This window comes from Parafrankia sp. BMG5.11, assembly GCF_004337455.1.
The window spans coordinates 393,742-451,019 of the sequence record NZ_SJXI01000001.1 but is presented as its reverse complement, the minus strand read 5'-3'; the positions used below and the strand labels follow the sequence as shown (position 1 = coordinate 451,019).

Annotated in this window: 50 protein-coding genes and 1 tRNA gene (2 of these 51 only partly in view); 19 read left to right on the top strand and 32 right to left on the bottom strand. The window is 62.6% G+C overall.

Features of this window, described 5'->3' with window-relative positions:
- Both E0504_RS02190 and E0504_RS02185 read right to left on the bottom strand, forming a co-directional pair.
- Positions 1 to 1,034, bottom strand: partial view of a CaiB/BaiF CoA-transferase family protein gene (locus E0504_RS02190; RefSeq protein WP_131621446.1) — the 5' portion only. 127 nt of this gene lie to the left of the window's left edge; the window shows 1,034 of its 1,161 coding nt (coding positions 1-1,034); it begins with the start codon at positions 1,032 to 1,034; its stop codon lies beyond the left edge, outside the window.
- Entirely contained in the window at positions 1,034 to 1,807 is a 774-nt protein-coding gene (locus E0504_RS02185) for a crotonase/enoyl-CoA hydratase family protein (protein WP_131621444.1), read from the bottom strand. The genes E0504_RS02190 and E0504_RS02185 overlap by 1 nt, the downstream gene beginning before the upstream one ends.
- 99 nt (positions 1,808 to 1,906) lie before the next feature.
- On the opposite strand from E0504_RS02185, the gene E0504_RS02180 reads away from it, so the two are divergent.
- The 6 genes from E0504_RS02180 to E0504_RS02155 all read left to right on the top strand — a co-directional run bounded on the left by E0504_RS02180 (position 1,907) and on the right by E0504_RS02155 (position 7,770).
- Complete coding sequence (locus E0504_RS02180) at positions 1,907 to 3,166, top strand: acetyl-CoA C-acetyltransferase (protein ID WP_131621639.1); 1,260 nt, start codon at positions 1,907 to 1,909, stop codon at positions 3,164 to 3,166.
- Between the two features lie 101 nt (positions 3,167 to 3,267).
- On the top strand, positions 3,268 to 4,383 hold the full coding sequence (hppD, locus tag E0504_RS02175; protein ID WP_131621442.1) for a 4-hydroxyphenylpyruvate dioxygenase: 1,116 nt from the start codon (positions 3,268 to 3,270) through the stop codon (positions 4,381 to 4,383).
- Positions 4,380 to 4,949, top strand: coding sequence for a VOC family protein (locus tag E0504_RS02170; RefSeq protein WP_131621440.1), 570 nt, complete (start codon positions 4,380 to 4,382; stop codon positions 4,947 to 4,949). The genes hppD and E0504_RS02170 overlap by 4 nt, the downstream gene beginning before the upstream one ends.
- Positions 4,950 to 4,984: 35 nt before the next feature.
- Positions 4,985 to 6,103, top strand: coding sequence for a non-hydrolyzing UDP-N-acetylglucosamine 2-epimerase (gene wecB, locus E0504_RS02165; RefSeq protein ID WP_131621438.1), 1,119 nt, complete (start codon positions 4,985 to 4,987; stop codon positions 6,101 to 6,103).
- A gap of 69 nt (positions 6,104 to 6,172) precedes the next feature.
- Positions 6,173 to 7,471, top strand: coding sequence for a UDP-N-acetyl-D-mannosamine dehydrogenase (gene wecC, locus E0504_RS02160; RefSeq protein ID WP_131621436.1), 1,299 nt, complete (start codon positions 6,173 to 6,175; stop codon positions 7,469 to 7,471).
- A gap of 89 nt (positions 7,472 to 7,560) precedes the next feature.
- Entirely contained in the window at positions 7,561 to 7,770 is a 210-nt protein-coding gene (locus E0504_RS02155) for a hypothetical protein (RefSeq protein WP_306769206.1), read from the top strand.
- A gap of 19 nt (positions 7,771 to 7,789) precedes the next feature.
- On the opposite strand, the gene E0504_RS02150 is transcribed toward E0504_RS02155, so the two are convergent.
- Complete coding sequence (locus E0504_RS02150; RefSeq protein ID WP_131621434.1) at positions 7,790 to 8,593, bottom strand: nucleotidyltransferase family protein; 804 nt, start codon at positions 8,591 to 8,593, stop codon at positions 7,790 to 7,792.
- Entirely contained in the window at positions 8,590 to 9,642 is a 1,053-nt protein-coding gene (locus E0504_RS02145; protein ID WP_131621432.1) for a phosphoribosylglycinamide synthetase, read from the bottom strand. The genes E0504_RS02150 and E0504_RS02145 overlap by 4 nt, the downstream gene beginning before the upstream one ends.
- 100 nt (positions 9,643 to 9,742) lie before the next feature.
- On the opposite strand from E0504_RS02145, the gene E0504_RS02140 reads away from it, so the two are divergent.
- On the top strand, positions 9,743 to 11,173 hold the full coding sequence (locus E0504_RS02140; RefSeq protein ID WP_131621430.1) for a hypothetical protein: 1,431 nt from the start codon (positions 9,743 to 9,745) through the stop codon (positions 11,171 to 11,173).
- Between the two features lie 263 nt (positions 11,174 to 11,436).
- Here the strand turns inward: E0504_RS02140 and E0504_RS02135 are convergent, their stop codons facing one another.
- From E0504_RS02135 to E0504_RS02115, 5 genes are read right to left on the bottom strand one after another with little or no spacing between them, the layout of a single operon-like run.
- Positions 11,437 to 13,278, bottom strand: a complete 1,842-nt coding sequence (locus E0504_RS02135) for an ATP-binding cassette domain-containing protein (RefSeq protein WP_131621428.1) — start codon at positions 13,276 to 13,278, stop codon at positions 11,437 to 11,439.
- Positions 13,279 to 13,334: 56 nt separating this feature from the next.
- The gene (locus E0504_RS02130) at positions 13,335 to 14,723 is read right to left on the bottom strand and encodes an efflux transporter outer membrane subunit (protein ID WP_207912091.1); all 1,389 of its coding nucleotides are present in this window, start codon (positions 14,721 to 14,723) and stop codon (positions 13,335 to 13,337) included.
- 8 nt (positions 14,724 to 14,731) lie between these two features.
- Positions 14,732 to 15,757: an efflux RND transporter periplasmic adaptor subunit gene (locus E0504_RS02125; RefSeq protein ID WP_131621426.1), complete on the bottom strand. Its 1,026-nt coding sequence runs from the start codon at positions 15,755 to 15,757 to the stop codon at positions 14,732 to 14,734.
- A 1-nt stretch (position 15,758) separates the two neighbouring features.
- Positions 15,759 to 16,493 (bottom strand): ABC transporter ATP-binding protein, encoded by a 735-nt coding sequence (locus E0504_RS02120; RefSeq protein ID WP_131621424.1) that lies wholly within the window; start codon positions 16,491 to 16,493, stop codon positions 15,759 to 15,761.
- Between the two features lie 11 nt (positions 16,494 to 16,504).
- On the bottom strand, positions 16,505 to 17,620 hold the full coding sequence (locus E0504_RS02115; protein ID WP_207912090.1) for an ABC transporter permease: 1,116 nt from the start codon (positions 17,618 to 17,620) through the stop codon (positions 16,505 to 16,507).
- A 92-nt stretch (positions 17,621 to 17,712) separates the two neighbouring features.
- On the opposite strand from E0504_RS02115, the gene E0504_RS02110 reads away from it, so the two are divergent.
- A complete protein-coding gene (locus E0504_RS02110; RefSeq protein WP_131621420.1) occupies positions 17,713 to 18,345 on the top strand; it encodes a TetR/AcrR family transcriptional regulator in 633 nt (210 codons plus the stop codon).
- Between the two features lie 34 nt (positions 18,346 to 18,379).
- Here E0504_RS02110 and E0504_RS02105 read toward each other — a convergent pair whose 3' ends face one another.
- Entirely contained in the window at positions 18,380 to 19,117 is a 738-nt protein-coding gene (locus E0504_RS02105) for an alpha/beta hydrolase (RefSeq protein ID WP_207912089.1), read from the bottom strand.
- A 52-nt stretch (positions 19,118 to 19,169) separates the two neighbouring features.
- Between E0504_RS02105 and E0504_RS02100 the strand changes: the two genes are divergently transcribed.
- Positions 19,170 to 19,433, top strand: a complete 264-nt coding sequence (locus E0504_RS02100) for a hypothetical protein (protein WP_131621418.1) — start codon at positions 19,170 to 19,172, stop codon at positions 19,431 to 19,433.
- A gap of 339 nt (positions 19,434 to 19,772) precedes the next feature.
- The gene (locus E0504_RS54005) at positions 19,773 to 21,011 is read left to right on the top strand and encodes a site-specific integrase (protein WP_207912088.1); all 1,239 of its coding nucleotides are present in this window, start codon (positions 19,773 to 19,775) and stop codon (positions 21,009 to 21,011) included.
- Between the two features lie 41 nt (positions 21,012 to 21,052).
- Here E0504_RS54005 and E0504_RS02090 read toward each other — a convergent pair whose 3' ends face one another.
- Entirely contained in the window at positions 21,053 to 21,952 is a 900-nt protein-coding gene (locus E0504_RS02090; RefSeq protein WP_131621414.1) for a hypothetical protein, read from the bottom strand.
- A 146-nt stretch (positions 21,953 to 22,098) separates the two neighbouring features.
- Positions 22,099 to 22,377 (bottom strand): helix-turn-helix transcriptional regulator, encoded by a 279-nt coding sequence (locus E0504_RS54000; protein ID WP_373693854.1) that lies wholly within the window; start codon positions 22,375 to 22,377, stop codon positions 22,099 to 22,101.
- A gap of 204 nt (positions 22,378 to 22,581) precedes the next feature.
- Between E0504_RS54000 and E0504_RS02080 the strand changes: the two genes are divergently transcribed.
- The 5 genes from E0504_RS02080 (at position 22,582) to E0504_RS02060 (ending at position 29,507) form a co-directional block, all read left to right on the top strand.
- Positions 22,582 to 23,067: a hypothetical protein gene (locus tag E0504_RS02080; RefSeq protein ID WP_131621412.1), complete on the top strand. Its 486-nt coding sequence runs from the start codon at positions 22,582 to 22,584 to the stop codon at positions 23,065 to 23,067.
- A 1,037-nt stretch (positions 23,068 to 24,104) separates the two neighbouring features.
- Positions 24,105 to 25,649 carry a class I adenylate-forming enzyme family protein gene (locus tag E0504_RS02075; protein WP_131621410.1) on the top strand — a complete coding sequence of 515 codons (1,545 nt, stop codon included), beginning with the start codon at positions 24,105 to 24,107 and terminating at the stop codon, positions 25,647 to 25,649.
- Complete coding sequence (locus E0504_RS02070; protein WP_131621408.1) at positions 25,646 to 26,524, top strand: SDR family NAD(P)-dependent oxidoreductase; 879 nt, start codon at positions 25,646 to 25,648, stop codon at positions 26,522 to 26,524. Before E0504_RS02075 ends, E0504_RS02070 begins: the two co-directional genes overlap by 4 nt.
- Before the next feature lie 11 nt (positions 26,525 to 26,535).
- Positions 26,536 to 27,711, top strand: coding sequence for an acetyl-CoA C-acyltransferase (locus tag E0504_RS02065; protein WP_131621406.1), 1,176 nt, complete (start codon positions 26,536 to 26,538; stop codon positions 27,709 to 27,711).
- A gap of 245 nt (positions 27,712 to 27,956) precedes the next feature.
- Positions 27,957 to 29,507 (top strand): SMP-30/gluconolactonase/LRE family protein, encoded by a 1,551-nt coding sequence (locus E0504_RS02060; protein ID WP_207912087.1) that lies wholly within the window; start codon positions 27,957 to 27,959, stop codon positions 29,505 to 29,507.
- 547 nt (positions 29,508 to 30,054) lie between these two features.
- Here E0504_RS02060 and E0504_RS02055 read toward each other — a convergent pair.
- The 5 genes from E0504_RS02055 to E0504_RS02035 all read right to left on the bottom strand — a co-directional run bounded on the left by E0504_RS02055 (position 30,055) and on the right by E0504_RS02035 (position 37,603).
- Positions 30,055 to 31,770, bottom strand: a complete 1,716-nt coding sequence (locus E0504_RS02055) for a cation acetate symporter (RefSeq protein WP_131621404.1) — start codon at positions 31,768 to 31,770, stop codon at positions 30,055 to 30,057.
- Positions 31,767 to 32,099, bottom strand: coding sequence for a DUF485 domain-containing protein (locus E0504_RS02050; protein ID WP_131621402.1), 333 nt, complete (start codon positions 32,097 to 32,099; stop codon positions 31,767 to 31,769). The genes E0504_RS02055 and E0504_RS02050 overlap by 4 nt, the downstream gene beginning before the upstream one ends.
- Positions 32,100 to 32,385: 286 nt before the next feature.
- Complete coding sequence (locus E0504_RS02045) at positions 32,386 to 34,719, bottom strand: TonB-dependent receptor (RefSeq protein WP_131621400.1); 2,334 nt, start codon at positions 34,717 to 34,719, stop codon at positions 32,386 to 32,388.
- A 391-nt stretch (positions 34,720 to 35,110) separates the two neighbouring features.
- Complete coding sequence (locus E0504_RS02040) at positions 35,111 to 36,337, bottom strand: SGNH/GDSL hydrolase family protein (RefSeq protein WP_131621398.1); 1,227 nt, start codon at positions 36,335 to 36,337, stop codon at positions 35,111 to 35,113.
- A 267-nt stretch (positions 36,338 to 36,604) separates the two neighbouring features.
- The gene (locus E0504_RS02035) at positions 36,605 to 37,603 is read right to left on the bottom strand and encodes an alpha/beta hydrolase fold domain-containing protein (RefSeq protein ID WP_165938381.1); all 999 of its coding nucleotides are present in this window, start codon (positions 37,601 to 37,603) and stop codon (positions 36,605 to 36,607) included.
- 237 nt (positions 37,604 to 37,840) lie between these two features.
- Between E0504_RS02035 and E0504_RS02030 the strand changes: the two genes are divergently transcribed.
- Entirely contained in the window at positions 37,841 to 38,794 is a 954-nt protein-coding gene (locus E0504_RS02030; RefSeq protein WP_131621394.1) for a LysR family transcriptional regulator, read from the top strand.
- Positions 38,795 to 39,250: 456 nt separating this feature from the next.
- Positions 39,251 to 40,582, top strand: a complete 1,332-nt coding sequence (locus tag E0504_RS02025; protein ID WP_165938380.1) for an MFS transporter — start codon at positions 39,251 to 39,253, stop codon at positions 40,580 to 40,582.
- Between the two features lie 492 nt (positions 40,583 to 41,074).
- Here the strand turns inward: E0504_RS02025 and acs are convergent, their stop codons facing one another.
- From acs to E0504_RS02000, 5 genes are all read right to left on the bottom strand, one after another.
- Complete coding sequence (acs, locus tag E0504_RS02020) at positions 41,075 to 43,030, bottom strand: acetate--CoA ligase (protein ID WP_131621390.1); 1,956 nt, start codon at positions 43,028 to 43,030, stop codon at positions 41,075 to 41,077.
- A gap of 834 nt (positions 43,031 to 43,864) precedes the next feature.
- A complete protein-coding gene (locus E0504_RS02015; RefSeq protein WP_131621388.1) occupies positions 43,865 to 44,395 on the bottom strand; it encodes a GNAT family N-acetyltransferase in 531 nt (176 codons plus the stop codon).
- A gap of 127 nt (positions 44,396 to 44,522) precedes the next feature.
- Complete coding sequence (locus tag E0504_RS02010) at positions 44,523 to 44,885, bottom strand: DUF3768 domain-containing protein (RefSeq protein WP_131621386.1); 363 nt, start codon at positions 44,883 to 44,885, stop codon at positions 44,523 to 44,525.
- Positions 44,886 to 44,991: 106 nt separating this feature from the next.
- Entirely contained in the window at positions 44,992 to 45,591 is a 600-nt protein-coding gene (locus E0504_RS02005) for a hypothetical protein (protein WP_131621384.1), read from the bottom strand.
- Positions 45,588 to 46,166 (bottom strand): site-specific integrase, encoded by a 579-nt coding sequence (locus E0504_RS02000; protein WP_131621382.1) that lies wholly within the window; start codon positions 46,164 to 46,166, stop codon positions 45,588 to 45,590. The genes E0504_RS02005 and E0504_RS02000 overlap by 4 nt, the downstream gene beginning before the upstream one ends.
- A gap of 96 nt (positions 46,167 to 46,262) precedes the next feature.
- On the opposite strand from E0504_RS02000, the gene E0504_RS01995 reads away from it, so the two are divergent.
- Positions 46,263 to 46,721 carry a hypothetical protein gene (locus tag E0504_RS01995; protein WP_131621380.1) on the top strand — a complete coding sequence of 153 codons (459 nt, stop codon included), beginning with the start codon at positions 46,263 to 46,265 and terminating at the stop codon, positions 46,719 to 46,721.
- 181 nt (positions 46,722 to 46,902) lie between these two features.
- On the opposite strand, the gene E0504_RS01990 is transcribed toward E0504_RS01995, so the two are convergent.
- The 7 genes from E0504_RS01990 to E0504_RS01960 form a co-directional block, all read right to left on the bottom strand.
- Positions 46,903 to 49,404 carry a S8 family peptidase gene (locus tag E0504_RS01990; protein ID WP_131621378.1) on the bottom strand — a complete coding sequence of 834 codons (2,502 nt, stop codon included), beginning with the start codon at positions 49,402 to 49,404 and terminating at the stop codon, positions 46,903 to 46,905.
- A gap of 5 nt (positions 49,405 to 49,409) precedes the next feature.
- On the bottom strand, positions 49,410 to 50,405 hold the full coding sequence (locus tag E0504_RS01985; RefSeq protein ID WP_131621377.1) for an AAA family ATPase: 996 nt from the start codon (positions 50,403 to 50,405) through the stop codon (positions 49,410 to 49,412).
- 621 nt (positions 50,406 to 51,026) lie between these two features.
- A tRNA-Lys gene (locus E0504_RS01980) sits at positions 51,027 to 51,102 on the bottom strand.
- 13 nt (positions 51,103 to 51,115) lie between these two features.
- Positions 51,116 to 51,646, bottom strand: a complete 531-nt coding sequence (gene folK / locus E0504_RS01975) for a 2-amino-4-hydroxy-6-hydroxymethyldihydropteridine diphosphokinase (protein WP_131621375.1) — start codon at positions 51,644 to 51,646, stop codon at positions 51,116 to 51,118.
- Positions 51,621 to 52,490: an N-carbamoylputrescine amidase gene (gene aguB / locus E0504_RS01970; RefSeq protein WP_131621373.1), complete on the bottom strand. Its 870-nt coding sequence runs from the start codon at positions 52,488 to 52,490 to the stop codon at positions 51,621 to 51,623. Before aguB ends, folK begins: the two co-directional genes overlap by 26 nt.
- 9 nt (positions 52,491 to 52,499) lie before the next feature.
- On the bottom strand, positions 52,500 to 53,159 hold the full coding sequence (locus tag E0504_RS01965; protein ID WP_207912086.1) for an SIMPL domain-containing protein: 660 nt from the start codon (positions 53,157 to 53,159) through the stop codon (positions 52,500 to 52,502).
- Positions 53,160 to 53,331: 172 nt separating this feature from the next.
- Positions 53,332 to 54,177, bottom strand: coding sequence for a class I SAM-dependent methyltransferase (locus tag E0504_RS01960; RefSeq protein WP_131621369.1), 846 nt, complete (start codon positions 54,175 to 54,177; stop codon positions 53,332 to 53,334).
- A gap of 100 nt (positions 54,178 to 54,277) precedes the next feature.
- Here E0504_RS01960 and msrA point away from each other — a divergent pair, with 100 nt between their 5' ends.
- Positions 54,278 to 54,808 (top strand): peptide-methionine (S)-S-oxide reductase MsrA, encoded by a 531-nt coding sequence (gene msrA, locus E0504_RS01955; RefSeq protein ID WP_131621366.1) that lies wholly within the window; start codon positions 54,278 to 54,280, stop codon positions 54,806 to 54,808.
- A 56-nt stretch (positions 54,809 to 54,864) separates the two neighbouring features.
- Here the strand turns inward: msrA and E0504_RS01950 are convergent, their stop codons facing one another.
- The 3 genes from E0504_RS01950 to E0504_RS01940 all read right to left on the bottom strand — a co-directional run.
- Positions 54,865 to 55,857: a TerC family protein gene (locus tag E0504_RS01950; protein ID WP_131621364.1), complete on the bottom strand. Its 993-nt coding sequence runs from the start codon at positions 55,855 to 55,857 to the stop codon at positions 54,865 to 54,867.
- A gap of 3 nt (positions 55,858 to 55,860) precedes the next feature.
- Positions 55,861 to 56,040, bottom strand: coding sequence for a hypothetical protein (locus E0504_RS01945; RefSeq protein ID WP_131621363.1), 180 nt, complete (start codon positions 56,038 to 56,040; stop codon positions 55,861 to 55,863).
- Between the two features lie 197 nt (positions 56,041 to 56,237).
- On the bottom strand, positions 56,238 to 57,278 hold the 3' portion of the coding sequence (locus E0504_RS01940) for an RsmB/NOP family class I SAM-dependent RNA methyltransferase (protein WP_373693858.1). Its footprint extends 210 nt past the window's final position; 1,041 of the gene's 1,251 nt are visible here — the last part of the coding sequence; its start codon lies off the right edge, out of view; its stop codon occupies positions 56,238 to 56,240.

Below are 57,278 nucleotides of genomic sequence, written 5' to 3'. Positions count from 1 at the left end.
GAATAGCGCGGCGCCGGAGCGGGCTGCACATGGCCGCCCACTTCGACGAATGTCTGGCGCGCCTGATTGTGCGGGTGCGCGGCGGCTTCGCTCATGGTGAGCACCGGGGCGTAGCAGACGTCGGAATGTTCCATCAGCGCGTCCCATTCGGCGCGGGTCCTGGTCTTGAACAGCGCGGTGAGCTTGTCCTTAAGCGCGCCCCACTGCGAGCGGTCGTGCTGGGCGTCGAAGTCGGCGTCCTCCGCCAGACCGGCGCGAGCGCGTAGCTCGGCGTAGAACTGCGGCTCAATGCTGCCGATGGAGACGAACTTGCCATCCGCGGTCTCGTAGGTGTCGTAGAAATGCGCGCCGGTGTCGAGCATGTTGACGCCCAGATCCTCAGACCAGACGCCCATGTTCTTCATGCCGTGCAGCATGCTCATCAGCACCGCGGTGCCGTCGGTCATCGCGGCGTCGATCACCTGGCCTTCGCCGCCCTTTGCAACGTGCAGCAGCGCGGAGACCATGCCGAACGCCAGCATCATCCCGCCGCCGCCGAAATCGCCCACCAGGTTGATCGGCGGGGTCGGCTTGCCCCCCGCGCGCCCGAAGTGCGCCAGCGCCCCGGCGAGCGCGATGTAGTTGATGTCGTGCCCGGCATAGGGGGCATACGGCCCCGTCTGCCCCCAGCCGGTCATCCGGCCGTAAACGAGCTTGGGATTGTCGGCGAGCAGCTCCTCAGGACCCAGCCCCAGCCGCTCCATCACGCCGGGCCGGAAGCCTTCGATGATCCCGTCGGCGCTCGCCGCGATCTTCCGCGCCAGCGCCACGCCTTGCGCGCTCTTGAGGTCGATCGCGATCGACTTGCGGCCGCGCGCCAGCACGTCAGCCGACGTGACCGGCTGCGATCCGCCGCGTGAGCCGCTGGCGCGATCGATGCGGATCACCTCGGCACCGTGATCGGCCAGCATCATGCCGCAGAACGGCCCCGGCCCGATGCCGGCGAACTCGACGATGCGGATGCCGTCCAGCGGTCCCTTGCCGGCCTGGGGCATTACTTGCCTTTCCAGTTGGGGCTGCGCTTTTCCGCGAACGCCAGGCTGCCTTCGCGCGCGTCCTCGCTCATGAACACCTGCGGCATCAGCTCGCCCTGCTTGTCCCAGCGCTCCTCCATCGACCAGCCGGGCGATTCGTTGATCACCTGCTTCGATACGCGGACGGCGACCGGGCCGTTGGCGGTGACGGTCTTGGCCAGCTCCAGCGCCGCATCCAGCGCGGGACCGTCGGTCACCCGGTTGATGAGGCCAAGGTCGTAGGCGCGCTGCGCGTCGATGAAGTCGCCGGTCAGCGCCAGCTCCATCGCGATCTTGGGCGGGATCATCGTCGGCAGCTTGACCAGCCCGCCCGCCGCGGCGGCAAGCCCGCGCTTGGCTTCGGGAATGCCGAACTTGGACTTTGAGTTGGCGACGATCAGGTCGCAGCTGATCATCAGTTCCATGCCGCCGGCCAGCGCATAGCCTTCGACCGCCGCGATCAGCGGTTTGACCGGACCTTTCTCGGTGATCCCGCCGAACCCGCGCCCTTCGACGAACGGCCGTTCGCCGCGCAGGAAGCCTTTGAGGTCCATCCCCGAACAGAACGTGCCGCCCGTGCCGGTCAGGATCGCCACCCGCAAGTTATCGTCGGCATCGAGCCGGTCCATCGCCGCCGCGATCGCTTCGGCCGCGGCCTTGTTCATCGCGTTCTTGGCTTCGGGGCGGTTGATGGTGACGATCAGCACGCCATCGCGCACCTCGGTCAGAACTTCGCCCTGCGTTTCCTCGGCCATGGCCACTCTCCCATTTCGCTTTGCAACTTGTCTTGTGCGGGTTGTCGGCAAGGTTTACGCTTGCGTCAACCTGATTCCAGAAGCGAGAGGATTACCAGCATGGGCGAGGCATATATCATCGACGCGGTGCGCACCCCGCGGGGCGTGGGCAAGCCGGGCAAGGGTGCGCTGAGCCACCTGCATCCGCAGCATCTGGCCGCCACGGTCCTCAAGGCGATCAAAGAGCGCAACCATCTCGACACCGCGACGGTCGACGACATCGTCTGGTCCACCAGCAGCCAGAACGGCAAGCAGGGCGGCGACCTCGGCCGCATGGCGGCGTTGTCCGCCGGCTATGACGTCAAGGCCAGCGGCACCACGCTGGACCGGTTCTGCGGCGGCGGCATCAGCTCGGTGAACTTCGCGGCGGCTTCGGTCATGTCGGGCATGGAAGACTGCGTCATCGCCGGCGGGACCGAGATGATGAGCTACACCTCCGCCTACGCGGCCGAGCAGGCCAATGCCGGGCTGCCGCCACGGGGCATGGGGTCGGGGCACAAGGCGCTCGACGAGCTTCACCCCCAGTCGCACCAGGGCGTCTGCGGCGATGCGATCGCCACGATCGAGGGGATCGACCGCGAGAGCCTCGACGCGCTCGCCCTCGAAAGCCAGCGGCGCGCTGACCGCGCGATCAAGGAAGGCCGGTTCGACAAGTCACTGGTGCCGGTGCACAACCCCGATGGCTCGGTGGCGCTCGACCGCGAGGAGTTCCCCCGCCCTGAAACGACCGCCGAAGGTCTTGCGGCGCTGAACCCCAGCTTCGCCAAGATCGCCGATTTCGAAATCGGCGGGACGACCTTCCGCAAGCAGATCAACCGGCGCTACCCCGACGTCGAGATCCAGCACTTCCATCACGCCGGCAACAGTTCGGGCGTGGTCGATGGGGCCGCGGCGCTGCTGATCGCTTCGCCTGAATATGCCCAGAAGAACGGCCTCAAGCCGCGCGCGCGGATCGTGGCCTATGCCAACCAGGGCGACGACCCGACGCTGATGCTCAACGCGCCCGTTCCGGCGGCGAAGAAGGTGCTGGAAAAGGCCGGCCTGACCAAGGACGACATCGACGTGTGGGAGATCAACGAGGCGTTCGCGGTGGTGGCTGAAAAGTTCATCCGCGACCTCGATCTGCCGCGCGAGAAGGTAAACCCCAACGGCGGCGCGATGGCGCTCGGCCACCCGATCGGGGCGACCGGTTCGATCCTGGTCGGCACCGCGCTCGACGAGCTGGAGCGGACCGGCGGCCGCTATGGCCTCATCACGATGTGTGCGGCGGGCGGCATGGCCCCGGCGCTGATCATCGAGCGGATCGACGCCGAAGCCTGATCCAACCCGATCCCTTGGAACGACCTTGCAGCGGCGGGCTTTGACGGAAAGCCCGCCGTTTGCTATTTGGTTGCACAAGAAACTACTCCGGGAGCACTGCCATGGCCGACCTGTTCGACAATCCCATTGGCCTCGACGGGTTCGAGTTCGTCGAATTCTGCGCGCCCGAGAAGGGCATGCTGGAACCGGTGTTCCAGAGCATGGGCTTCAGCCACGTCGCCAACCACCGTTCCAAGGACGTGCAACTGTGGCGTCAGGGCGGCATCAACCTGATCGCCAACTACGAACCGCGCAGCGCCGCCTGGTACTTCGCCCGCGAGCACGGCCCCAGCGCGTGCGGCATGGGCTTCCGCGTGCTCGACGCGCGCCAGGCATATGCACGGCTGCTCGAAAAGGGCGCGGAGCCGGTGCAGGTGGAAACCGGGCCGATGGAACTGCACATTCCCGCAATCCGCGGCATCGGCGGTGCGATCGTCTACCTGATCGATCGCTACGAAGGAAAGACCGGTGAGGATGACCTCACCATCTACGATATCGACTTCGAATACCTGCCCGGTGTGGAGCGCCGCCCCGCAGGCGCCGGTTTCAGCCACATCGATCACCTGACGCACAATGTCTATGGCGGGCGGATGAAGTTCTGGGCGGATTACTACGAGACGCTGTTCAATTTCCGCGAGATCCGCTTCTTCGACATCAAGGGCGAATATACCGGCCTCACCTCCAAGGCGCTGACCGCTCCCGACGGCAAGATCCGCATTCCGCTCAACGAGGAAGGCGAAGGCGGCAAAGGCCAGATCGAGGAATTCCTGCGCGAATTCAACGGCGAGGGCATCCAGCACATTGCGCTGATCTGCGACGATCTGGTGACCGCGTGGGACAAGCTCAAGCAGTACGGCGTCCCCTTCATGACCGCCCCGCCCGAAACATATTACCGGATGCTCGACGAGCGGCTGCCGAACCACGGCGAGCCTGCCGAGGAACTCAAGACCCGCGGCATCCTGCTCGACGGCACGACCGAAGGCGGATCGCCCCGCCTGCTGCTGCAGATCTTCGCCCAGGCGCAGGTCGGGCCGGTGTTCTTCGAATTCATCCAGCGCAAGGGTGACGAAGGCTTCGGCGAAGGCAACTTCAAGGCGCTGTTCGAAAGCATGGAGCGCGACCAGATCGAACGCGGCGCGCTGAAGGTGGACCAGCCGGTCGGGGAGCCGGCGGAATGAACGCGCAGGCACCCAGGCTCGGCGGCATCCATCACGCGGCCTATCGCTGCAAGGACGCCAAGGAGACCGTCGAATGGTACTCCCGCGTGCTCGGCATGGAATACACCACCGCCTTTGCCGAGGATCACGTCCCGTCGACCGGCGAGTACGATCCGTACATGCACGTGTTTCTCGATGCGGGTAACGGCAACGTCCTGGCGTTCTTCGAACTGCCCAACCAGACCGACATGGGCCGCGACGAGAATACCCCGGCGTGGGTCCAACACCTGGCCTTCAAGGTCGCCAGCGAGGACGAGTTGCTAGCCGCCAAGGCGCATGTCGAGGCGCAGGGGATCGACGTGCTCGGCCCCACTCATCACGGAATTTTCAAGTCGATCTACTTCTTCGATCCGAACGGCCACCGGGTCGAGCTGGCGACCGACATCGGCACCGATGAGCAGTATGCCGAGCTGAAACGGGTCGCGCCGATGATGCTGGAGGAATGGAGCCAGACCAAGAAAGCGCCCCGCCACGCCGACTGGCTGCACAAACTCGCCCGCCAGGAACACGCCGCCAAGCAGGGTTAACGGCTTCGTAGCTGGCCGGTGCTAGCGGGAGCGCCATGAACCCGCGCAAGGTCCTCACCGTCTTCGGCACCCGCCCCGAAGCGATCAAGCTGTTCCCGCTGATCCATGCCCTGGGTGACGACCCGCGCTTCGACAGCCGGGTGTGCGTGTCGGGCCAGCATCGCGGGATGCTCGACCAGGTGCTGGAGATCGCCGCGATCGTGCCCGATCACGATCTCGACCTGATGCAGCCGGACCAGACGCTCGACGCGCTCACCGCGAACCTGCTCACCGGCATCGGCCGGGTGCTGGACGCCGAAGCGCCTGACTGGGTCGTGGTGCAGGGAGACACGGCCACGGCCATGGCCGGCGCGCTTGCCGCCTATTACCGCAAGATCCCCGTCGCGCATGTCGAGGCGGGCCTGCGCAGCGGCAACATCCACCATCCCTGGCCCGAGGAAGTGAACCGCAAGATCGTCGGCGCGTTCGCCGCGCTGCACTTTGCCCCGACCGCAACGGCCGCCGAGGCGCTGCGGCGCGAGAACGTGGCGCCCGGCACGATCCACGTCACCGGCAACACGGTGATCGACGCGCTGCACTGGATCACCGCCCGGATCAAGCGGGAGCCCGGCCTTGCCGGGGGTCTCGCCGAGCTGGAAGCGCGGTTCGCCGGCAAGCGGATCATCGGCGTGACCAGCCACCGCCGCGAGAACTTCGGCTGCGGGATGGAAGCGATCGCCGAAGCCGTCACCCGCCTCGCTGCGCGACCCGATGTGGCGGTGATCTTCCCGGTCCACCTCAACCCCAATGTCCGGCGCGTGATGAACGCGGACCTGGGCGGGCTCGACAACGTGGCGCTGATCGACCCGCTCGACTACCCGCACTTCGCTCGCCTGCTCGGCATCTCCACCCTGATGCTGACCGATAGCGGGGGTGTGCAGGAAGAAGCGCCCGCGCTCGGCAAGCCGGTGCTGGTCATGCGCGAGACTACCGAGCGTCCCGAGGGCGTGGCTGCCGGGACGGCCCGCCTGGTCGGCACCGACGCCGACCGGATCGTCGCGGAGGCCGAGCGGCTGCTCGACGAACCTGCCGCCTACGAAGCGATGGCTCGCGCGCACAATCCGTTCGGCGACGGCAAGGCGACCGGGCGGATCGTGGAACTGCTCGCCACCTGAGCGGCATCGTTACCGCATTTTTTACTCCCCCGCGCCTAGGGCTCGGCCAAAGCAATTTGCGGGAACATCATGCGCGGGACAAGCAAACCGGAAGTCTGTGTCATCGGCCTTGGCTATATCGGCCTGCCGACGGCGGCGATCATCGCCCGCGCGAACTGCCGGGTCACCGGGATCGACGTGAATGCGCAGGTGGTCGACACGATCAATCGGGGCGAGATTCACATCGAGGAAATCGACCTCGACGGGCTGGTCCAGGGCGTGGTGCAGCGCGGCATGCTGCGCGCCGCGACCGAGATCGTGCCCGCCGACGTGTTCGTGATCGCGGTGCCGACGCCGTTCGAGAAGGACGGCAACCACACCCCCGACGTCAGCCATGTGCTCGCCGCCGCGACCAGCCTCGCCGCGGTGCTGAAAAAGGGTGACTGCATCATCCTCGAATCGACCTCGCCGGTCGGCACTACCGAGAAACTGCGCGACCGGCTGGCGGGACTGCGCCCGGACCTGAAGATGCCGGGGCTGACCCGGGACACGCCCGATATCTCGATCGCCTATTGCCCCGAGCGGGTTCTGCCCGGCCGCATCCTGGAGGAACTGACTCACAACGATCGTTCGATCGGTGGGATCACCCCGCGCTGCGCGCGCAAGGCGCTGGCGTTCTACAAGCTGTTCGTGCGCGGCACCTGCGTCACCACCGATGCTCGTTCAGCCGAGATGACCAAGCTGGTCGAGAACGCCTATCGCGACGTCAACATCGCGTTCGCCAACGAACTGTCGATGATCGCCGACCGCATGGGCCTCGACGTATGGGAGGTGATCCGCCTCGCCAACCGGCACCCGCGGGTCAACATCCTCCAGCCCGGCCCGGGCGTCGGCGGCCACTGCATCGCGGTGGACCCGTGGTTCATCGTCAGCTCCGCCCCCGAAGAAGCCAGGGTCATCCGCACCGCGCGCGAGGTCAACGACGCCAAGATGCACCACGTGCTCGCCCGCGCGACCGCGCTCGTCGAAGCGCACCCGCACGTGCCCGTCGCGTGCCTCGGCCTCGCTTTCAAGGCGAACATCGACGACTTCCGCGAAAGCCCCGCCCGCTTTGTCGCCGCCAGCCTGGCGCGCAAGTTCGGCAGCCGGATGCGCGTGGTCGAGCCGTATGCCAGCGAACTGCCGCCGGAGTTCGCCGATACCGGCGCGACGCTGGTCGACATCGACACTGCGTTGGAGACCTGCGGCGTGCTGATCGTGCTGGTCGATCATGACGTGTTTCGCGTGGTGCCGCTGGAGGAACGCAGCCGCGCGGCGGTCTACGATACGCGCGGCATCTGGCCCGACGCCGGCGAACCCGCCCGGCCGGACCTGCGACTGGCGGGCTGAGAGGCGTTCCGAACCCTTTGTTGCTTCGCCGCGAAGGGCGCACTACCCCGTTCGAATTGCTCCGGAATGGACGGGAACAGCCTTTGCGAGTGGTTATCTTCGGCCTCGACTACGTGGGCTGCACGGCCGCTGGCTGCATCGCGAGCCAGGGCCATCACGTCATCGGGATCGACGTGTCGCAGGCGAAGGTGGATGCGATCAACGCGGGCCGGTCTCCGGTTCATGAGCCGGGCCTCGATGCGCTGATCGAGACGGCGCGGGCTAGATGCCTGCGCCGCGCTCGCCGCTGCGGTGACTGACGCCTCTCCGCAGCGGCGGTCAGACAGCTGACGGACCGGCGCGCCGCGCCAGAATGTCCTCCACGCAGCCCAGCGTCCGGTCGTTATCGACGTCGATCGCCTGCGATCCGTCACGGATGATCACCGGGGTCACGGTGCGGCCGATCCGGCGTGAAATCCGCCGCATCGCAGCCGCCAGGCTAAGGACCGAGAGCCGCATCAGGACGAGGTTGAGCAGTCCGAACGCCTCCACGATCCGGCCGACGTTCTTGGCGAACTGGCCGCCGCCGCGGAACACCTCGGCCGCGGCGAGCGACGACCGGTCGGCCATCGCGTACAGGTTGCAGTTGGAATATTCATCGTCTCGGAAGCGATAGAACCGCCGCTGCCCTTCGGCGTGGGCAGCCAGCACCGACGCCTTGTTCGCCATGCCGATGGCGACGTCCGATCCGGTGACCGCGTCGAGCATCGCATCGACCGATGCTGCCGTCAGCAACGCATGATCGGCGGTGGTGATCAGGATCGGCCCGGCATGCTTCCCGACCGCCGCGAACACACTGTCTGGCAAAGTTCCCGCGGCCGGCGTGAAGCTGACCTTGGCCGTGCTGATCGAGGCGCGCCGCAGCACCTCGGTAATCGGATCGAATGCCTCCGGCTCGGCCGAGATGACGATCTCGGAAATCCGCTCATGATCCGCCAGCGTCCGCGCGACATAGGTGATCAGCGGCTCGCCCCGCACGGGGATCAGCGCCTTGTGCGACAGGCCGAACCTTTGCGCCAGGGCATTGACCGTGCCCGCGCGCTGCCCGGCCAGGACGACCGCTCGCGCCGCAGGACCGCTCATGCCGCGAGCCGTGTGCCGGACCCGAGCAGGCCGTGCCGGTCGAGGCTTTCGGTCAGGATCGTCTCGATCAGCTCGCTTTGCGACCAGCCAAGCAGCGCGGCGGATCGGCCGAACACCTTCTGCGACCACAGGTTGCAGTTGAGGTTGACCTCGAGGAAGTGAACGACACCGCTGCTCGCATCGTACCGGAATTCGAACCGGCCGTAATCGAACGGATGGTAGGTTGTCGCCAGCGCGCGGGTATGCCGCGCGATCAGGTCAATCACGGCAGGGTCGGCCGAATCCGCCAGCGGCACAAGACTGTATTTCTGCTCGCGTTCCACCAGGTCGCGCTTTTCCTGATAGGTGCGCAGGTGCGCCGGGTCGGCCTGTTCGAACAGCATCATCGGCATGATCGCGGGCTGACCGCCGCTGATGATCACCGGGACTTCGACATCGCTTCCGTCCAGGAACGGCTCGACGATGGCGTCGTGGCCGTCGTCGTGGATCTCCTCGATCGCCTTCACCGCCGACGCCGTATCGGACGCATCGCGCACCCCCCAGCTGGCGGAAGACGCATTGGGCTTGATCACCAGCCGGTCGCCTGCGGGCAGCGTGGCAGCGTCCGCCGGGGCGCCGCGGCGGAAGATCGCCCACGGGGCGGTCGGCACGCCTTTCGACTGCGCCTCCAGCTTTGCCAGATGCTTGTCGTCGCTCAGGCCGCGCAGGATCGGGGTCGCCCCCAGGTATGGCACCCCCAGGCGTGTCGCGAGCAGCGGCAGCAGCATCTCGGAATTCAGAAAGCCCCCGCGATTGAGCAGCGGAAAGATGAAATCGCAGCCCGGATCGGCGAACAGCGCCTCGTAGCTGTCGGCCAGTTGCAGGTTGATCCCCAGCCCCTCCAGAACTTCGCGCATCTCGCGGTGGTAGGCCGCGTGATTGCCATCTTCGTGGTGCAGCCCGCTCTGCCAGAACACGTGCTTGGCGATGAGGAGGATCCGCAGCCGCTCCCGCGCGGTTTCGGGCAAGCGGGCGCGCCGCGGTTCGGCAAAGGCCAGGTTGGGGTGCATCAAAGTAGTCTTTCTCTTGTGTGCTGCGCCGCTATGTAGGCGGGCGGGGCGCCGAACAGAAGGCGCTCCACTAGTCGCGGACGACCGGCAGGTGAAGAGAATGGTGGAAGCAAGGTTCGTCGCCGCGTTGCTGGCGTCCGGCGGGGATGGCCGGATCGAGCTGCGCAGCGGCGCGAATACGAACCAGTACGGCGCCTCCCCCTTCCCGCGATCGGTGCGGGCCTATGCCTCGTCCACCGCGAACGACGTGTCGCTGGCGGCGTTCGAGCACTTGCACGATGTCCTGTCAGGCTGGCCGCAGGACTTTGCGCACAGCCCGGACTTCTACCGCGCCTCCCTGGAACAGCTGCGCACCCGCATTCGCCAGTCGTGGATGCTGGCCGACGAGGTGGAGATCGCGTTCGCCGCGTCGGGCACTGATCTCGAATACCTGCCGCTGGCGGCGGCGGCTGCCAACAGCGCCTTGCCGGTCACCAACATCCTGGTCGGTCAGGACGAGGTCGGCAGCGGTTGCCTGCTGGCCGCGAGCGGCCGCCACTTCGCTGACAAGACCCCGCTCGGGATCGCGGTGGCCAAAGGAGAGGCGCTGGCGCAACTCGGGGCGACGACGGTCGTGGCCGTTCCCATCCGCGACGACGCAGGCACCGCGCTGACCAGCGCCGAACTCTCGGCCCTGATCGAACACGCCGCGCGGCAGGCCATCGCCGATGGGCGGCAGGTGCTGATCCACGTGGTTCACGGGTCGAAAACCGGGCTGGTCCTGCCCGACCTCGCGGCGATCGACGGCTTGCGGCAGCGGCTCGGCGAGCGCGCGCGCTTCGTGGTCGACGCATGCCAGGCGCGCTCGTCGCCCGAAATGCTGGCGCACTATCTCGAACGGGACTGCGCGGTGATGGTCACGGGGTCCAAGTTCATCGGCGGGCCGCCGTTCTCAGGCTTCGCTTTTTTCCCTGCCGCATGGGCGCCGGCCGCGCCTCTGGCCACTGGTCTGAGCCGGGTGTTCGCCCGCAGCGAACTGCCCGCGAGTTGGACCGCCGCCGCGTTCCTCGACGAACGAACCAATCCCGGACTGCCGTTGCGGCTGCTCGCGGCACAGTTCGAAGTGGAGCGCTTCGCGGCGGTCGCCCCTGATCTGCGCCATCAGGTGATCTCCGCCTTCGGGTCGGCGGTGCGCGGGCTGGCGGAATCGCTGGGGGCATCGCTGGTGTCGCCCTCGCTCGCGACCGCCGAACTGCACCACGCGACGCTCGCGACGCTCGATCTGTCATCGCTTCGTTCGGCTCCGGACTTTGCGATGGCCCAGCGCTGGCACCGGGTGCTGGCCGCGCGCGGGTTGCGGCTGGGGCAGCCGGTGAAATGCGTGCGGCAGAGCGACGGGAACTGGGGCGGGACGCTCCGGCTCAGTCTGTCGATGCCCCTGATCGTCGAGTTCGCCAAACTGTCGGCGGCCGACCTGCGGCACCGGTTGACGACTGACATGAGCCAGATTGCCGATGTGATCCGGGCTGCGGAAAAGCCGGTCGTCGCCTGACGGGGGCGGAAGCTGCGATCGGCAGCGCGGCGAATTCGACGATCTACGTGCCGGGGCGGGGTATTCGCTTCCCCTTGGTGCGGCTGGTCAGGTGTACCCGTCGGCACCGGTCGCAGCGATAGTGCCGCAGCTCCAGACCTGATCGCGCGATCGCGGCGACAGCCTCGTCGACCGACTCGAACGAAGCCTTCCGGCGGCAGACACTCAGCCTGGTTCGCATCCGCTCCTCTGGCGCCGTTCGTCGGCCCGTGCGGCGGCCCGCGTCATGCCACGCGCTGTTCCAGGCTTTCGCTGGCGCTCAACCAGTCGCTCTCGGCAGCGGCGAGATCCTTTTCCAGGCTCGCCCGGCGCCGCGCCAGGTCGCCCGGCGACGCGGCTGAGCCGCCGATCAGTGCTTCGTCCAGGCGGGCGATTTCGCCCTGCAGGCCGGCGATCCGTTTTTCGATCTCGCCGATGGCGCCGCGCGCAAGACGGGCGTCCTCGCGTTCCTTGGCGCTGGAACGGCGATCCTTCTTCCCGCGCCCGGCCCGCTTCTCCTTCGGCTGGTTCCGACCGAGCACGAAGTCGATGTAATCCTCGATGCTGCCGTCATAATCGGTCGCGGTGCCGCCATCGACCAGCACCAGCCGGTCTGCGGTGAGCTCCACCATGTGCCGGTCGTGGCTGATAAGGATGACCGCGCCTTCGTAATCGTTGAGCGCCTGCACCAGCGCCTCGCGCGCATCGACGTCGAGGTGGTTGGTCGGCTCGTCGAGGATCAACAGATGCGGCGCGTCGCGGGTGATCAGCGCCAGCGCGAGCCGCGCGCGCTCCCCGCCCGACAGCTTGGCGACCTGCGTGGTGGCTTTCGGTGCGGAAAAACCGAACCGGCCAAGCTGCGCGCGCACCGCCCAGGGGGTTTTCCCCTCCATCGCGCGCGTCATGTGCTCCAGCGGCGTGGCGTCCGATGCCAGTTCCTCGACCTGGTACTGCGTGAAGTAGCCGACCTTCATCTTGCCCGAGGCCTGCATCGCCCCATCGAGCGTGGGGAGCTGGGCGGCGAGCAGCCGCGCCAGGGTGGTCTTGCCGTTGCCGTTGCGGCCCAGCAGAGCCAGCCGGTCGGTGGGATCGAGGCGCAGGTTCACCCGGCTGAGCACGGGCGTCCCGCCATAGCCCACCGCCGCGTGGTCGAGCACGATGAGGGGCGGCCGCATCTCCTCCGGGCTGGGGAAGTCGAAGCTGAGGCTGGGATCCTCCATCAGCGCCGCGATCGGCTGCATCCTCGCGAGCATCTTGGCCCGCGACTGCGCCTGCTTGGCGGTTGAGGCGCGGGCGCTGTTGCGCGCGACATAGTCCTGCAGCTTGGCCCGCTGCGCATCCTGCGCCGCTTTGGCCGCGGCAAGCTGCGCCGCCCGTTCCGCCCGCTGCGCCTCGAACGCGTCATACCCGCCGGCGTACAGGGTCAGCTTGCCGCCCTGCAGATGCAGGATCGCGGTGACCACGTTGTTCAGCAGGTCCCGTTCGTGGCTGATCATGATCAGCATGCCGGGATAGCTTTTCAGGAAGCTTTCCAGCCACAGGGTGGCTTCCAGATCGAGGTGGTTGGACGGTTCGTCCAGCAGCAGCACGTCGGGCGCGGAAAACAGCAGCGCGCCCAGCGCCACCCGCATCTTCCATCCGCCCGAATAGCTGTCGAGCGGCTGCGCCTGCATCTCTTCGTCGAACCCCAGCCCGGTCAGGATGATCGCCGCGCGCGCCGGCGCAGAATAAGCGTCGATCGCCAGCAGACGGTCGTGAATGTCGCCTAGACGGTTGGGATCCTCGCAGCTCTCCGCTTCGGCCAGCAACCGCGTGCGCTCAAGGTCGGCCGCCAGCACCGCCTCGAACGGAGTCGTCTGACCGCTGGGCGCTTCCTGCGCGATGTAGCCGAGCCGCGCGCGCCGTGGCATCTCGATCTCGCCGTCGTCCGGATCGATTTCGCCGATGATCGCCTTCAACAAGGTGGACTTGCCAGCGCCGTTCCGCCCGATCAGTCCGATGCGGCCGTCAGCCGGGATTGTCGCGCTCGCGCCATCGAGGATCGTGCGGCCGCCCAGCCGCACCGTGAGGTTGTTGATGCTGATCATGATGCGCGGCGCCTAGCAGCGCGGCGCGCGAATCCCAACCATCCTCCCGTCCCGGGTCACTCGCCGCCCAATGCCTGCCACAGCAGGACCCGGGCCCGGCGCGCCCGCCCGGCGGCCGCGGCTGCCCGCTCGCCGCTGCTGTCGGCCGCTCGCCGGGCTTCGAGCACCGTCAGGAAATCGGCCAGTCCCGCCTGTTGGCGAAAGCCCGCCAGTTGGGCCGCGCGCTGCAGGCTGGCCGCTTCCTGGGTGGCGGCGGCGGCCTCCCGGTCGGCCGATGCGACCAGCGCATAGGCACCCTCCGCATCGCCAAGGGCGGTGAACACCGCCCCGCGATAGGCCTCGAACGACGCTGTTTTCTCGGCTGCAGCCCCCTCGATTTCCGCCCGAATCCGGCCGAAGTCCAGCAGCGGCGCGGCGACCGATGCGGCCAGATTTCCGATCACCGAATTGGTTTCGAGCAGATCCCCCAGCCCGAACGCGAGCAGGCCGACGGCGGCCGACAGGTCGAACACTGGAAACCGCCGCCGGGCCGTCGCCGCGAGCTCCGCGTCAGCGGCGGCGAGGGTCGCGGCAGCCGCCACGATGTCCGGCCGGTTGGTGAGTAGCGCGGACGGCAGCGCCGGCGGCGGTGGCGGCAGCGCCGCCGCGCTCGCTTCACGGTTCAGCGACGCCCGCACATCGCCGGCGCCCTGCGCGGTCAGCGTCACCAGGCGGCCCAGCAGCCGCGCGCGATCGCTGTCGAGCGCGGTGAGACGGCTGCGCGAGGACGCCGCCGAACCTTCGGCCCGCACCCGGTCGAAACCGGGCGCGATCCCCGCCCGTTCGCGCACCACGGCAAGCCGCGCCAGCTCTTCGGCGGAGGCAAGGTCGGCGCGCAATTCCGCTTCGCGCGCAGCCAGCGTCCGCCAGTCGATCACGGCGCCGGCGATTTCGGACACGAGCGCGATGCGCACCGCGCGGGCCGAAGCGGTCGCCGCGTCGATTCGCGACAGCGCCGCGCGCTCCCGCGCGCGCAGTCCGCCGAAGATATCGGGGTCCCAGCGGGCGGTGAGGTTCGCCGCGTAAGCGACCCGCTCGCTGTCAGCCTGGATCCCTGGCGGCAGGTTCGCGGAAAATTGCGCCGGATTGGAGCGGGTGCCGGTCACGCCCCCGTTGATCCCGATTTCGGGAAGGCGCTGCGCCCCGGCGCGGTCGGCACCGGCGCGCGCCTGCTCGATCCGGGCGGCGGCCTCGGCCAGGGTGGGCGATGCGGCGAGCGCCTGGGCCGTCAGCAGCTGGAACGCCGCGTCGTCGCGCGGCAGCAAGGCCGCCAGCTCCGCGCCGACCGTCGCTTCGGGCGCGTAAGCATACGTTTCGGGCAGTTCCGGCACCGGCGTGGCGATCTCGGGCGGCGGTCCCGCGGCGCAGGCCGACAAGGACACGGCGCTGGCCGCGGCCAGAAGCATGCGCGCCATCACGTGGTCGCTTTCGCGGTCTGGCCGGGGGCGGTCTTGCGGGCCGCGGCCTTGCGAGCGGGAATGTACGCATCGACCTGCTGCCCCACGCGGAACAGTCCGTCCGCCGGGGGTAGCTGGTAGATCACTTGCAGGACCCGCACGTCGACCCGTTCGGCGGCGCTGTTGGTGAGCGAGCGCTTGGGCACCACCAGCGGTTCGGCGCGAACGAAGGTCGCCTGCACCTGCCGGTCCGCCGCCCCGCGCGGCGAGACGGTGGCGGAGGCGCCCAGCGCGACGTTGGGCGCCTGCTCTTCGTCGATGTCGATCCGCACGTGGAGCGGCTGCGTCTGGCCCATCTCGATGAACGGTTGCGCGTTGCCGCCTGCGCCTGTCGTGCTGACGTATTCACCTTCGCGGATGTTGACCGACAGGATCTCGCCGGCGCGCGGCGCGCGGACGGTCAGCCGCCCGATCTCGGTGCGGGCGGAGTTGGCGCGCGCTTCCGCCGATTGGAGCTGCGCCCGCGCGAGCGCGACGCGTTCGCCCGCCGCCGCGGCCTCTCCCTCGGCACGGATGACCTCGACCCGGCTGACCGCGGCCGGATCGGACACGCTGCGGAACAGCGCCAACTGGCGCCGTGCGGTCACCGACGCGCTTTGCGCTTCGGCGATCCCGGCCCGCGCCGCAGCGATGGCGGCCTCCGCCTCGCGCAGCTGGGCGCGCACCGCGCGGTCGTCGACGGTGAACAGCACTTGTCCGCGCGCCACCTGGTCGCCCGGTTGCACCGCCAGCCGCGTCACCAAGCCCGACAGCGCCGAGCCGATCTGGATCAGCTCGCTCGACGGTTCGACCACCCCCGACCCGGCGACCCGGGGCTGGCTGGCGAGCGCGGCAGGTGCGCGTGCGGGTTCGCGGGCAGGCTCGGAAAGCTGGCGGTCAGGCAGTCCGCCAGCGATGAACAGCGCCGCCACCAGCAATCCGGCTACCGCTATCGCCGGCAGGACTTGGCGTGAGAAATTGAGGTTCTTCCACTCGATCGTCATGTCAGTGTCCTTCGGGCATGTCCTTGCCGTCGTGGGTGACGCGGCCGTCCTCCAGCACGAGGATCCGGTCAGCGAGATCGAAAATGCGATTGTCGTGCGTCACGATGATGCACGCGCGGTCCGGCGCCACCGCCACCTCGCGTAGCAGGTCCATGACCAGGCGACCCGATGCCGCGTCGAGCGCGGCGGTTGGCTCGTCGCACACCACCAGGCGCGGCTGATGGACCAGCGCCCGCGCGATCGCGACGCGCTGCTGCTGGCCGCCCGACAGCTGGCTCGGCAACTTGGCCGCCTGGTCGCCGATGTTGAGCTTGTCCATCATCGCGACCGCCCGGGCGCGAGCCTCGCTCCGCCCCATCCCCTGCGCGATCAGCGGCACGGCCGCGTTGCTGGCGGCGTCGATCGAGGGGATCAGGTTGTACTGCTGGAAAATGAAGCCGATGTTGTTCAGCCGGAACTCGACCAGCGCCGTGTCGCTCAGCCCATAGATGTCGGTCCCGAACACCTTCACCTCGCCCAGCGTCGGCCACAGGATGCCGCACATGATCGAGATCAGGGTGGTCTTGCCTGAACCGCTTTCACCGACAAGGTAGGTCAACTCTCCCGCCCGGACATCAAGGTCGATGCCGTGGAGCACGGTGATCGTCTGCTGCCCCGCCTTAAAGTCGCGCGTGACGCCGCGGGTGCTGATCGCCGCTTCCCCGGGGGCGCTGCCGCCGATCGGGCCGGTGTCCATCGGCGCATCCATCAGCGGAACACCGAAGCGGGTTCGGTGCGCAGGACGTTGCGCAACGCCAGCCACCCCGTCAGCGCCAGGATCAGCGCGACCGCCGCCAGGCTGATCAGCGGAATCTGCCACGGGATGTAGAACCCCTTGAAGGTGGGATTGCTGGAGAAGCTCCAGATGAAGGCGACCGTCCCCAGAACGCCGAGGCCATAACCGATCAGGCCGACCAGGCCGGCTTGCGCGGCGACCATCCGCCTGATCTTGCCGTTGGTCACGCCGATCGCCTTGAGCGCACCGAATTGTTTGATGTTGTCGCGGATGAACAGGCTGAAGGTCAGCCCGACGATCGCCACGCCGACGATGAACCCCAGCGCCACTGTGATCCCGAAGTTCAGCGGGATGCCGGTGTTGTCGATGATGAACTGGATGCCGTCCCGGGCCAGCTCGTCGCGCGTCCGCGCCCGCAGTCCCGTATCCTCGTGAATGCGCTGCGCCAGGGTGCCTGCGGAAACGCCGTCCGCCGCCCCGACCAGCACGAACGACAGCCGGTTGCGCGTTCCCGGCACGTAGCGAAGGGCCTGTGTGTACTTGGTGTACAACGTCACCTGGCTGGTGAAGCTGGGGAGCGCATCCGCCACGCCGCGGATCACCGCCCGCTGATCGTTCAGCTCCAGCCGCTGGCCGATCGGGCTGCTGCCGTCCTCGAACAGCCGGGTCACGCCGACATCGTCGATAATCACGCTGTCGGGCTGCGAGAGAACCTCTGCGCTGCCCATGACCATCGAGCGCGGCAGGCCGATCAGGGTCGCGTCGTCCACCCCGATGATCGCCACCCCTTCCAGGTCGCCATCGCCCGAGCGCACCGAAGCCGATGCGCGCAGGTGCGGCACCGCCCATTCGACGCCCGGCACGCTGCGCACCTTGTCGAGCGCGGTCGATGGCATCGGATAATTGACATCGGTGGTGCGGCTGACCTCGTCCATCACCCACACATCGGCGCTGGAGACGTTGTACACCCCGCTCGATCCGCGTTCGATCAGGTTGACGAAGATTGTCAGCTGCTGGGTGATGAGCAGGGTCGAGAACGCGATGCCGAACACCAGGCCGTAGAACTTCTGCGCGTCGCCGGTCAGCATGCGGATGGCAATCCAGATCATGCCGTCTTGCCTCCCTCCATGCGCAGGCCCATTACTGAACGCCTGCGTTTAATTGAACTGGACCGTTCAGGATGTCAAACGATCATGGCTCTACCAAGGGTCGGCCGGCCGATCCGGCGAAACGCGAGGCGATCCTCGCCGCCGCCAGCGCGGCGTTTTTCGAACACGGGTTTGGCGGAGCGTCGATCGAGCAGATCGCGGCCGACGCGAATGTGTCCAAGGTCACCGTGTACAATCACTTCGGCGACAAGCGCGCATTGTTCACCGCTGCGGTCGAGGAGGAGTGCAGCCGCCTCAGGACCCAATTCTCGATCGACGATATCGGCCGCAGGTCCTTGCGCGAGCATTTGACCGCGATCGGCACCGGGATGGTCGCGTTCCTGTCGCGCCCCGAGATGGTCCAGTTCGAGCGCCGCATCGCTGCGGAGACCGAAAAGGAACCTGAACTGGGCGCGGTGTTCCTGGCGGCGGGTCCGCACCGGATGAAACAGGCGTTCGCCCGGTTCATCCGCCAGATGTGCGATGCCGGCACGATGCAGGCGGACGACCCTGACCTCGCAGCGGAGCAGTTCGTCAGCATGTGCAAGGGGATGGGGGATCTGGAACGGCGGTTCGGCCATCCCAGCGATCCGGTTCGCATCCAGGCGCGGATCGCCGGCGCGGTGGACGTGTTCTGCTGCGCCTATGCCGCTGAAACGCCCTGACGCGCCTCCCGCGGCGCTGCGTCCGCCGTGCAGCTCACCGCGGGCCTTGCAGCGCCTCGGCCACGAAATCGTGCCCCAGCCTGATCCCGTGTGGATCGACGCTGTGCCCCAGCCCCATGGATACGTGCGTGGTCACCTCGACCCCTGCGCGCCTGAGCTCGCTCTCCGCCAGGTGGAGCGCGGCGACCGGCACCACCGGATCGGCCGAGCCGTGAACCAGCAAGACCGGCGGCTTGGCCTCCGGAAGACGGTGCAACTCGCCGGCTCCGGTCAGCATGCCGGAATAGCCGACGATCGCCGCCACCGGCCGGGGTCGCCGCAAACCCACGTGCAGCGCCATCATCGTGCCCTGGCTGAACCCGACCAGCGCCAGGTCCCGTTCGGTCAGATCATACTGCGCCAGCTTGCGATCGAGGAACGCGTCGATCGCGGGCGCGGCGGACGAGGCACCTGCGGCAAGCGCCTGCGGGTGGAAGCCGGTTAAGCCCCACCACTGGTACCCTGACGCCATGAACCCGCACCGCTGCGGGGCGTGCGGCGCCAGAAACAGCGCGTCCGGCAATGCATCCTGCCAGTGCGGCGCGAACGAGATCATGTCTCTGCCGCTCGAGCCATAGCCATGGAGCAGCAGCACGATCTGCCGGGGTGCGCCCCCTGAACGCGGCGCGAGGCTGGCACCATTGACGATCTTCAATTCGCGTAACTCCCGCTGGCGCGGGTCCACCGCCTCGGACCCGCTGCGCCAAGTGGGGTGGCGCGGCGCGATGTCCAACCCAGGCTGCGTAATGCTTCGCCTTGGGCGCGAGCGGCGCTAAGCCCGGGTCATGGACCTCGATCATTTGCTCGACCATTACTTCGGCACCACCGATCTGGCGCACGCGTCGCTCGCGATGCGGGAAGCGGGGCTGGATCGCCTGCGCGTCGATTTCGGCCTGTCCGCCGACCGGTCGCGCCGCTTCGCGCTATGGTCGCTGCTGTATCTGCTGGGCGAAGCGCCGGATCTCGACATAGCGTTCAAGCTGGAGGAGGATCGGGACGCCGCGCGAAACCTGATGGACCTGCTCGCACGGACCGAGCAGGAAACCTGATCCCGAACGGGTAGCGCATGTCTCCACGGCGTGCCGTCCGCCTGCCACACGCGCGCACCCCACCAAATCTGACGAGGCGCCGCACGTCTGTGAATGGCTGCGGGAGTGGTGAGCCCTGCTGGGTTCGAACCAGCGACCTACTGATTAAAAGTTTTGGTCGCGAGCGCGCTGGCGATCACGCTCTAATACCCTCACCTACTCTAAGCACCTGACCTAAGGCGATATTTGCCTAACTTGTCTACGCTCGAGTGCTACCGGTTGCGCCTCAATCCTTTTCCCGGTGGTCGCTATGTGGTTGCTGCCTGATGTGCTACCCGGTTGGCACATAGGAGCAATCGGGTGCCGCGACTTACAAAAGCTTCCGTCGAGGCGGTGTCCGTGCCCGCCAGTTCACCGGTGTTGAGTTGGGACGATCAAATCCCAGGTTTCGCTATAAAGGTCTTACCTTCCGGGACCCGAAAGTATGTTCTGAAATATCGGACCGCAGGAGGGAGAGGCGGGCGCCAGCGGTGGCTCGGCCTCGGTACTCACGGGGCGATAACAGTGGATCAAGCGCGGAAACTCGCGAAGCAAGCAGCCGCAGCCGTAGCGCGCGGTGAGGACCCTCAGCAGGAACGAAGATCTCGGGGTGCAGAACCGCGGCTTATCGACCTTTGGGAGCGATTCGCCGCCGACCACTTAGGCTTAAAGAAGCCTGGCACGCGCGCGGACTACTGCTCAATTTGGGCTAATGCCATCGGTCCTGCCTTTGCCAGTCACATAGTAGGCGATCTCAGCCGCGCCGAGGTGGATAAGTTCCACAAGGCGATGCGAGCTACTCCTTACCAAGCAAATCGCACATTGGCTCTTCTGTCTCGCCTACTGAACCTTGCTGAGGCATGGGGGTGGCGGAACCAAGGGACGAATCCTTGCAAGCACGTTACCCGGTTCTCTGAAAGGCAGAGGCAGCGCTTCCTGTCCGCTGCGGAGATCAGCCGCCTTTTTGAAGCTCTTGATGCTCTGGAGTCTAGATCGGAAATCACTGGCCACCTCGCGAACCTGGTTCGACTTCTGCTGTTGACGGGAGCGCGGTCAGGGGAGCTGAGGATCGCCCGGTGGGATTGGGTTCAATGGGACCGCAAGGTCATTGCTCTGCCCGACAGCAAGACAGGTGCTAAGCCTATCTACCTTAACGACGAGGCACTTGCGATACTGCAGGAACAGCACGCGCAAAGTGGCCGCGGCGATATGATCTTCGCGGGCAGGACGACAGGGTCACCGATCGTCAACTTGCGTAAGCCTTGGCTTAAGGTCTGCAGTGAGGCAGGCCTAGAGGGGGTGAGAATACACGATCTCCGGCATACCGCAGCGAGTGTCGCAATCGGAGCCGGCGCAACCCTGGCGGTTGTCGGCAGGCTCTTGGGACACACTCAAGCACAGACTACCCTGCGTTACGCCCATCTAGATAGCGACCCGGCCTTGAAAGGCGCCAATCTGATCGGGAGTCAGATAGGGGCGCTTCGGCGGCCGACGACGGGCAAGCCTAGCGGAATTAACGACATAGAAGCACAAACAGAAGATGACGGGCTCGTCGGATAATTGATCTTCCGACGAGCCCGTTCCTGAGGTTCCCGCTATCGTTAGTCGACGGTCGGTCCCAAGATGTAAAACGGCCGATAGCGCTTCCGCCGCTGGCGGTGAGTGCGCTCCCAAAACTTCCGTTCATTGAATGGGGCGACGGGGGTCGGCGTGTCATACACCCTAGTTTTCGCCCATCGCTTTACCTGCTTGCGGCATCGCGACAGTATGGTCGCCCCACCCTTCGTGCCGATGCACAGCGCCGTCAGCGGCAGTTGGCTCAACAACTCGTGAACCCGCATTGCAAGTTCCGGCCGGTACCCTTTAATGGTTTTCATCATCTTGTACTGGTAGAACTCCTCCTTCTTTTTCTGCACTAGGTTCTTGGCTTCATACGGGGCCTTCAACATGTAGGCAGCCCAGTACGCTGCAGTCCCTAATTCAGGCGTGATCGGCGTCACCACGATCGGATCGGCGCCAAACCGAGATGTCCAGGCTTGAATGCCACGTTGCGGGACCAACTCCATGTTCGGCATCGGTGCCAGCCGCATTTTGGGATTATACCAGATAAGCATGTGGACATGCAGAAGGAGGCTGCGACCCGCCCCTCCCCCCGGGTAGTTCATAAGGGGTGACACTTCGAGCGCGGTAATTCCGTCCACCTGCATCTTGATCATCGCCCGCCGCGCCTTTTCAAGAAGGCTGTCCAGGTAGACGGCTGGGCGCCGGTCCGACATTATTCCCTCGTCCGCCAGCAGCGTGACGAACATGAACTGCAGATCTGGATCGTTAGCCTCTAGGTCCCGGATTTCACTTACCAACAGGTTGGCGAACTTCACCCGGGCGGGGATGTCTGAACAGCGAAGCTGATCGCCGTACGGTCGGGTACCTGACAGGGCCTCAAGCCGACGCCGATCTTTCCTGTTAAGCGGCAACTGATCAGCGCGAGCTTCAAGTTTCACTCCATATTGCCTGAAGCTCTCAGTAATTTTCTCCCTCGCGTGCCGGGTCTTTTTCACCTCCCTGTAGCGGGCAGGCTTCTGGCGCGTTGGCCGGCTTTTCAGAAGACGCCTTAAGGCCTTCTCGACTTGGCTCTTAACACGGGAGCTCATTGTACGGCCCCCTCTGCAGGATCACCGTACATCTGATGTATACTACAAGCGCCCACCGCTGACGTGCTGAGAAACAGGTGCGCTCGTTCCCACCCCTCGACAGCGGCAATCGGATAACGAATGCAGCGACCGAGCTTGAGAAAGGGAACTCCCTCTCCACGAATACGCCAGCCCTGCAGTGTGCGGACTGAAACATTCAGACGCTGTGCAAGCTGATGTTCGGTAAGATGAGTGATCTGCGGCTCACTCTGAGCCCCACAGAAGGTCTTTTCCATTATATTTACTCCATTCACTCTCGATGAAATTCGAGGCAAACGAGTTTTTACAGTTCTACTTTCATGGCCTTTTCGAAGCCCACACGACAAACAACACACGATCCCAATTTCGTGGGATTGTGCGGTATGAGTTGATGACAATCCCAGAAAAATGGGACAGTGCGTGTACGGAAAGTCGCAAAGACCTGAGGAGGTAAACGCAGAATGGCCAAAGCGTCGAAACCCTCCAAGCCGAAGCTGACTGACTTTGTGGGCTGGCGAAAGCGCTTCGAGCGCATCTATAGAGAAGCGTGCAAACGGCCCCCGTCACCCTACCCGCGCCGTCGTCCGCTAAACGAGCTTAAGGACGAATTTTATCGCTACTACCGGGCCATCAAGAGGGCTGGCGAACTTCAAGCGCTTGAAGACCACATTCAGCAGCGCGACAAGCAATATTGGAGCCGCCACCGAGGCAAGGGAAAAGGCTCGTGGTGGGTTATGCGCCTGGCCGAAGCTGACGATGGCTATTTCCAGATACCGTCAAGCACGACGCGCAGTCGTTTGGCTACGGAGCTCGAGTACGCCGATCAGAACAACATCGCGCCAGATATGCTGTTGGCGTTCCTGTACGAGTCAGGCTCAACCGAGACGATAGAAGAAGACTTCGCTGAGGGTGAGAGGCCCAAGTGGGCAGCGCGCTATCGGGAGTGAGCAGTCCGCCTCTCAGATAGTTGCAAGCGAACTGGGATGGTGATCGACTGCCAGTTTTGGACTGAATGTCTAGAGCTGGGCCGGTTGCGGACGGGCAGCTTTTTGACGTGAACTACGCCAAAACGGCTGTCCGGCACCACGACGGGGACGACCGAACAAAGAGATGGTGCTTGGCCACTCTAGGTTGCCTAGCTGATCAGGCTTTACCCGCCCATTCGCCCAGGAGTTGTTGCGGTCAATGGCGGAACCGTCACGTCAACCAATCAATCTGATGAGCGAGCGGCAACTCGTGCCTGCTCGTCGTTCCAATCGTGAAACGCTCCCGTCGAATATGCGCCTCTAGTCGTTACCACTCGCGTCGCGACACTGGTCCAATCAATAACAGTGCTGTGGGAGGCCGTATGATTAGCTTACGGGAGAATGCTGAAGCAAACTACCGGCACCCGCCAAGCGCCATCGAAGAGTGCTGAAGGCGGGAATTTTTCGGTCGTTCAATAACACCAGAACCGTGCCAGAAGATGGCGCCGCGTATCCGAGGATCCTGGGAGACCTTTGTGATCGAGGAGGAAGTTTGTCGCGAACGCGAAGCCGCTGAAAGCGCGGTACCTCATCGGGAGTACGCCATAGTTTCAAGTGTTTTGGGTGCCACCCCTACGCCCAAAGCTAAGGTGTCTTCCGCCAAATTGGTGCTATCCTCGCCATACGGAGATCTGGCGACTTATCGAATGCGGGTGGGCGGCGCAGGTTCTGCGACCGAGAACGGGTCTCGGTTTACATGCCGGCTTGGATATCGTGGCGAACTCGTTTTACCTCCGACAAGATAGCTGAAACGCCCGTCGTCTTGAGCACGTTAGCGACCGCTCCGAGCTCGAAAAGTGGGGTCGAGGAAGCCCAGCAAGGCGTGGTGCCGCCTAAAGCCAATGTTGGTGACAGCGTTCCAATTCAGGAACTTTCGGTCTCACTTCAATTGGCTATTCAACAAGAATGGAGCGTGCATGATCCGCTCGGACGAGGATCGGGAAAGGTATATTACATAAATGATCGGCTCCAAGGAGCTGCTCGGTCGCAGGTTTGGGACCGTTGCAGCGCTAATTTCTGCGCATGCTGAAGAACGCGGCGACAGGCGCGCGCTTGTAACCAGCGACGACTCGTTGACCTACGCAGAGCTCAACCTGTTTATGGATCGACTCGCTGCTGCACTGCAACGCGATGGCGTCGTGAAAGGCAGTGCAGTTGCAATGATCGCTGGAACAACCGTTTCGAGCGCTGCTCTATTTTTTGGTATTTTGCGGGCCGGCTGCGTACCGGCGCCGATGGCGCCGTCGGCGACACCAGCGCAAATTGCGGCTATGATCAGCGACAGCACCGCGCGCGTTGTGTTTGTGGACGCCGAAGCGGCTGCAGTGCTGCCCTCAGTAACCGCGGACGTTATTCTCCTAGAAAACTTGGAACAGTGGCTTGTCCCCGACACGATCCGTCCGATGCCGGTGGTGATCGAAGCCGGTGACCCGTTCAACATCATTTATTCATCGGGAACGACCGGTACGCCCAAAGGCATTGTGCACACCCACGGCACAAGGTGGACCCAAACGATCTCGTGGGCGAATGCAGGCTTCGAAGACGCAGTCACCATGGTGGCGACTCCACTTTACTCGAACACCACGCTTACGACGCTGATCCCCACAATCGCTTTCGGGGGCACGGCGATACTTCTCGGGAAGTTTGACGCTCAACGCTTCCTGGAAGTGGCCGAGCGGGAGCGTGCGACCCATGCGATGCTGGTTCCAGTTCAGTACCAGAGAATAATGGCGATATCTGACTTCGATCGCTTCGACTTGTCCGCTTTCCGTTTGAAAACGTGTACAAGCGCTCCTTTCCCCGCAGAGCTAAAGTCCGATGTAGTCGCACGCTGGCCCGGCGAGTTGCTCGAGATATATGGCATGACCGAGGGTGGAGGCACATGCCTTCTTTACGCGAACCACTTCCCTGAGAAGCTTCATACGGTCGGCCAACCAGCTCCCAATAACGACATCCGCCTTATCGATGAGCACGGTCAGGAGGTAGCTCGAGGGATGATCGGTGAAGTTGTAGGTAGATCATCGTTCATGATGAGCGGCTATCACGGCCGCAAGGAAGCCACGGAAGCCGCAACCTGGCGCGATAGCGATGGCAATATTTTCATTCGGCATGGCGATCTCGGCCGCTTCGACGAGGACGGTTTTCTGACGCTGTTGGGGCGTTCTAAGGACCTGATCATTTCAGGTGGCTTCAACATCTACCCAGCCGATTTAGAGGCGGTATTGCTCGAGCACCCGCGAGTGGCAGATGCAGCGGTGGTGGGGGTCCCCTCCCAAACTTGGGGGGAAACTCCCTTCGCATATTTCGTCCCGGCAGATGGCGGGGTCGAGGCCACGGAACTACTTACATGGTTCAATGCACGCGTAGGTAAGACGCAGCGGCTTTCGGGTCTAACACCCATCGAGGAGCTACCGCGCAGCGCCATTGGCAAGGTCCTGAAGCGGGATCTGCGTGATCGCTATGAAGCGTCATCCGCACACCAAGAAACACGAGGAACATTATGACCGATTTGAATGGGCGGGTTGCGATCGTAACGGGAGCCGGCGGCGGACTAGGTCGCGCGCATGCACTGCTGCTGGCCCGGTACGGAGCAAAGGTGATCGTAAACGATCTTGGCACTGGCGCTGAGCAGGTCGCCTCCGAGATCGCCGCTGCAGGTGGCGCGGCTATCGCGGCGCAGGGCTCGGTGACGGATGAGGCGCAAGTCGCGGCAGTGGTGGAGGCAGCGATGTCGCGGTGGGGGACCGTGGACATCCTAGTAAATAATGCCGGCATTTTGCGCGATGCATCCTTCGCGAAGATGACCATCGAAGACTTCCGCGCAGTCGTTGACGTGCACCTTATTGGCGCCGTCATCTGCACCAAAGCGGTTTGGAACATCATGAAGGCACAGAATTATGGCCGCGTGGTGATGACTACCTCATCCTCGGGGCTTTTCGGTAACTTTGGCCAGGCTAATTACGGGGCAGCGAAGATGGCCTTGGTTGGGCTTATGCAGACGCTCGCTATTGAAGGTGCTAAGAACAACATCCGCGTGAATTGCCTCGCGCCAACTGCTGCTACAGCGATGACCGACGGACTTCTACCAGAGCCGATGAAGGCGCTTTTGGTGCCTGAGCGCGTCAGCCCGGGCCTCCTTAAGCTCGTAGAAGATGACGCACCGACGCGCGCCATTTTATGCGCAGGTGCAGGTCACTTTGAGCGTGCGTACGTAACACTTACGCAAGGTGCCTTTGTTGGTAGCGGAGAAGACGCGGCCGAAGGGGTTGTCGCCAATTGGGAGGCAATAGGTGATCGTGCCGACGAAATTGTGCCAGAATCAGGCGCCGCTCAGATCACGCGCGAGCTGACCTCCGCATCGCAATCCGCTCAAGCCTAAGGGACAGAAGTATGCGTGACGCCGTTATCGTCTCCACCGCCCGCACCCCCATCGGGCGTGCCTACAAGGGCGCGTTCAACAACACTCTCGGGCCGACGCTCGGCGCCTTGTCGCTGAAGCCTGCCATCGAGCGCGCCGGCATCGACCCGGCCGAGATCGACGACGTGTTGTGGGGCGCCGCGCTCCAGCAGGGCACGCAGGGCGGCAACCTCGCTCGCCAGGTCGCGCTACGCGCCGGGTGCCCGGTGACCGTGTCGGGCATGACCATGGACCGCCAGTGCTCCAGCGGCCTGATGAGCATCGCCACCGCCGCCAAGCAGGTGATCGTCGACCGGATGGACATCGTCGCCGCCGGCGGACAGGATTCGATCAGCCTCGTGCAGACCAAGGACATGCGGGTGCAGCCCGACCCGTCGCTGATGGCGATGCACAAGTCGATCTACATGCCGATGCTGCAAACCGCCGAAACGGTGGCCGCGCGATATGGCATCGGCCGCGACCGGCAGGACGCTTATGGTTTGCAGAGCCAGCAGCGCACCGCCGCCGCCCAGGCCGCCGGCATCTTTGACGATGAGATCGTCGAAGTGACCACCACCATGAAGGTGCAGGACAAGGCGACCGGCGAAGTCTCCGACCGCGAGATCACCTTGAAGAAGGACGAAGGCAACCGTCCCGAGACCACGCTGGAGGGGCTGCAGGGCCTCAAGACGGTGATCGAGGGCGGCACCATCACCGCCGGCAACGCCAGCCAGCTGTCGGACGGTTCGGCTGCCGTGATCGTGATGGAAGCCGGGGTTGCCGCGGCGCGCGGGCTGACCCCGATGGCGCGCTATGTCGGCATGGCGGTCGCGGGCACGGAGCCTGACGAGATGGGTATCGGCCCCGTGTTCGCCATTCCCAAGCTGCTTGGCCGCTTCGGCCTGTCGGTGGACGACATCGGCGTGTGGGAACTGAACGAGGCGTTCGCGGTGCAGGTCTTGTACTGCCAGGACGTGCTCGGCATCCCGAACGACAAGCTCAACGTCAACGGCGGCTCGATCTCGATCGGCCACCCCTATGGCATGACCGGCGCGCGCTGCGTCGGCCACGCGATCCGCGAAGGCAAGCGCCGGGGCGAGAAGTACGTCGTCGTCACCATGTGCGTCGGCGGCGGCATGGGCGCGGCTGGCCTGTTCGAGGTCTACTGACTATGGCTTCCGGAACCATAGCGGTCCGTAAGACTCTAGGAGCCTCAGTCTTGTTGTGGTTCCGGTCTGACCTGCCTCGCGAGCAAGTCAGGGCACATTGGCGGGGTCCGCACGCGCAACTCGTCGCTCGCCAAGCCTCTTTCCGTGACTACCGCCAGCATCACTTCGCGGAACTTGGCGAAGGGTTATGGCCCCGTGTCGAGGGTTTCGAAACTGAGATTCCTGAAGCCCGCCGGATCGACGGCATGCCTGAAGTTGTCATCAAGTCCGTCGCGGCGATGCTTAAGCCCAATAAGCTAATACCGCTCATTTTTGAGGACGAACGCAATGCGTTCGCCCGAACCGTTCTGTACTCTTGCGGTCCGGGCGGAGGCCGTTGGTACGATCTGGCAAGCCGAGGCGCTGTGGGGTCTCGCAGCGTAGTCCTGTTGCGGCGCCGGCCCCACGTGGAACCTGCGAAGTTTGCTAAGTTTATTCACAGATGGATGGGTCCGGCTCTTGCGCGATTCGTGTCGCTTCACGAGCTGAACACGCAAGTGTTCACGCGGTGGAGCGAAGGTAGTTGGGACACCCCGGGAGTAGCCCATGACAACCCGCCTGCCGAGGCATTCCACGCCTCGATCGTCCTTGGCTTCGCGGACGAGGCAGCAAGGACTGCGTTTTTCGAAGAGGCTGCTCTAAAATCGTTGTCGGACGCTACCGCAGAATACTGTTCAGCCGTTCACGCCTACCCGGTCGAAGAAACTCATATCTTTGTCAAAGATGGCAGGGTCACCATCCCTCAGGTCGCGCCTGTGCCGAAGCCGACACTTGATCCAGCATGCCGAACTCTACCTTCCGCGCCGGAGCGGGCGTCGCAGGAGGAATCCCTCACCCCTTTTCCGCCGGCACGTCTTATTCCGCTTAGCGGCCACGGTGCAGAGGATGTGGTCGCGGATGCGAAAGGTCGCCTTCTTTGCGGCCTCGCCGACGGAAGAATCATCCGTCTTGAACTTGCATCGGGCCAAGAGGAGACACTCGGCCGAACAGGCGGCCGGCCTCTGGGGCTCGAGGTATTGGAAGATGGACGCGTCCTTATTTGCGACGCGCAGCGCGGTCTTCTCCGGCTTGATCCGGCTACTGCAGAAATCGAAACGCTCGTCCACTCAGTCGAGGGAATTCCACTTCGCTTCTGCTCGAATGTGACCGCTTCCAAGGACGGCACATACTGGTTCACTGAATCGACAAATCGCTTTGACTTCGAACACTACATAGGGGCGATGCTTGAGCACCGCCCGTCTGGCCGATTGTTTCGCCGTGACCCGGACGGCCGGGTAGAGATCGTGCTTGAAGGCCTGCACTTCGCAAATGGGGTTACGCTTACTGAGTACGAAGAGGCGCTGATCTTCGCCGAGACGGACGGCTATCGTTTGTCAAAACTTTGGCTTCAAGGAACACGCCAAGGTGAGTTGGAGGTCATCGCTGACAACTTGCCCGGATTTGCGGATAATTTATCATCGGTGAAGAATGGTCGCTTCTGGGCCGCGATGCCCAATGCGCGTCAGAAAAGCCTAGATAACTTGAGCAAAGTTCCGGGTCCTGTACGGAAACTAGCTTGGAAACGATTGCAGCTACCTTTGACCCAAACTAGCGGAACTACTTGGGTAATGGCGTTCGACACCAACGGCCGGGTCTTGGCCGATCTTCAGACCAGCCGCACAGACTTTTTTGGTGCAACTGGGGTCGTTGAGAGCGGCGGCAAAGTTTTTTTAAGCAGCGTCGACGGAGGTGCATTGCTGGAAATCCGCGCGTCGTAGGCTATCGCCCCAGGGGCTATGCCTTCGTCATAGCTAGGCGAACTTCACGTGCGAACTCCCTGCATTGTTCTTGTTAGCCTCTCCTGAGTGTTGATGACGCTAATGGAGGTAAGCAAAAAGGCCTGGGCCCTGAAGGCGCCGGTACCGGGCGGCTGAAGCCCGCTCCTCGATCTTAGGCCAAAGCTTGCGCATCACCTTTTCTTAGACAGCCACGCACCATCTAATGTGCGCTTGGCGACGGCCGATAAGGATGCAAGTGACGGGTAGCGTCTCTATGCCGGCGCTGTTCAGCTTCGGTGTGGCTCCCCTTGGCACCTTATGCGACCTTCAGTCGTCGACGTCCTGCTTGCCCGGGAGGGCGCGAGCTTGAGGAGGAACTCATCAAAGTGTTCGCTCACACGTCCTACGTCACTTTGGCGATGGCGTCCCGATGTTCCAAAAGCCAACAACAGCCCGGTCCGGTTATGCCCGACCAACTATTAGTGGGCCGCACCACCGGCCCGGTTGGAGCTTCGCCTGTAAAGTGGTTCCACCGCATGCGGAACAACTAATGGTCGCCCGCCGCGGTGGCGCCGATGCCAGTTTCAGCTCGCACGTACTGCTCCAGGAAGCCTTCTCTGTCCTTGGCGGCGCGCTTGCTGCGGTCGAAAATGGATACAAGCCAGATGGTCACGAAGGCCAATGGCATCGAGAAGATTGCCGGCGATGAGTACGGGAACGGCGCTACGGGATTACCTAGGACCGTCACCCAAACTGCCGGCGACAGAATCGTCAACGCTAAAGCCGTTATTAGTCCAACTAACCCACCGGAGACCGCCCCGCGGGTCGTGCAATCTTTCCAAAGCATCGACATCAGAAGAACGGGAAAGTTACCTGAAGCAGCGAGCGCGAAGGCGAGGCTGACCATAAATGCAACATTCTGTTCTTCGAAGAGTATGCCTAGTAAGATCGCTGCAAGGGCAAGCACTAGAACGGTCCAACGTGAAACGCGAAGTTCATCGCGTGAAGTCGCTGCGCCCTTACATATGACCGAGGCGTATATATCATGACTGATAGCTGACGCGCCAGATAGAGTAAGGCCAGCAACCACTGCGAGGATTGTTGCGAACGCTACAGCCGATACAAACCCTAAAAAGAGGTCGCCCCCGAGCGCGGTCGCAAGATGAACTGCCGCCATGTTACCGCCGCCGCGCAACGCTCCTTGCGGATCCAGGTAGCTAGGGTCAGTAGCGACAAGGACAATCGCCCCGAAGCCAATCACGAAGGTGAGAAGGTAAAAATAGCCGATCCATCCGGTTGCCCAAAGCACCGACTTTCGGGCCTCTTTGGCATTAGGAACGGTTATGAAGCGCATGAGGATGTGTGGCAGCCCGGCGGTACCGAACATCAGCGCCATACCGAATGAGATCGCCGAGACGGGATCTCTGATGAAATTGCCCGGCCCCATGATTGAGACACCTTCGACTGCCGCTTCTGTTGGCGAAGCGCCGCCCTGGGCCGCGAGCCCTGTTTTGACTTCGACTGCGCGCGCAAACAGCGCATCTAGCGAAAAATTAAAACCCGCAAGTACGACGAACGCCATGACGCTGGCACAGCCCAGTAGGAGAACTGCTTTTACGATTTGGACCCAAGTCGTCGCAATCATTCCTCCAAAAATGACATAGAGTGTCATCAGGATTCCGACGATCACCACCGCTGCTTCGTAGGGTAGGCCGAACAACAGTTTGATAAGCTGTCCGGCGCCAACCATTTGCGCGATTAGGTAAAACAATACGACCGTTAGCGTACTAAAGGCGGCGAACATCCGCACCGGTGTCTGACCGAAACGAAATGAGGCTACATCCGCAAACGTATAACGGCCTAGGTTACGGAACCGCTCTGCCAGCAAGAAGAGAATTATGGGCCAACCTACAAGAAACCCTGTGGAGTAGATCAGTCCGTCATAGCCATCGGCGAAAATCTGCGCTGAGATGCCGAGGAATGAAGCAGCCGACATGTAGTCGCCGGCGATCGCAAGTCCGTTCTGAAAACCCGTGATCCCCCCGCCGGCTGCATAAAAGTCAGACGTGGTTTTAGTGCGGCCAGCCGCCCACCGTGTTATCCCGAGTGTAAGCAGTACGAAGGCTGCAAACACCGCTATCGCTGACCAGTTTGTCTCTTGGGGCTGGTTCGGAGAAGCGAGGGCGTCGGCTAAGGCAACCGCCGGCCAAAGCAAAGCCGTCAGAACCAGGGCGGCTGCGACGTTCCTGTGCGATCCATTCATTGACCTGCCTCCCGACGCAATTCATTGGTCAGCTGGTCAAATCTCCCGTTTGCGCGCCGAACATAAAGAGCAGTAAGCGCGATTCCAGAGAGGATCACGCCTATCCCCATGGGAATTCCAATGGTCATCGTCCATCCGGCAGCCACGGGCTTAGCAAGGAAGGCGGGGGCGAATGCGACAAGCAAAATGAACCCAAAAAAGATAATTAGAATTGCTATCGATAAGGTCCACCCAAGACGAGCCCGTTCTCGCGTGAGCATCTGAAACTTCGGATTTTCGGCGAGCGTAGAAGACGAAGTAGTGCGGTCCAAAGGAGTATTGTACGCCATTGTTACCGTCCTTCCTGAACCAAGCTATGAATCGACCGCCTGAAAAATCTCGACCGCACTACATCAGAAACCCCGTCATTCCGCCGCCACCCATCATGTGAGGAGGACCTAACACAGGCACTCTCGGGAGTGATGGGATGCTGCTTTTGTGGCCAATCGCTGGGTGGACTACTCATCCGATGCGGACGAAACCTAGTGAGTACGAGCCATAACCCTCAACCAGATAATCGGCGGCGAGCAAAATCAACAGTAGTAGTTACCATTGTTTTTACCCACCGCCTTAGCTTTATTGGTAATCCCAGCTCAACCTGATACCGATAGTTCTGGGGCGACGCGTTCCCACGCGGGCCGACGCCGCCCGTGGTGGATTGACGAAAATTATACTGTCACTATTGGTCAAGTTGTCCGCGTACAACACCGCGCCCAGGCGGCCGCGACTCCATCCCATACTTGCATTGATTTCAGAGGACGCCGGGACGATGCTATAGCCCGGGTCGGGCTTTCCTGTACCGGGCGCATTGGGAAACGTGTTGGGGAAGGAGCCAGCGCGATAAAAGTCGACGCGACCATAAAAGTCGTTTTCGTTGACGGACCAACCGTAGCGTACATGCGCGCCCCCCTTGAACTTCGGGGAGGAAAGGCGCGACCCCTCCGTCGCCCCAGAGATCTTTGCATCAACAGCATCGATAGTGACAATTTTACCCTCTTGCAGCGTGAGGTTAGCACCGATCTCCAAGCCGACCGCTGGACGCAGAACAACCTCAGCTTCGAAGCCGAACGCTTCTGCATCGCCAGCATTACCGTCAAAAGTGGCTTGGTCGGACGGCCGGATAAGCTGGATCTGAATGTCGTCCCAAGTGATGTAGTACGCAGCCAAATTCGCCGTCAGTCGCCCACCCAGCATTGTCGCCTTAGTGCCGACCTCATAATTCCAGAGACTGTCCCCATCGGCGCCAATCGGAATGACAACCGGATCGTTGGGGTCGATCACGCTTCGTCCGCCGTTAACGAGCGCGGAGTTGCCGTTTGCTTTGGGCCGCCGAAATCCTTTGGACGCCACCGCGTAGATGTTCAGGTCGTTATTGGGCTGCCATTGAACACCTAACTTTGGGGTGAAATTCAGTTCGTTGCCCGTCGTAAAGTCTGCCTGTGTGGTCAGCGGAGCTGATATGTCGATATTTCCGCCCGTGAACGCTCCGACATAAAATCGCGGCAGGCTCAGAGACGGAAGGGCACGATTTTCATACTTGCTATTGGTCAGACGGCCACCAGCGATGATTTTTAGCGCTTCAGTCACTCGGTAACTTGCCTCACCAAAAACGGCAGCTTCCGTGCTCGTGGTGCGCGTCAAAGTGTTCGATATCGTCGAGCCATTATTGATATTCGTCGGCGCCCCGGTGATGTTCCGGGCAGTGACAAATTCAGTCGGTACATACAACTGAACGGCCGACTTCGCGGTTTGCTCAAGGTAGTAAAGCCCAGTTACCCACTCCAAACGGCCATTGGAATTTGATGCGAGCCGGAGCTCCTGCTGCTTCGTCAGTATCTTTGAATCTAGGCCGAAGAAGAGAGGAATGGTTGGAACAGCGCCGAAAATGTTCAAGTCGATCATTTTCTGGGGCGAGGACGCATACGTAGTCGCAGATGTGAGGGTGGCCCAACCCATATCGTAGTCTAGCGTCAAGTTGCCGTGATAAAGATCGACCTTCGTGATCCACGGCCTAGGGCTGCTATAAACATTCACTCCGAACACGGGATCGTACAGAGGCGAGTCGCCTACACGGTTTGAAGCGTAATTGAATGTGAACGAACCAGTGAACCTGGAATCGGGGGCCCAGAGGACACTAGCTCGCAACACTTTGTCTTTAGTAGTGTTAGCGTTCTTTACGCCAGTACCTATGTTGTCAACATAACCATCATCGTCGCGCAGGAACCCCGACACTCGCAGAGCAAGTTGGTCTTGTACTAGTGGAACGTTGAGCATGGCGCCGACACTGGCACGGTGCGATCCTCCCGCCGTAGAACCCAGGTCGAGATCGGCCGAGGCATCAAACTCATCCGGATTTGGTTTGTTGGTGATATACCGGATCAACCCAGCCAAAGATCCAGATCCGAAGAGCGTTCCCTGAGGACCGCGGAGAACTTCAATCCGGTTCAGGTCGTAAGGAGCGACGTCCTGAATAATAGCAGACGAGGAGGTAAGAGGCAGATCGTCCAAAAACACCGCAACTGGCCGCTGGGTGCCGGACGAACTCGTCGTTTGTGATGTTTGAATTGCACGGATGGTCGGCTTATTGAAGCTGCCTTCACCCGTCGCGATAACTCCAGGAGAAGAGAGGGCGAGAGATTTAATATCCGTAATGTGTCTCTCTTCGAGCTCTTTCTCCGACAGAGCGGTGATGCTGACGGGGACATCTTGGATTGACTCGTTCCGCCGCGTCGCGGTTACCACGATCTCGCCCGTGGCCGCCGCTTCTGCAGGCGAAGACTCGGCAGTCTGCGGTGTTTGCGATGCACTGCCGCTCGACGCCGAGGTCTGAGCCTGCGCAGGGGAAGCCAGGGACAACGCGGTTGCCACCGCGGCCAGCGAAACGCCACTTAAAGAACGAGTCACGAACATAGATATACCCTCCCATGGGCATCGCCCGCGAAGGTAGCGATGCCAGACATCCTAAGCGGTTTTCCGCCTTTTCTCGGACGTGAAATCCCAGAGCATGAGAGGATTGCATAGTGGTCAAAAGCGGGCTTCTATGTTTCACTTATGATACGCGAACGCTGAGCTTTCTCAGCGCGGATGATTGATGCTGCGCTGGCCCTCAAGAACGGGCACCCGTATCTAAAGCCGCTTAAAGGCCATGCGACATCGCCGTTGTCGCAACGAGAAATCCAGCGATGCTGCCAAGCTCGACTTCCGCATACGTGCGGTGAATTCGCCTCCCGTGGGAGCTGTGTCCTGTCGCTGTTGACGAAAGAACTTTGCTACAGCCTCGGCTGTCAAACTGCCGAAAACGTTACTTGTCGAGGATACGCAAATCTATTGCGTCTGCCATCGCGCGGTACCCCGCGTCGTTCGGGTGCAACCAATCGCCGGCTTGAAATTCGACACGCATCCGGCGCGGGTTCGTCGGATCGCGCAGCGCAGCATCGAAATCGATCACACCGTCGAACTCTCCGCTCTGCCGGATCCAAGCGTTGAGGGCCTGGCGCACCACTTCACCGTTCTCATGAAAATAAGCGGCGCCTTCGTAAGGCAGAAGTGTGCCGCCGATCACCTTGATCCCTTGGGACCTCGCACGTGCGATTAGCTGACGGTACGCGCCAATCAGATCGGCTGTTGTTGGTGGAACTGCGCCTCCAACGCCGATGTCATTGATGCCTTCGAGTACAATCACGTGGCTGACGCCAGGAACCGAGAGCACGTCTCGATCGAAACGGCCAAGAGCTGACTGACCCATAGTCGCGATCCGACCGTCCGCCAGAAGCCGGTTGCCACTGATCCCTGCGTTTATCACATTTGGTGACCGACTGCCGCTCCGCGCTATCAATCTGTCTGCTAAACGGTCCGGATAGCGGCGGTTCGTGTCCGCCGAGGACAGATACCCGTCGGTTATGGAGTCCCCGAACGCGAGGATGACTCGAGACTTCGGAGCTGCTTCTACCTCTACGCCAGTCAGAAACGCGCGAAATGTCGAGTACGGAAGCTGTAGCGGCTGAAAACTGCGGTTGGTGTAATCGCCTGTCGGAGAGACAATTGTCGTGGCGGCTGCAACGGCATGGCAGCTGCATGCGGGCGCTTTACCATCAACAAAAATCGAAATCTTGAGATCATCGAGTTGCTTGACTTCTAGGTCGACCGGATCCGACAAAACTGGGGCCCCGGCCGGAATCGTAACGGTGTTGCGATGAGAAAACGTCACATTTTGGGCACCGAATTCTTCTTTCGACCGCTGCCGGGAGATGCGCTGGACTTTAACAGAGCCCAAGGTGAGCGGGGTGACGCCGTATTCGTTGCTAAAACGAAGTCGAACCCGGGCGCCCTCGCCGGTGACCCTGACGACCTGGATGATGGTTTTGTCGTCGAAAACAGGCGTCGTAGGGCGCGATTCGGCTGCCGGCGGCAAGGGCATTGGCGGGGCAGGCGGTGCTTGCCATGTAGCAACCCACTTCTCCGCCCCTGCGGCGCTCACGCCGGTAAGGGACGCAAGAACCAGCAGCCCTGCATGCAAGTACCACATCATAACCCACTCCCATGCTGCCGCAATCGTCCCGCGATTTCCGCGGTCGCAAAGCGGTCAGAACCTAGCCGCCAAAAGGCGAGCTTCACGCTATCCTCAACTCAGCATGAAACGCTGGCAAGTATGCAAATTTAGTGTCCGCTGTTCCAGCTTTGGAACGACCGAGAAGGTCCTTCGAATAAGAAATCAAGCGGGCCTGGGTCTAGTAATTTGGAAGAATGCGGAGACAGGACTTGTTTGCTACGCCTTACGAAGGACCGGTTCAAACTCTCATTTAGGCAAGTGATCACCCTCGTCGATCCCGCTTAGGGTAAGTCCTACGCGCCTAAACACGTCTTTTGCTTCAGGCACGAATGTCGCAGCCATGAACACGTGAAACCCACCCGGATATTCCCGATAAGAGATCTGGTTGCCTGCCGCTTGAGCTTTCGTGACAAAACTGCGCGCGTCAGCGACCAGCAAGTCCTGGGATCCTTGGTAGATATCGATCGGGGGTAACCCCTTTAGGTCACCGTAGAGTGGACTGAACCGTGGTGCGCGAGCATCGGCCATTCCAGCCCACCATTTCCCGCACAGTCGCAAAGCATCGACAGTCAGCATAACGTCAGACGATTCGACTTCTCGTGCGGCAGGGTCTGCCAGCGTCAGATCGAGCCAAGGCGCGAACAGAACCAAGCGAGCCGGAAGAGGCAGCGCCTTATCTCGAAGCTCGACTGCCAGCGCGAGGGCGAGCCCGCCCCCGGCAGAGTCACCCGCGAGTACAATGTTACTTGCGGAAGTCACATCCAGCACTTGGCGATAAACTGCCTCGAGCAGCGCAAATGCATCTTCATTCGTGCGCTCAGGGGCAAGCGGATAGATCGGAACTACCATGGTGGCCCCTGCGGCACTTGAGAGCGCCGCGATGATATCCCAATGCGGTTTCACCAGATCGTTCACGTACGCACCACCATGCAGATAGATAATAGTGCATCGGATTGGCGAGGACTTAGGAGTGAGCGTCACCACCCGCGAGGTACTTATTCGCTGGTCGCGAACTGTAAATCGACCCGCAAGCTTCTTAGGCAGAGGAGCTGGCGAAGGTGGCTTTCGACGTTCGACCGCAGCGCGAAATTCGTCGAGCCGGGCGAGTGGCTTTCCCCTGCTCCGGATCACCGAGGCTGCGAGCCGCATCCTCAAACTTCCTTCGCCCCGCCTTGCCAGATGAAAGGCAGTTGCCGCAAGCAGCGGCGAGCCTACGGCTCCGGCGACTTTCAGCCACTTCATCATTATTACGTCCTTTCTGGAGCAGCGCAGGCAAGTGATCAACGCAGCGCGCGGACACATTGCCCGTGCACATCCGCGGGGCAAAATTTTTTGGGCCGCCAAATTGCGTAGCGCAGCTGCGGTAGAAAGGCGCACGCGGCTCCGACGTACTATGCGGGTTTGCAATTGCCAGTGAAGTTCGACTAGCTCGCCAAACCGGACAACGACGTTTCAAATGCGGAACGCCCACTGGAGAGTGGAATGCAGGAAGTGGATGCGTTCGCGATGTTCGCGAAGGTGGGGGAACTAGGATCGATCTCCGGAGCTGCGCGCTCACTGAGCGTTCCAAAAGCCAACGTAAGCAGGGCGGTCGTCCGACTCGAAGCAGCCTACAAGGTTGCCCTCGTGGACCGCACAGGCCGCCGCATTAGGCTTACCGAAGCGGGCGTTACCTTCCACGCGCGCTGTTTACGAATTCTGGATGAAATGAACGAGGCTCAGGCGGAGCTCGCGGCGCATCGGGGTCATCCGGCCGGCACCCTGAGGATCGGGTTCCCTGGCGACGTTGGCCGAGACATGCTTGCTGATACTCTGCACGAGTTTTTGGAGCGGTATCCGGATATCGATCTTCGCGTGCGTGTGGGCGAACGGCTGCTCCCCCAGCCGAACAGCCTCGACGTGGTCTTGCACGCTGGTTGGCTGTCAGATTCTCGGCTTACGTGCCTCAAACTCGCCGATATCAGAACTCTCCTCGTTGCAAGCCGAGGTTATGTTAAGCGACGGGGTCTCCCCACTTCGTCGGACGACCTTGCGGGGCACTCATTTTTAGGCAACTTTTATCTCGATCGTGCTTCAATCGAGCCGGGCCGCCTACCCGCTCATGTTCCGGTGCTCGAACTTAAGCGCGAAACCGAGCGGTTCGCCTTACCGATATGGCAACGTTTTGCCTCAACTGACCATATGCTAATGCTTGATTTAGTTAAGCGTGGCATCGCAATCGCTCCGATTGCGGCGGCCCGTATCACCGACGAGCTCAGGTCAGGTGAACTCGTGCGCGTGCTTCCGGATTACGAACTTCATAACCCCCCCGCCTTGTACGCGCTTTACATCGGACGAGCAGCCATAGCGCCGAAGTTGAAGGTGTTTCTCGAATTCCTTCAAGAGATAATTGCCCGACAACGGCAGAACAACCGGGCCAGCAGGGCGCAGCGTTGATGGCCGACCGACGCGAGGTGGACTCGCTTTGAACTAGGCTGCACTCCGGCTGCGAGGGAACTTCGGTTCGGTACATCCAGCACCGCGTTTCAATTCTGAAACGGCGAAGAGCAATTTCGTGGACTTGTAAGGCCCTCACTCGCCGGTCGATGATGATCGCGGGATAGAGGTACAATAAGGCGCTGGAAATGATCGGCCTAGGAGCCTTGCTGGCGCGTGACTTCGCGATTTCGCCCGGTCTGACAGCACACGCACCGTGCGAGATAACCCATGCAAACTTCTCGAAAGCAACTTGCAACAGGCAATAACGAAAAGCCAGATGCAGGTGAACTGACATCTCCGGGTACCCTGTGCCTATAAGTCTCTCCCAGCGAGTGCGTGAGCGCTAAACGGAAGTGATCTGACATATGGCCACTTGCAACTACAACCGTCTGGCTCATGGGGCGAAGCACTTGTATGTCTGATAAAGAGTCCACGCCAAATCGCATGCCATTGTTGATTTTGACGGTGATTTACGTGCTTAGTTACGTTGATCGTCAGATTGTTAATATTCTGGCAGAAGGTATAAAACGCGATCTTGGACTGACTGATGCGCAGCTTGGTCTAGTGACCGGTTTATCGTTCGCGCTTTTGTACGCCGGTCTGGGGGTGCCCATTGCGCGCTTGGCCGAGAAGCAGCATCGCGTTCGTATTATTTCTATCGCAGTATTCACATGGAGCGCCTTCACCGTCGCCTGTGGCTTCGCCCGCAATGCGACCGACCTTTTCCTTATGCGAGTGGGTGTGGGCATCGGGGAAGCAGGTTCAACGCCACCGTCACACTCGCTCATTGCAGAATACTATCCCCCCGAAAAGCGGGCGTCCGCGATCGGCATCTACTCCCTGGGCATCCCGATTGGCTCAATGATTGGAACAATTCTCGGGGGGGTGGCCCTTTATTGGGTAGGGTGGCGTGGAGCGTTTATAATCGCTGGCGCACCGGGTCTCCTCATGGCGGTGATCGCCTGGATCTTTCTTCCAGAACCAAGGGCAAATCGTGGGTGGAAAGTTCGGCCAGATAACGCCACTCGGGTGTCATTACTTTCGGCGGTTCGATCGTTATGGAATGTTCGGTCATACCCTCGTCTTGTGGCAGGAATGACGCTCTTCTCTTTGTACGGATATTCGGCAGGAGCGTTCGGCGCATCCTTCATCTTCCGTAACCACGCCGAGGAACTCGATCGCTGGAGCGTCGCTATACGCGACACGGCCGGCCTGGACCTCGGGCCATCTGGCACACTGGGCCTTATCTCTGGCCTGATGATTGGCGCTGCCGGCATCATTGGAACTATCAGTGGAGGGAAGCTGGCTGATAAACTCGGCCGAAGTAGCAAAGCGGCATATGCCGAGATTGCATCGCTTAGTGTCCTTGCTGTAGTGCCTTGTTACTTGCTGGTGCTGTTTCTGCCGAGCCTGTCGGGAGTGTTTCTCGCAATGATGGCAGCTTCGCTAACGGGCTCGTTTATTTTTGGTCCGGTGTATGGTTCGATACAGTCAATCGCACCTATCAAGCTGCGGGCCACTGCCTCTGCGGTCACATTGTTAGTCGTTAATTTGGTCGCCCTCGGCTTTGGCCCATTAACGGTCGGGATCTTGAGTGACATTTTTGCAGGTACAGTGGGCGAAGGAGATGGTTTGACGTACGCTCTACTAGTGGTTTGTCCTCTTGCTCTTCTCGCTGGCAGTGCGGCATTGTGGTCGGCGCGAAAGACGATCGAACAGGATTACCGGGCGAGCGAAGCCTCATGACGAGAGACGCTGCTCCGCCTGTATGGATGTTTACTGATCGATCCCATGAGATTTCGGAATACCGCTCAACCCTCAGCCGTGAGCGGAAGCCATGCTTTAGCGCTCGCTCTTAATAGGGCGATGGAAATAAATTCAAGCTCACTTTCAGCCATCGTTCTTCCGAATTGCCAGTGACGCCCCTCTACTGGAAGGTCCGCGATACGTCAGAGAATTGCCTTGAGCGGTGAGACTAATTAGCGCCGTCTGCTTGCGCTGGCGAAGGCCATGTTCGACCCACACACCAATGTTATCGATGCCGATGTTGAAGTTGCGCTTAATGATCCGGCAACCGAAGCAGTCGAGTGATCGCAGCGGAGTCCGCCGTGCGCTCACAGAAGGGCATCAGCTTCGTTCCGGTTGAAAGAGGCGGCTACCGTTCCGCGCCGTGAGTTACAGTGTCGTTATGAACATCAACATGATCAATTGGCAGGCGCCTGGGAGTGCTCTTCTCGCCTAGCGGTTCAGGCGCCCTTCGATCAGCGTATCGACCACGCCTGGATCCGCCAGCGTCGAGGTATCGCCGAGCGCGCCCACCTCGTTCTCGGCAATCTTGCGGAGGATGCGGCGCATGATCTTGCCGGATCGGGTCTTTGGCAGCGCCGGGGTGAAGTGCAGGTGATCGGGCGTGGCGATAGGACCGATTTCCGTGCGAACTTGCTGGCGCAGTTCGGCGGTGAGCGCCTCATGCGGCTCCTCGCCAGCGTTTAGGGTGACATAGCAGTAGATGCCCTGGCCCTTGATGTCGTGCGGGAATCCGACGACCGCCGCCTCGGCGACGCGATCGTGCAGCACCAGCGCGCTTTCGACTTCGGCGGTGCCCATCCGGTGGCCGGAGACGTTGATCACGTCGTCCACCCGGCCGGTGATCCAGTAGTACCCATCGGCGTCGCGGCGGCAGCCGTCGCCGGTGAAGTACTTTCCGCGGTAGGTGACGAAGTAGGTGTCGGAGAAGCGCTGGTGATCGCCGTAGATCGTGCGCGCCTGGCCCGGCCATGAGCGCACCAGGCACAAGTTGCCGCTGGCGGCGCCCTCCAGCACCTCGCCCTCGGCATCGACCAGTTGCGGGCACACGCCGAAGAACGGCCGGCCCGCGCTGCCCGGCTTCATGTCGTGCGCGCCGGGAAGGGTGGTGATCATCACCCCGCCGGTTTCGGTCTGCCACCACGTGTCAATCACCGGCAGCGCCCCTCTGCCCACCGTGTCGGAGTACCAGCGCCACGCCTCCGGGTTAATCGGCTCGCCGACGCTGCCGAGCAGGCGCAGCGAGGAGAGGTCGTGCTTCTCCACGTGCCCTGCACCTTCGCGCATCAGCGCGCGGATCGCGGTGGGGGCGGTGTAGAAGATGGCAACTTGGTGCTTGGCGACGGTAGCCCAGAAGCGGTCGTGGTCGGGCCAGTTGGGCACGCCTTCGAACATCAGCGCGGTCGCGCCGTTCTGCAGCGGACCATAAACGACGTAGCTGTGCCCCGTGACCCAGCCGATGTCGGCGGTGCACCAGAACACCTCCCCGGCGCGGTAATCTAAGGCGTAGCGGAAGGTCGTCTCCGTCCACACGGCGTAGCCGCCGGTGGTGTGGAGCAGCCCCTTGGGCTTGCCGGTGGAGCCCGAGGTGTAGAGGATGAACAGCGGGTCCTCCGCGTTCATCGGCTCGCACGGGCAGTCGGCGGGCACTCCGTGCGACAGTTCGTGATACCAGTGGTCGCGGCTCTCGGTCATCGCGATCGCGCCGCCGGTGTGGCGGATCACCAGCACCGCCTTGACCGGCACCTTCTTGAGCGCCGCATCGACATTGGCCTTGAGCGGCACCGTCTTGCCGCCGCGCAGGCCTTCGTCGGCGCACACGATCCAGTCGCTGGCGCAGTCCTCGATCCTGCCGGCGATCGCCTCCGGGCTGAAGCCGCCGAAGATCACCGAATGTACCGCGCCGATCCGCGCGCAGGCGAGCATGGCAAAGGCGCCTTCAGGCACCATCGGCATGTAGATCGTGACGCGGTCGCCCCTGGCCACGCCCAACTTTTTGAGCGTGTTGGCCATGCGGATCACTTCGGCCTGGAGCTCGGCGTAAGTGATGCGGCGGACCTCGCCGGCGGGGTCGTCGGGTTCGAAGATCAGGGCCAGGTGGTCACCGTTGCCGGCGGCGACGTGGCGGTCGACCGCGTTGTGGCAGATGTTGAGCTGGCCGTCCGCGAACCACTTGATGCTGACCGGATCGTAGCTCCAGTCGCCCGCGACGGTCGGTGCTTTGATCCACTCGAGCCGCTGCGCCTGCTCCAGCCAGAAGCCGGCGCTATCCTCGATGCTGCGGTCGTACATGGCCGCGTATTGCTCGGCGGTGCAGTTGGTGCCTTGCGCTGCGGAGGCGGGGCGGCACACCCATTCGTCGTCGTCGTGCGCGGCGGGCTCGGTCATTTCTCTCTCCTTTGTCGAGTGGCTATTCAATGATCAAGACACAGCAAACGCGATGCCTTCTCCACCTCTGGAAAGCCGAGCTACTCCGCAATTGCCAAGCCACTTTCGCTATGAAGCCATTCAACAATTTTCCGGAGATCGCCTGCCACATCACAGGACTCCAATAATCTGCAGACCTAATGGCCGCATTATAGAACTTTAGAAATCGCTCTCGGTGGATCTTCGCAAGTAGTCTCGAGCGTCGACGATAGTGCCTTTTTCGCCCGGACTGCTTATCCCTGCCAAGTGCCTGCACGGGGGTTCGAGCACTTCAACACGCAATTGCGACTGCTTAAACAGCGCATATCCAGCTTGAGGAACGCCCTCGGTGACATTCCGAGGAAGTAATGGGCATCACGCACAAAGTGCGGGTAATCGCAGTATCGCCTGGATCAATCACTGTACTGCGATCGTGCGGCTCTGCTCGGCCTGGGCCCGGCCGGCAACAGCTAAGCCATTATTTGAGGGCCGCTAAGCAGGCCTCCGCATCGCTAATTTGCCAACCTGGCGACAACATTTTGCAGCGGATCGGCGACACGATTTGATCGACACTCTCTGACCACAACCGATCGCTGGAGCCATCCCGAGCAAAACGTCCTGCTCGTTGAAGTCGCCTTCAGTGTATGCGAGCTATGTCCGTGCGACCAGACGCGGCAGCTATCGGGACAATGACAATGAGCCCCTAACGACGACTCTTGGGCGCGAAGCAGATGTTCGACATAGCGGCACCCGACAAAAATGTGACGAAACTGATGATTGTTCACTATTTGTTCTACGCATACCTCTCGGCACGTGTCACAGGCTCCGGCGGAAGATCCACAATTCAGCGTCGAGCCGGGCCTGCTTTGCTTCCATGACCCTCGCGCGGCGCATTGCCAGTTTACGCGCCAGCGCTTGGCTTGCCACATTGTCCTGGTGGATGCGCGCATACAGCGTTTCGGCTGGAAGCTCCCATTCGGCCCAGTTAATCACGGCCGAGGCCGCTTCATGCGCATAGCCACGACGCCACATGTCCCGCCTGACGCGCCAGCCAATCTCGAGCAGCCCCAGCATTGGGCTATCGAGTTCCGGCACTCGAATGATGCCGCAGAAGCCCAGCAGCGCTTTGTCGCGCTTGCGCTCCAGCGCCCAAAACGTGTGTCCGTGTTTGTCGTGGTCGTGCATGTACCAGCGCACTTCGCGACGCACGTGACGTAACGGCATTTTGCCACCCAGGTACTTCATGACCTCAGGGGTGTTACAGTGCTCATGATAAGCAGCGCTGTCGCTTTCGCGCCATGTGCGCAGCCGTAAGCGCCGCGTTGTCAGGATTGTTATCGTATCCATGCGAGGAGCTCCACAGCGGCTTGCCGCGCAGCTGCGCAGCTAAGCCCAGTGTTTGGATATTCTAGAAAAGAGACCTGGCTGGAAGTTGGGCGCCGCACAGCTGGCAGCGCCCGAACATTCCAAGCTGTCACCACTCTTCCGGCAGCATCACTGTCAGGACCCGTTTGGTCACGGCTGCGTCAGCAGGATCGGACGACGCGTAACGCAAGTCCTCGTCATAGTAGTCGACCTTCCACAGCAGCCCAGCACCATCGAACTCGACGTCACCAAAATCGTGCTCACCATGCGGATCGTTGTCTTCGTCAAAGCCATCGAACGCGGCCAGAGCCGCCATGAGACGCACAGGGTTAAAGTCGGGCAGGGCCCGTACTCCTCGAGTCACCATGATGGCGCCGCCGGATCCGGTTTTGCGCAGCTTGTCGTTCAGTTGCGCGATCTGTTGCGCGCGCGCGTTATCGCGGGCGCAAGCGGCCCGTTCACTGCCTGTCATGGCCGTGTCCTTTCGTCAGTGATGTTGAAGGTGACGGTAACGCCGCCGCGGAGCGCGAGTGCGCTAGTGATCAGCCGTCAGCAGCGCTGACAGCAGATTAAGTTGCTCAGGGTATTGGCTTGAAAGCCGCGTCCCATCCTTCGAGCTCGTAGACTTGAGAGTTGAGAATCCGATCCGCGCAAGCGCGCCACAGGATCGTATCGATGGTCGCTACGCGATAGCCGCTCTCTGCGGCGAGCCTGGCGCACAATTCTTCGGTCGTAGTATTCTCGCGCCTCGCGAGCCGTTCCAGGTGCACGTCGGGTTTGGCCGTATCGACGCCGAAGTTTTTGGCTAAATGCAACGCGGTGATGGACCCAATGAATGGCAAGGACCGGAGCTGTTCCACCTTGTCTTCTGCGGCTGCGTAGTCCGCGAACAGCTCCTCGCGCTCAAGCCATATGCGATCGATGGCAGCGGCCTTCCCAGGATGTCCGAATACGTCCTTAGCAGCGCCGCCCTCTTTTAAAACCGCTAGGCAGCGGTTGTAGATCGACAGCGCGACACGGTTAGCCATGCCCGAGTTGCAGATTACGTAGATGGCTTCTTCCGCAAACAGATCGGCGCTGAGTGGCGGCAGGATTGTTTCTGACCAATCTATCTGTGTGTCATAGCCTCGGGCGCGCAGGCCGGCTTCAAGCAGCCGGAACCTGGGGAGCGTAATCACATCATCCGCACGAGCTTGCGCTGCGCGTCCCTATCGCCTTCGATGTATCGTTCGGTCGTCGTCAGCGCTCTGTGCCCTGCGAGCTCCTGCACATCGCGCAACGAGCCCCCTGCTTTGCTAACCATCTTGGCTGCGCTGGTAATGAAAGTGCGTCTGCCCGAGTGCGACGAACACCCGTCCATTCCCAGCTTCGCGTACAAAGCGGCAAACCAGTTGACGACGCTGCGAGGGGTCATGTGTGTGCCTCGCTGCGACCGTATCACGGGACCCTGTCGCGGGCGGCCTTGCTCACGATGGACAGCATCCAGCGCAGCGCGAAGGTCCGGATGGGTGGGGATGTGACGGCCGCGTCCGTTTTTGGCGATCGTGCCAGCCACGTTAAGCAACGTGCCAACGCGTCCGTTCGCCTGTAGAACCATGCCCCACTGCAGACCGGCCACCTCTTGCGCCCTAAGGCCAGCGCGGTAACTTAGGCTGACGATTAGAAAGTTTCTTGTGCCATGCCGCCCGCGCCGAGCTGCCGCATACAAGCGGCGCACGTCACCAGCGGCCAGCACCTTCGCGGGCTGGGTCATAACTCACTCACGTTGTTGCTAAGCTACTGAAAGCTTAGCATAATCTAAGCTGATGAGCAAGTTTGGCTTGCTGGAGCAATGTGCTAAGCTGGTTACATGGCTATCGTGTTTGCTGACGGTGACGAGGACTTTGAACCAATCGATTGGTCCGAGAAAATCGAGTTTATGGACGGTGTCGCGTGGTTGCCCGAGCAGATTACAGAAGCTCTGGTGTTTTTCGACACTGCGCAGCTGGATCGATGGCAACCTGCAAACGACATCGAAGCGATCTTGCGATCGATCCCTGAAGGAGGCGCGGCCAAGCTGGAGCGGTGGGGTTACTTGCAAGCTGGTAATGATGACACGCGACACGCAATATCGAAGCTTGAGTGCGAGCGACGTGCGTCCCCGCTGATGCGCTACCTCTACGGCACTGGAGCATTGATAGCAGCGGTTATCTCAATGCCCGCCGTATTCGAAGTTCCGATCGGGCGGCGCTTGGCGCGGCACCGGGCCTACGTAGACCTGATACCAATTGTCTCAGACGAGAGCCTGCAGATGTTACTTCCGGCGTAACCTAGGGCTTGCCGAAAGGTTTGTAGAAATCAGCCGTCCGCTTGCGCCCAATTTCGGCCATTGCGGCTGCCTGCCGATCGCCTGAAAGCAGACAGGGTCATAGTCGGAAGAGGCACATCGATTGCTGGACATTGAGTAGATGCCCGGGATCGAAGGCTTCGGCATTTGTATTGCTGGCTATTTATATCTCGATGGGGACCTCGACCAGCACGGGGACCAATGCGGAAATTGGCGTGTGAAGGTCGACTTCAACGCCCGGCGTCTCAAGGCTGATCACAAGCGCGTAGCGCGCCTCTTGGTCATATCTTCCGAGCGAATTGCGCTCTCGCCACCACCCTGAGATCGGATGGATATATAGAGCATTGCGGGCGGCAAGTTCGACGGCTGGCCCCTCCCACACATCGACATGCAGCGAACCCGACGAGATCTGCTTTTCGCCGAATAACCACCCGTCGTTCGTTTCATTGACCGCGCGCGGAGCGTCTTTGTCATAGCCTTCGGCATTGTTGCGGCGATTGAAGTTCCCAATCGTCTCACGTGAGCGCTTGAGATCGAAACGCAGGCCGAAGGACTGGTACCGTGCCGGGTCCAAATTCGTGGCAAAGCTGGGGTTGGGTTCCACGAAATAGGAGAGGGCGACTTTCAATCTCACCCGAGTGTTGTCGAGTGCCTCAAGCACGTCCTGGGGCCAGGGAAGCTGATAGATATGCGACTCGTTGAATCGCACGCTGCCGCCATCTATGCGGAACGGACGTATCGTGTTTTGTGCGACCAGGGCGAGATCATCGACGGCCGACGCCATCGCGCGCCTCAAATCGGGGATACCGTAACCGAACCGCCTAAGACAGTCGGCCTTTTCTCGCTTTGTCGCGCACTGCGCGACTAGTTGATCCATGTGCCCGGTCCAACGGGCACTATGCACCATCAGCGCACGTATCGTTTCCGGCCAGTATTGAGGGTAGGCCGCGATCAGCTGAGCTGCCATCCGGGCCGCCTGAGCGGTTGCGGCACTTGTCGCCCAGAATGCGTCCAGCGGCTTCTGCGCGACGAGGCGGGAGGCTGTAAGGAGGGAAAGGGAATCGAGTCCCGCTACCGCCTCTGCACCGCACGGGCTGAGCGCCCTGTTCCCAGCCTCGAAGACGAGTTCGGGTTTGAACGGAGATTGGCTGGTGTCCCAGAGGAAGGATGTCCGGCTGTAGGGACTGCCGGCACCAACCGGTGCCATCGTGGTCCAACCGTCGTAGCCTGCCTCGCCGATCCCGGTCTTGTCCGTATATCCGCCGATCGTGAGGGCGTTCCAAGCCTGTGAGGGGTCCTCTGCTGGAAAAGCATCAGAATCCGCGATTTCGGCAGCAATTGAACTGTCGGGAATATTGCCAGCAGAGAGCAGTATCAGCCGCCGAGGCGACCGATTTTCAGCATCGTGCGATTCCGCTCCAGCCGCCGCCTGGTCGATGGCCGCGCTCCACGCCGTCGCGTCTGATCCGCTGCGCCCCTCGTTGGTGACCGCCATGCAGAAAACACGGTCACGATCCGGATTATTGATCTCCGCGAGCAGAATGGCGCTCTGGGTGATCGGTCCGTAGGAATGTGGATCGTTGTCCGGTACGCCGGGAGGGGACAGGATCTTGACCGATTCCAGGCGGTGGTTGAGCTCGATTGGCTGATTGCTCGCGAGGGGACCGACAAGGTCCCCAAGCAAGGCAAGACCCGCCATGCCGGTCCCATGGCCAGCGCCGTGTTCGTGATCGTCCCCACCCCAAGCCGTGTCGATTGCCATCAGATCTTCTGGCGACAGAGCGGGTTCTATCAGGGGATGCGCTCGATTGACCCCTGTGTCGAGCAGGCAGACCGCCGGAGCGTCATTGCCGGGCCAGGTTACATGCTCTGCGAGATCATCGATAAACGCCGGAACGTCGTCCTTCAGGTCCCGGGTAAACACCAGCGGGCTGTCGCTCGCGCGACGCAGCTCCGAAATGCCTGCGGTCGAGAACAGTAACATCTCGATTGATGCGCGCCGTCCGTATGCCGGGATCACCGTCGTCTCCGGAAAACGCAGAAAGGTGTCGGGGTTGCCGACATGCAGCCCCAACACCGCGGCGGTGCCCAGAACTCTGTCGATGCGATCGTTGAAGCACCAGAGCGCCCACCACATCTGCGCCTGGGGGTCTTCCGGCAATGCCTCGGGAGCATCGCGCCAGAAACTTTGCAGGCGTGCCGCGCGAATGTGCTCGATCGGTTCGACCCGGGTCTTCTTGGGCGGCGATCCCTTTTCGCTCAGTTCCCCGTTTGTGTAATCCTCAAAGACTTGGGAAAAGGCATCGCGCATGTCATCCGGGACAAACAGGGCAATGCGGCGTACGCCGTTCTCGTCGACGATTTCGGCCGCTTGCCGTGTGCCTTCCCTCTGTCGTTCAAGGTTGGTGGCGCCTGTGCCCCGATTGAGTTCGACCTCAATGAAAACGCCGCTAGCAGGCTGAAGGTCTACTGGCTGTTCGGGCAGGCCGCGCTGTCCCGCCTCAGCCTCCGCGAAGGCATTGCCAATTTCCGCGATGAGGCGGAGACCGTGATCCGCACGAACTCTGTTTAGCGCGCGCTGCCGTGCATTGCTGCCCGGCGACTTGAAGGTGCGTCGCTGGGCAAGCGGAGTGATATCAATATGCGGTCGGTCGTGCTCGCTCACAGGTCTCAGAGCTTCACTGCGAACGCCGTTCGCATGGCTTGACGTTCAGTGAGCTTGGCGACGACCTCCTGGGTGGTTGTCATATTCCTTTGCTCGAGGATCGCCGTCTTGACCACTTCATCTGCGGCCCGCGCAACTTCCGCCTGGCTCAGCCCGTGCGCCGCCTGCTCGATCGCGGCCCATCCTGCGCGCTGGAACTTGAGAGGCTTGAGGTTGGCCTTGATCACTGCGCGAAGTTGCGCGGCGGTCGGCATCTCAAATTCCAGCACGTCATCGAAGCGACGCAGGAGCGCCCGGTCCAGAAGCTCCGGATGGTTGGTCGCTGCGATGATTGGGCTGTCGGTCGATGTTTTTTCCTCCATGAACTGGAGGAAGCTGTTGAGGACGCGGCGCATTTCAGCGACGTCGTTGGTCGCGGTGCGATGACCGCCGACAGCGTCGAATTCATCGAACAAATAAACCCCGCGCCGACGCCGGGTCTCATCGAAAACTAGACGCAGTTTTGCTGCGGTCTCGCCCATATAACGAGTAATCAGTGTTTCGAGTCGAATGATGAAGAGCGGGAGCTTCAGCTCACCTGCAATCGCCTCGGCTGTCATAGTCTTGCCGGATCCCGGGGGGCCGACGAGCAGCAGGGTTCTTGACGGAACCTTGCCATGTTCGCGCAGCCAATCGCGTTTGCGCTGCTGCAAGAGAATCCCATTGAGCCGCTCGGACACCGACGCGCTCAGGATAACGTCATGCAGATCAACCACAGGATCGCGGTGTTCGAGAAGTCCTTCGAGATCGCCGCGCGGGGCAGAAAAAGATAGGGGAATAGATGCCTTGACCCCGCCCGAGCCTCGCGCAGCATCGACTGCGGAACGAAGTTCATTCGCGGTTTCTCGATGGCCTTGTCGAGCTTCGGAGGCGGCAACTTGTAAGGCAATAGAATAGAACTGCGCGTCGTCGCCTTCGGCGCGACTGCGTAGCATCGCCAGTATTTGCTTGGCGTTTGACATCAATCCTGCTTTCGAACCCCACGCGTCGCCAACCTGGGACGCAACCAGCGATACGTTACGCTCCCTGGAAATTGAAGTGGGATTGTCGCCTTAGGGCTATCCGATCAGCCGAAGTGACTTGGGCCTTGGGTGCGGCATTGGGAACTTCCTTCTCTTGCCGTCGCGTCAGAAACCCAGGTGCGATCGGTTGTCATGCGATAATCTCTTCAGCACATTTCGAGCCGGTATCTGGACAAATGCCAACGACAGGTTGCCCCGGAGACGGAAGTTAGGCGCTGGCTGCGGAATGGCGTATTCCGCTTGGAAATCGCCTGTTGCGATCTAGCCTCGGAATTGCGGCTTTGCCGGTTGGCTATTTGGAACCTGCCGTTCAGCAAACGGCCCAATTGCCGCCGGACCGGGGCTGTTTTGAGTTGAGCGTCACATACGTCGAGGCACTAGTCTCAGCCTTCGTCGTCGACATTCTCATCACCGGCGGAGCGGCGTGCCCCTTTCTCGACCGGGCTGCCGCGCTCAATTGACAACGACCGGACCATTGCCGCCAAAAAAAGCCCCGTGGTCGCTGGGTGGTCGCTGGCAACGCACAACTGAGCAGGCATACTGCGCAAGTGCATGAAAAAATGGTGAGCCCTGCTGGGTTCGAACCAGCGACCTACTGATTAAAAGTCAGTTGCTCTACCGACTGAGCTAAGGGCCCCACGCGGTGGGCCCTAGGGCAGCGGATTGCTGCGGGTCAAGCGGGCGTAGAGCTGGCGGACGGTGAAGCCGGTGACCGGATCGCGCCAGCGGGGTGCGATGCGCGTGGCCGGCGCGAGCACGAACGTGCGCTCGCGGTAGCGGGCGTGGGGGATGGTCAGCGGCCGGCTCGCCCAGGCGCCGGCGCTCCACAGCACGATATCTAAATCCAGCACGCGGGCGCCCCAGCGCTGGCCGCGGCGGCGGCGGCCATAAGCGCGCTCAATGTGCTGCAGCCTCTCCAACAGGCTTTCGGGCGGCAGCGCGGTGGCGATGAGCGCAGCGCTGTTGGCATAGCGGCGGCGCGAGGGGCCAAGCGGTGCGCTGGCGATGACGGGCGCGGCGGCGAGCACGGTGATGTCGGCGCGGCCCAGTTCCTCCAGCGCCGCCGCGATCACCGCCCGCGGACTTCCCAGCCGCGCGTGGCGCATGTTCGAGCCGAGCGCGATCAGGTAGCGGTGCGGCCGCTTGGCCAGGCGCTCAGATATCCTCGCAGATCCGGCCATAAAGCTGCGGCCGGCGATCGCGGAAGAAGCCCATGCCGGCACGGTGCTTCGCCGCCCGGTCAAGGTCGAGGGTGGCGACCAGCGCCCCGCTTTCGCTCGCGCCATATTCGCTTACGAAATCGCCCCACTCGTCGGTGACGAAGCTGTGACCATAGAACCGCGCACCATCCTCGTCGCCGATCCGGTTGGCGGCGATCACCGGCATGCAGTTTGACACCGCATGGCCCAGCATCGCCCGGCGCCACATGCGGCTGGTATCGAGATCGGCGTCGTATGGCTCGGACCCGATCGCGGTGGGATAGAACAGCAGTTCGGCGCCCAGCAGCGCCATCACCCGCGCGCATTCGGGATACCACTGGTCCCAGCAGATGCCGACCCCGATGCGCGTTGCGCCCCCGTTTGCAAGCGGCACGTCCCACACCTTGAACCCGTCGTTGCCGGGGCGGAAGTAGTACTTCTCCTCGTACCCCGGACCATCGGGAATGTGGCTTTTGCGGTACGTGCCCATGATCTCGCCATCGGCGCCGATCATCGCCAGGGTGTTGTAATAGTGGTGCCCGTCGCGCTCGAAGAAGCTGGTCGGGATCGCGATCTCCAGCCTCGCCGCCAGCTTTTGCATGGCCACCACCGATGGATGCTCGGCCACGGGGCGGGCGAGCGCGAACAGCGCCTCGTCCTCTACCTGGCAGAAATAGCGGCCTGAAAAGAGCTCGGGCGGGCAGACGATCTGCGCGCCCTTGCTCGCCGCCTCCTCCACCAGCGCCGATACCGCGGCGATGTTCTCGCTCTCGTCGTGCGAGGACAGGTCGAGTTGGAGCGCGGCGACGGAGACGGTGCGGGCCATGCGCAGCGGTTATTTCGGGCGCAGCGCGAAGTCCACCTGAATGAACACGTCCGAATTCGTGGTGCCGATCATCATTCCCGCCCCGCCGCCGCGCATCACTGGCGGAGGTGGCGGCGCGACGGGGGCCGCCTGTTCGGGACGCGGCGCCGCGACGTCGATCGCGGTGGCGTCCGCGGCGCGGAAATAGGTATTGCCCTGGCTGCCGCCCGCGTCGCGGATGTAGAGCACGCGGCTGACCTCCATGTCCGCCGCCCTGGCGTAGGCGTTGGCGCGCGTGCGAGCCGCCTTGTAGGCATCGGCATAGGCGAGGTTGGCGGTCGCTTCCGGATCGGTCATCGACAGGTTGGGGCCGGAGACGATGTTGGCCCCCGCCTCGGTCACGGCGGTGACCGCGGCGCTGGTGCTGGCCGGATCCCGCAGCGTGACGTTGACCACATTGGCGGCCTGGAATTGCCCGCGCCGGTCGCCGTAATCGATCCGCTGGACCGACACCGCGCGGGTCTGCAGGTCCCGTTCCGGAACGCCGAGCGCCCGCAGCGCGCCGACGATCTCCTCGATCTTGGCGTTGTTAGCGGCGCTGGCTTCCTTCGCGGTACGGGCCCAGGTCTCCACCCCCGCCTGGAACTCGGCCTTGTCGGGCTTCGATTCGGCGTGGCCCGAGGCGCTCACCGACAGCAGCGTCTCGCTCCGGTCGACCCCGCGCGGATCGTCCGCCCCGCCGCCGCCGCCGCAGCCAGCCAGCAGGAGGCACGGGGCGATAGACAGCAGACGTGGTGGCATAAGAGGCGACTCCAGGGTTCGATGTAACAGTGTCACATCGAACCCTGGCTTTGGCAATCGGTTATGCGCGCTTGCGAAACAGCAGGGTCATGCGGTCGCTTTCGCCCAGGTTCTCAAGCTCCGGCCGCTTGGTGCTCCACGACGGCTTCATTTCCCACACCCCGCCGGCGTGGTTGGCGGGATCGCGCGGGTTGGCGTTATAGTCGGCGCTGCCAACCAGCTCGAACCCGTTGATCTCCATGAACTTGATCACGTCGGCTTCGCGCAGGTAGCCCTTGCTGCCGTCGGTGTAGGAAAACGGCGCATCGGCCTTCGCGCGGTGTTGTTCGATGCCGATCATGCCGCCGGGTTTCAGCAGCTCGCGCATCGCCTTGATCTCGCGGTCGGCGATGTTCCAGCGCATCAGGTTGTGCATCATGCGCATGACCAGGATGCGGTCGAACGTGCCCTTCTCCGCTTCCGCGGGGGCTTCCAGCGTCATGGCGGCGAAGCGATCGGCCGGGATGCCCGACCAGCCGGCGATGTCGGCGGGATACTTGGCCGCACCTTCGCGGATGCCGGCTTGCGTCTTTTCGTTGAACGCGCCCGAGGTGGGATCGAAATAGAGGCCGACCAGCTTGCCCTTGGGGCCGAGGTACAGCCCCAGCAGGCGCGAATACCACTCGCCGCCGGGCGCATATTCACCGACCTTCATGTCCGGCGCGACCTGGAAGAACGCGAGCGTTTCGGCGGGCTTGCGCCACTGGTCGCGCGCGCGGTCCGCGTCCCGGCGCGGATCGGCGACCGCGGCCGCCAGCGCCGGATCGACTGCAACCGCGGCGGCGGTGGTGGACGCAGGCGGGGTCTGCGCACTGGCCGGAACGGCAGCGGCGAGCATCGGCAACAACAACAGCGCAAGTGAGCGCATGACAGGTCTCTCCCTAGAAAATTCGCCCGCAGCTTATCCGAGCGGGTGGCGGTGACAAGCTCTGCTGCGCTTCCTATCTCCCCGCCCGAAGGAGATTGGCATGAGCGAACAGGCTATCATCGCAGGCGGGTGCTTCTGGTGCACCGAGGCGGTCTTCCGCGACGTGGTCGGCGTCAGCGCGGTCGAAAGCGGTTATATCGGCGGCACCGTCGCGAACCCGACCTACAAGCAGGTCTGCGGCGGCGACACCGGCCATGCCGAAGCCATCCGCGTGACGTTCGATCCGCACGCGATCAGTCTGGCGGAACTCTACGACGTGTTCCTCGGCACGCACGATCCGACCCAGCTCAACCGGCAGGGCAACGACGTAGGCACCCAGTACCGCAGCGCGATCTTCCCGCTCGATGAAACCCAGCGCGCCGAGGCCGAAGCGGCCATCGACCGCTGGAACGCCGAGCATGGCGGCAACGCGGTGACGACGATCGAGGACGCGTCGCAGTGGTATCCGGCCGAAGACTACCACCAGGAGTACTGGGAAGGCGAAGGCCAGCGGAACCCGTATTGCCAGGCGACCATCCCGCCCAAGCTGCTCAAGCTGCGCAAGAGCTTCCGGAACAAGGTCAAGGCCTGACCAGCCCGCCGGCACCGCCGGGATGATGGCCGCAGCCCTCATCCCGGCGGCGCTGCCTACGCGCCTTCCACCCGGGCCGGGATACCCTGCCCGCGCGTCTTCCACAGCGACCAGGCGACACCCCCGGCCAGGATCGCGAAGGTGATGCCGAGCGACACCGGCGGCGGGATCTTCGCCAGCCCCAGCGCATCGGCGACGAAGATCTTCGAACCGATGAACACCAGCAGCAGGCTGAGCGCGTACTTGAGGTAGTGGAACCGGTCGACCATCGCCGCGAGCGCGAAGTACAGCGCGCGCAGTCCCAGGATCGCGAAGATGTTCGACGTGTAGACGATGAACGGATCGGTGGTGATGGCGAAGATCGCCGGCACCGAATCGACCGCGAACACCACATCGACGAATTCGATCATGATCAGCGCCAGGAACAGCGGGGTCATGAACCAGGCAACGCGGCCGGTGGCCGGGTCGGGCTGCCGCACCCAAAACCGCTGGCCGTGCAGCGTGTCCGTCACGCGGAAGCGTCGCCGTACCCAGCGCAGGATCGGGGAGGCGCCGACATCGTACTGCTCGTCAGCCGAACGCCACATCTTGATGCCGGTGAGGATCAGGAACCCGGCGAACAGGTACAGCACCCAGTCCCATTCCTGCACCGCCGCGGCGCCGAAACCGATCATGATCGCACGCAGCACGATCACGCCCAGCACGCCCCAGAACAACACCCGGTGCTGGTACAGGCGGGGGATTCCGAAATAGGCGAAGATCATCGCGATGACGAAGACGTTGTCCATCGCCAGGCTTTTCTCGATCACGAAGCCGGTGATGTAGTTCATGCCCGCCGTAGCGCCCATGTACCACCACACCCACGCGCCGAAGCACAGCCCCAGCGTGATGTAGAAGCCCGACATTACCAGGCTTTCGCGCACCCCGATCTCGCGCTGTTTCCGGTGCAGAACGCCGAGATCGAGCACCAGCAGCGCGATCACGATGCCGATGAAGGCGAGCCAGATCCACACCGGCGTGCCCAGCCATAAAGCAGTCAAAGGCTCCATGGCTCAGCTCCCCACTGGCGCGGGGTTGAGCAGCGCGCGGGACAACCGCCGGCCCAGCTGCGCGCGGCGGCGGCGCAGCAGCACCAACCGCCGCGGATCGTGCGCGGACTTGATCCGCTCCAGCCGCAGGGCATCGTCGATGCGTTGCTGCATCAGCATCGATAGGAAAGTGAAAGGTCGCATGTGTGCCATCCTCCTTGTGCGTTGCACGTGATCGGATGACAGCGACGAAGCCGCATTGGACCCTGCACCGGTGTCACCCGATGCGGTCCGACATCGCGCCGCGCGAAAGCGCTGCGCCAGAGGGGCCCGGCCCGCTGTGATCAGGAATAGGTGCGGTCCGTTGGCGTTTCAAGAACGCGAAGAACGAATTCGCGCCGCTATCCTCGCCAGCGGGCGACGAAGAAGCCGTCGAGCCCGCGTTCGATCATCGCAGGATCGGTGCGCAGCCACCCCCCGGCAGTCGGGAGCAGGCCCGCCGGCAGTTCGTCAGGCGCGATCGGGGCGGGCGCAAGACGGACGCGATCCGCCTGATCCTCCCCCTCTTCCCGCTCCAGCGAGCAGGTTACGTAAACCAGCGTCCCGCCGGGCGCGAGCCATTCGGCGGCGCGGCCCAGCAGCGCCGCCTGCAGCTCCGCCATTTCGGCGATCTGCCGCGGGCCGATCCGGTGCAGCACGTCGGGGTGGCGGCGGCAGGTGCCGGTCGCGGTGCACGGGGCATCGAGCAGGATCGCCTCGTATGGGCGGGCGGGCTCCCACTTCAACGCATCGGCGGCGACCACTTCGGCGGCCAGGCCCACGCGGTCGAGGTTCTCGACCAGCCGGTCGAGGCGTTTCACGCTCTTGTCGAGACTGGTGACCTGCCAACCGGCGGCGGCGAGTTGCAGCGTCTTGCCCCCCGGCGCGGCGCACAGATCGAGCACGCGGCGTCCTTCGCCCTCGCCCAGCAGACGCGCTGGGATCGACGCGGCGAGATCCTGCACCCACCAGGCGCCCTCCTCGAACCCGGCGAGCCGCTCCACCGCGCTGCCCCGGGGAAGCCGCACATGGCCGGGAGCCAGCGAGATACCGCCCAGTTCCTCCGACCAGCGTGCCGTCTGCGTCCAGTCCTTAAGCGACAGGTCAAGCGGCGGCGGTTCGGCCAGCGCGGCGGCGATGGCGGCCGAGCGCTCGCCCCAGCGCTCGATCACGGCGGGCGGCAGCGTAGGTACTGGCGGCAGCGCCACTTCGCGCTTCACCAGGGTCGAGAACACCCCGTGCGCCAGCCGCCGCGGGCCACCGTCAAGCAGTTCCAGCCCGGTGGAGATCACCGCGTGCGGCGGGGTGTCGAGCCGTAACCACTGCGCCAGCATCATCCGCAGCACGGTGCGGGGCTTGGCGTCTTCGGGCAGCACGTCCCTGGTCGCACTGTCGATCAGCGC

Excerpts from the sequence above, each read along its gene's own strand:
- E0504_RS02185 (WP_131621444.1), bottom strand. The coding sequence starts at position 1,807 with ATGGCCGAGGAAACGCAGGGCGAAGTTCTGACCGAGGTGCGCGATGGC.
- E0504_RS02180 (WP_131621639.1), top strand. The coding sequence starts at position 1,907 with ATGGGCGAGGCATATATCATCGACGCGGTGCGCACCCCGCGGGGCGTG.
- hppD (WP_131621442.1), top strand. The coding sequence starts at position 3,268 with ATGGCCGACCTGTTCGACAATCCCATTGGCCTCGACGGGTTCGAGTTC.
- E0504_RS02170 (WP_131621440.1), top strand. The coding sequence starts at position 4,380 with ATGAACGCGCAGGCACCCAGGCTCGGCGGCATCCATCACGCGGCCTAT.
- wecB (WP_131621438.1), top strand. The coding sequence starts at position 4,985 with ATGAACCCGCGCAAGGTCCTCACCGTCTTCGGCACCCGCCCCGAAGCG.
- wecC (WP_131621436.1), top strand. The coding sequence starts at position 6,173 with ATGCGCGGGACAAGCAAACCGGAAGTCTGTGTCATCGGCCTTGGCTAT.
- E0504_RS02150 (WP_131621434.1), bottom strand. The coding sequence starts at position 8,593 with ATGAGCGGTCCTGCGGCGCGAGCGGTCGTCCTGGCCGGGCAGCGCGCG.
- E0504_RS02145 (WP_131621432.1), bottom strand. The coding sequence starts at position 9,642 with ATGCACCCCAACCTGGCCTTTGCCGAACCGCGGCGCGCCCGCTTGCCC.
- E0504_RS02140 (WP_131621430.1), top strand. The coding sequence starts at position 9,743 with ATGGTGGAAGCAAGGTTCGTCGCCGCGTTGCTGGCGTCCGGCGGGGAT.
- E0504_RS02135 (WP_131621428.1), bottom strand. The coding sequence starts at position 13,278 with ATGATCAGCATCAACAACCTCACGGTGCGGCTGGGCGGCCGCACGATC.
- E0504_RS02130 (WP_207912091.1), bottom strand. The coding sequence starts at position 14,723 with ATGCTTCTGGCCGCGGCCAGCGCCGTGTCCTTGTCGGCCTGCGCCGCG.
- E0504_RS02125 (WP_131621426.1), bottom strand. The coding sequence starts at position 15,757 with ATGACGATCGAGTGGAAGAACCTCAATTTCTCACGCCAAGTCCTGCCG.
- E0504_RS02120 (WP_131621424.1), bottom strand. The coding sequence starts at position 16,493 with ATGGACACCGGCCCGATCGGCGGCAGCGCCCCCGGGGAAGCGGCGATC.
- E0504_RS02115 (WP_207912090.1), bottom strand. The coding sequence starts at position 17,620 with ATGCTGACCGGCGACGCGCAGAAGTTCTACGGCCTGGTGTTCGGCATC.
- E0504_RS02110 (WP_131621420.1), top strand. The coding sequence starts at position 17,713 with ATGTCAAACGATCATGGCTCTACCAAGGGTCGGCCGGCCGATCCGGCG.
- E0504_RS02100 (WP_131621418.1), top strand. The coding sequence starts at position 19,170 with ATGGACCTCGATCATTTGCTCGACCATTACTTCGGCACCACCGATCTG.
- E0504_RS54000 (WP_373693854.1), bottom strand. The coding sequence starts at position 22,377 with ATGGAAAAGACCTTCTGTGGGGCTCAGAGTGAGCCGCAGATCACTCAT.
- E0504_RS02080 (WP_131621412.1), top strand. The coding sequence starts at position 22,582 with ATGGCCAAAGCGTCGAAACCCTCCAAGCCGAAGCTGACTGACTTTGTG.
- E0504_RS02075 (WP_131621410.1), top strand. The coding sequence starts at position 24,105 with ATGATCGGCTCCAAGGAGCTGCTCGGTCGCAGGTTTGGGACCGTTGCA.
- E0504_RS02070 (WP_131621408.1), top strand. The coding sequence starts at position 25,646 with ATGACCGATTTGAATGGGCGGGTTGCGATCGTAACGGGAGCCGGCGGC.
- E0504_RS02065 (WP_131621406.1), top strand. The coding sequence starts at position 26,536 with ATGCGTGACGCCGTTATCGTCTCCACCGCCCGCACCCCCATCGGGCGT.
- E0504_RS02060 (WP_207912087.1), top strand. The coding sequence starts at position 27,957 with ATGCCTGAAGTTGTCATCAAGTCCGTCGCGGCGATGCTTAAGCCCAAT.
- E0504_RS02055 (WP_131621404.1), bottom strand. The coding sequence starts at position 31,770 with ATGAATGGATCGCACAGGAACGTCGCAGCCGCCCTGGTTCTGACGGCT.
- E0504_RS02050 (WP_131621402.1), bottom strand. The coding sequence starts at position 32,099 with ATGGCGTACAATACTCCTTTGGACCGCACTACTTCGTCTTCTACGCTC.
- E0504_RS02045 (WP_131621400.1), bottom strand. The coding sequence starts at position 34,719 with ATGTTCGTGACTCGTTCTTTAAGTGGCGTTTCGCTGGCCGCGGTGGCA.
- E0504_RS02040 (WP_131621398.1), bottom strand. The coding sequence starts at position 36,337 with ATGATGTGGTACTTGCATGCAGGGCTGCTGGTTCTTGCGTCCCTTACC.
- E0504_RS02035 (WP_165938381.1), bottom strand. The coding sequence starts at position 37,603 with ATGATGAAGTGGCTGAAAGTCGCCGGAGCCGTAGGCTCGCCGCTGCTT.
- E0504_RS02030 (WP_131621394.1), top strand. The coding sequence starts at position 37,841 with ATGCAGGAAGTGGATGCGTTCGCGATGTTCGCGAAGGTGGGGGAACTA.
- E0504_RS02025 (WP_165938380.1), top strand. The coding sequence starts at position 39,251 with ATGTCTGATAAAGAGTCCACGCCAAATCGCATGCCATTGTTGATTTTG.
- acs (WP_131621390.1), bottom strand. The coding sequence starts at position 43,030 with ATGACCGAGCCCGCCGCGCACGACGACGACGAATGGGTGTGCCGCCCC.
- E0504_RS02015 (WP_131621388.1), bottom strand. The coding sequence starts at position 44,395 with ATGGATACGATAACAATCCTGACAACGCGGCGCTTACGGCTGCGCACA.
- E0504_RS02010 (WP_131621386.1), bottom strand. The coding sequence starts at position 44,885 with ATGACAGGCAGTGAACGGGCCGCTTGCGCCCGCGATAACGCGCGCGCG.
- E0504_RS02000 (WP_131621382.1), bottom strand. The coding sequence starts at position 46,166 with ATGACCCAGCCCGCGAAGGTGCTGGCCGCTGGTGACGTGCGCCGCTTG.
- E0504_RS01995 (WP_131621380.1), top strand. The coding sequence starts at position 46,263 with ATGGCTATCGTGTTTGCTGACGGTGACGAGGACTTTGAACCAATCGAT.
- E0504_RS01985 (WP_131621377.1), bottom strand. The coding sequence starts at position 50,405 with ATGTCAAACGCCAAGCAAATACTGGCGATGCTACGCAGTCGCGCCGAA.
- folK (WP_131621375.1), bottom strand. The coding sequence starts at position 51,646 with ATGGCCGGATCTGCGAGGATATCTGAGCGCCTGGCCAAGCGGCCGCAC.
- aguB (WP_131621373.1), bottom strand. The coding sequence starts at position 52,490 with ATGGCCCGCACCGTCTCCGTCGCCGCGCTCCAACTCGACCTGTCCTCG.
- E0504_RS01960 (WP_131621369.1), bottom strand. The coding sequence starts at position 54,177 with ATGCGCTCACTTGCGCTGTTGTTGTTGCCGATGCTCGCCGCTGCCGTT.
- msrA (WP_131621366.1), top strand. The coding sequence starts at position 54,278 with ATGAGCGAACAGGCTATCATCGCAGGCGGGTGCTTCTGGTGCACCGAG.
- E0504_RS01950 (WP_131621364.1), bottom strand. The coding sequence starts at position 55,857 with ATGGAGCCTTTGACTGCTTTATGGCTGGGCACGCCGGTGTGGATCTGG.
- E0504_RS01945 (WP_131621363.1), bottom strand. The coding sequence starts at position 56,040 with ATGCGACCTTTCACTTTCCTATCGATGCTGATGCAGCAACGCATCGAC.